General features: G+C 69.1%; 61 protein-coding genes (1 of these 61 cut by a window edge). 27 read left to right on the top strand and 34 right to left on the bottom strand.

The annotated features are described in order from the left end of the window. From ACTJK8_RS03640 to scpA, 7 genes are all read left to right on the top strand, one after another. Positions 1–551, top strand: partial view of an MFS transporter gene (locus ACTJK8_RS03640; RefSeq protein ID WP_012318713.1) — the 3' portion only. It extends 781 nt beyond the left edge of the window; the window shows 551 of its 1,332 coding nt (coding positions 782–1,332); its start codon lies beyond the left edge, outside the window; it ends in the stop codon at positions 549–551. 132 nt (positions 552–683) lie between these two features. Continuing rightward, a complete protein-coding gene (cyoA, locus tag ACTJK8_RS03635) occupies positions 684–1,913 on the top strand; it encodes a ubiquinol oxidase subunit II (RefSeq protein WP_012318714.1) in 1,230 nt (409 codons plus the stop codon). Between the two features lie 75 nt (positions 1,914–1,988). Next, on the top strand, positions 1,989–3,989 hold the full coding sequence (cyoB, locus tag ACTJK8_RS03630) for a cytochrome o ubiquinol oxidase subunit I (protein ID WP_024830390.1): 2,001 nt from the start codon (positions 1,989–1,991) through the stop codon (positions 3,987–3,989). 4 nt (positions 3,990–3,993) lie between these two features. Further along, positions 3,994–4,626 (top strand): cytochrome o ubiquinol oxidase subunit III, encoded by a 633-nt coding sequence (cyoC, locus tag ACTJK8_RS03625; protein WP_012318716.1) that lies wholly within the window; start codon positions 3,994–3,996, stop codon positions 4,624–4,626. Further along, positions 4,623–5,027, top strand: a complete 405-nt coding sequence (gene cyoD / locus ACTJK8_RS03620; RefSeq protein ID WP_043073575.1) for a cytochrome o ubiquinol oxidase subunit IV — start codon at positions 4,623–4,625, stop codon at positions 5,025–5,027. The genes cyoC and cyoD overlap by 4 nt, the downstream gene beginning before the upstream one ends. Before the next feature lie 14 nt (positions 5,028–5,041). Next, positions 5,042–5,827 carry an SURF1 family protein gene (locus ACTJK8_RS03615; RefSeq protein WP_083461133.1) on the top strand — a complete coding sequence of 262 codons (786 nt, stop codon included), beginning with the start codon at positions 5,042–5,044 and terminating at the stop codon, positions 5,825–5,827. A gap of 102 nt (positions 5,828–5,929) precedes the next feature. After that, a complete protein-coding gene (scpA, locus tag ACTJK8_RS03610) occupies positions 5,930–8,095 on the top strand; it encodes a methylmalonyl-CoA mutase (RefSeq protein ID WP_024830388.1) in 2,166 nt (721 codons plus the stop codon). A gap of 204 nt (positions 8,096–8,299) precedes the next feature. Here scpA and ACTJK8_RS03605 read toward each other — a convergent pair whose 3' ends face one another. Further along, positions 8,300–9,412 (bottom strand): alpha/beta hydrolase, encoded by a 1,113-nt coding sequence (locus ACTJK8_RS03605; RefSeq protein WP_440761544.1) that lies wholly within the window; start codon positions 9,410–9,412, stop codon positions 8,300–8,302. A 217-nt stretch (positions 9,413–9,629) separates the two neighbouring features. Here ACTJK8_RS03605 and ACTJK8_RS03600 point away from each other — a divergent pair, with 217 nt between their 5' ends. Beyond that, a complete protein-coding gene (locus ACTJK8_RS03600; RefSeq protein WP_234741794.1) occupies positions 9,630–11,264 on the top strand; it encodes an alpha-D-glucose phosphate-specific phosphoglucomutase in 1,635 nt (544 codons plus the stop codon). Positions 11,265–11,276: 12 nt separating this feature from the next. Here ACTJK8_RS03600 and ACTJK8_RS03595 read toward each other — a convergent pair whose 3' ends face one another. Then, positions 11,277–11,759, bottom strand: a complete 483-nt coding sequence (locus ACTJK8_RS03595; RefSeq protein ID WP_012318722.1) for a GNAT family N-acetyltransferase — start codon at positions 11,757–11,759, stop codon at positions 11,277–11,279. Positions 11,760–11,951: 192 nt separating this feature from the next. On the opposite strand from ACTJK8_RS03595, the gene rpsD reads away from it, so the two are divergent. Then, positions 11,952–12,569: a 30S ribosomal protein S4 gene (gene rpsD, locus ACTJK8_RS03590; RefSeq protein ID WP_010686187.1), complete on the top strand. Its 618-nt coding sequence runs from the start codon at positions 11,952–11,954 to the stop codon at positions 12,567–12,569. Between the two features lie 111 nt (positions 12,570–12,680). On the opposite strand, the gene ACTJK8_RS03585 is transcribed toward rpsD, so the two are convergent. Further along, a complete protein-coding gene (locus ACTJK8_RS03585; protein WP_070999278.1) occupies positions 12,681–12,998 on the bottom strand; it encodes a hypothetical protein in 318 nt (105 codons plus the stop codon). A 102-nt stretch (positions 12,999–13,100) separates the two neighbouring features. Here ACTJK8_RS03585 and ACTJK8_RS03580 point away from each other — a divergent pair, with 102 nt between their 5' ends. The 5 genes from ACTJK8_RS03580 (at position 13,101) to ACTJK8_RS03560 (ending at position 16,734) form a co-directional block, all read left to right on the top strand. Continuing rightward, the gene (locus ACTJK8_RS03580; RefSeq protein WP_012318724.1) at positions 13,101–13,439 is read left to right on the top strand and encodes a DUF2293 domain-containing protein; all 339 of its coding nucleotides are present in this window, start codon (positions 13,101–13,103) and stop codon (positions 13,437–13,439) included. 72 nt (positions 13,440–13,511) lie between these two features. Then, positions 13,512–13,721 (top strand): TOBE domain-containing protein, encoded by a 210-nt coding sequence (locus ACTJK8_RS03575; protein WP_012318725.1) that lies wholly within the window; start codon positions 13,512–13,514, stop codon positions 13,719–13,721. Between the two features lie 99 nt (positions 13,722–13,820). After that, positions 13,821–14,885, top strand: a complete 1,065-nt coding sequence (gene tsaD / locus ACTJK8_RS03570; protein ID WP_012318726.1) for a tRNA (adenosine(37)-N6)-threonylcarbamoyltransferase complex transferase subunit TsaD — start codon at positions 13,821–13,823, stop codon at positions 14,883–14,885. Beyond that, positions 14,882–15,739: a GNAT family N-acetyltransferase gene (locus tag ACTJK8_RS03565; protein ID WP_440761543.1), complete on the top strand. Its 858-nt coding sequence runs from the start codon at positions 14,882–14,884 to the stop codon at positions 15,737–15,739. The genes tsaD and ACTJK8_RS03565 overlap by 4 nt, the downstream gene beginning before the upstream one ends. After that, entirely contained in the window at positions 15,736–16,734 is a 999-nt protein-coding gene (locus ACTJK8_RS03560; RefSeq protein WP_024830383.1) for an NAD(P)H-dependent glycerol-3-phosphate dehydrogenase, read from the top strand. Before ACTJK8_RS03565 ends, ACTJK8_RS03560 begins: the two co-directional genes overlap by 4 nt. Positions 16,735–16,759: 25 nt before the next feature. Here ACTJK8_RS03560 and ACTJK8_RS03555 read toward each other — a convergent pair whose 3' ends face one another. Continuing rightward, complete coding sequence (locus ACTJK8_RS03555) at positions 16,760–19,138, bottom strand: bifunctional diguanylate cyclase/phosphodiesterase (protein ID WP_440761542.1); 2,379 nt, start codon at positions 19,136–19,138, stop codon at positions 16,760–16,762. A 224-nt stretch (positions 19,139–19,362) separates the two neighbouring features. Here ACTJK8_RS03555 and ACTJK8_RS03550 point away from each other — a divergent pair, with 224 nt between their 5' ends. Next, on the top strand, positions 19,363–19,779 hold the full coding sequence (locus ACTJK8_RS03550) for an EVE domain-containing protein (RefSeq protein WP_012318730.1): 417 nt from the start codon (positions 19,363–19,365) through the stop codon (positions 19,777–19,779). A gap of 27 nt (positions 19,780–19,806) precedes the next feature. Here ACTJK8_RS03550 and ACTJK8_RS03545 read toward each other — a convergent pair whose 3' ends face one another. Continuing rightward, positions 19,807–21,342 (bottom strand): sensor histidine kinase, encoded by a 1,536-nt coding sequence (locus tag ACTJK8_RS03545; protein WP_029361125.1) that lies wholly within the window; start codon positions 21,340–21,342, stop codon positions 19,807–19,809. 284 nt (positions 21,343–21,626) lie between these two features. On the opposite strand from ACTJK8_RS03545, the gene ACTJK8_RS03540 reads away from it, so the two are divergent. The 5 genes from ACTJK8_RS03540 to ACTJK8_RS03520 all read left to right on the top strand — a co-directional run bounded on the left by ACTJK8_RS03540 (position 21,627) and on the right by ACTJK8_RS03520 (position 26,264). Then, on the top strand, positions 21,627–22,082 hold the full coding sequence (locus ACTJK8_RS03540; protein WP_012318732.1) for a (2Fe-2S)-binding protein: 456 nt from the start codon (positions 21,627–21,629) through the stop codon (positions 22,080–22,082). Between the two features lie 59 nt (positions 22,083–22,141). Beyond that, on the top strand, positions 22,142–24,337 hold the full coding sequence (locus ACTJK8_RS03535; protein ID WP_012318733.1) for a xanthine dehydrogenase family protein molybdopterin-binding subunit: 2,196 nt from the start codon (positions 22,142–22,144) through the stop codon (positions 24,335–24,337). A gap of 137 nt (positions 24,338–24,474) precedes the next feature. After that, positions 24,475–25,092 carry a uracil-DNA glycosylase family protein gene (locus ACTJK8_RS03530; protein WP_012318734.1) on the top strand — a complete coding sequence of 206 codons (618 nt, stop codon included), beginning with the start codon at positions 24,475–24,477 and terminating at the stop codon, positions 25,090–25,092. A gap of 70 nt (positions 25,093–25,162) precedes the next feature. After that, positions 25,163–25,855, top strand: a complete 693-nt coding sequence (gene pyrF, locus ACTJK8_RS03525) for an orotidine-5'-phosphate decarboxylase (RefSeq protein ID WP_182177640.1) — start codon at positions 25,163–25,165, stop codon at positions 25,853–25,855. A gap of 64 nt (positions 25,856–25,919) precedes the next feature. After that, a complete protein-coding gene (locus ACTJK8_RS03520; RefSeq protein ID WP_012318736.1) occupies positions 25,920–26,264 on the top strand; it encodes a DUF1330 domain-containing protein in 345 nt (114 codons plus the stop codon). Positions 26,265–26,309: 45 nt separating this feature from the next. Here ACTJK8_RS03520 and ACTJK8_RS03515 read toward each other — a convergent pair whose 3' ends face one another. Further along, positions 26,310–26,939, bottom strand: coding sequence for a TetR/AcrR family transcriptional regulator (locus ACTJK8_RS03515; RefSeq protein ID WP_012318737.1), 630 nt, complete (start codon positions 26,937–26,939; stop codon positions 26,310–26,312). Between the two features lie 152 nt (positions 26,940–27,091). On the opposite strand from ACTJK8_RS03515, the gene ACTJK8_RS03510 reads away from it, so the two are divergent. Then, positions 27,092–27,862 carry an SDR family NAD(P)-dependent oxidoreductase gene (locus tag ACTJK8_RS03510; RefSeq protein WP_440761541.1) on the top strand — a complete coding sequence of 257 codons (771 nt, stop codon included), beginning with the start codon at positions 27,092–27,094 and terminating at the stop codon, positions 27,860–27,862. Positions 27,863–27,953: 91 nt separating this feature from the next. Here the strand turns inward: ACTJK8_RS03510 and ACTJK8_RS03505 are convergent, their stop codons facing one another. From ACTJK8_RS03505 to ACTJK8_RS03495, 3 genes are all read right to left on the bottom strand, one after another. Beyond that, a complete protein-coding gene (locus tag ACTJK8_RS03505) occupies positions 27,954–28,151 on the bottom strand; it encodes a hypothetical protein (protein ID WP_012318739.1) in 198 nt (65 codons plus the stop codon). A gap of 203 nt (positions 28,152–28,354) precedes the next feature. Then, positions 28,355–28,999 carry a cysteine hydrolase family protein gene (locus tag ACTJK8_RS03500; protein ID WP_081437756.1) on the bottom strand — a complete coding sequence of 215 codons (645 nt, stop codon included), beginning with the start codon at positions 28,997–28,999 and terminating at the stop codon, positions 28,355–28,357. A gap of 97 nt (positions 29,000–29,096) precedes the next feature. After that, complete coding sequence (locus ACTJK8_RS03495; protein WP_012318741.1) at positions 29,097–29,606, bottom strand: ferritin-like domain-containing protein; 510 nt, start codon at positions 29,604–29,606, stop codon at positions 29,097–29,099. Positions 29,607–29,873: 267 nt separating this feature from the next. Between ACTJK8_RS03495 and ACTJK8_RS03490 the strand changes: the two genes are divergently transcribed. Next, the gene (locus ACTJK8_RS03490; RefSeq protein WP_012318742.1) at positions 29,874–30,050 is read left to right on the top strand and encodes a hypothetical protein; all 177 of its coding nucleotides are present in this window, start codon (positions 29,874–29,876) and stop codon (positions 30,048–30,050) included. 12 nt (positions 30,051–30,062) lie between these two features. On the opposite strand, the gene ACTJK8_RS03485 is transcribed toward ACTJK8_RS03490, so the two are convergent. Beyond that, positions 30,063–30,662: a PAS domain-containing protein gene (locus ACTJK8_RS03485; protein WP_029361120.1), complete on the bottom strand. Its 600-nt coding sequence runs from the start codon at positions 30,660–30,662 to the stop codon at positions 30,063–30,065. A gap of 164 nt (positions 30,663–30,826) precedes the next feature. On the opposite strand from ACTJK8_RS03485, the gene ACTJK8_RS03480 reads away from it, so the two are divergent. Both ACTJK8_RS03480 and ACTJK8_RS03475 read left to right on the top strand, forming a co-directional pair. Further along, on the top strand, positions 30,827–31,081 hold the full coding sequence (locus tag ACTJK8_RS03480) for a hypothetical protein (RefSeq protein WP_440761540.1): 255 nt from the start codon (positions 30,827–30,829) through the stop codon (positions 31,079–31,081). 292 nt (positions 31,082–31,373) lie between these two features. After that, positions 31,374–32,093: a hypothetical protein gene (locus ACTJK8_RS03475; protein ID WP_012318744.1), complete on the top strand. Its 720-nt coding sequence runs from the start codon at positions 31,374–31,376 to the stop codon at positions 32,091–32,093. A gap of 796 nt (positions 32,094–32,889) precedes the next feature. Here the strand turns inward: ACTJK8_RS03475 and ACTJK8_RS03470 are convergent. The 4 genes from ACTJK8_RS03470 to ACTJK8_RS03455 are packed head-to-tail and all read right to left on the bottom strand — an operon-like array spanning position 32,890 to position 33,915. After that, the gene (locus ACTJK8_RS03470) at positions 32,890–33,072 is read right to left on the bottom strand and encodes a hypothetical protein (RefSeq protein WP_056532220.1); all 183 of its coding nucleotides are present in this window, start codon (positions 33,070–33,072) and stop codon (positions 32,890–32,892) included. Beyond that, positions 33,063–33,530 (bottom strand): hypothetical protein, encoded by a 468-nt coding sequence (locus ACTJK8_RS03465; RefSeq protein ID WP_440761539.1) that lies wholly within the window; start codon positions 33,528–33,530, stop codon positions 33,063–33,065. The genes ACTJK8_RS03470 and ACTJK8_RS03465 overlap by 10 nt, the downstream gene beginning before the upstream one ends. Beyond that, positions 33,530–33,751 carry a hypothetical protein gene (locus tag ACTJK8_RS03460; protein ID WP_440761538.1) on the bottom strand — a complete coding sequence of 74 codons (222 nt, stop codon included), beginning with the start codon at positions 33,749–33,751 and terminating at the stop codon, positions 33,530–33,532. The genes ACTJK8_RS03465 and ACTJK8_RS03460 overlap by 1 nt, the downstream gene beginning before the upstream one ends. Further along, positions 33,748–33,915 carry a hypothetical protein gene (locus ACTJK8_RS03455; RefSeq protein ID WP_440761537.1) on the bottom strand — a complete coding sequence of 56 codons (168 nt, stop codon included), beginning with the start codon at positions 33,913–33,915 and terminating at the stop codon, positions 33,748–33,750. Before ACTJK8_RS03455 ends, ACTJK8_RS03460 begins: the two co-directional genes overlap by 4 nt. Before the next feature lie 456 nt (positions 33,916–34,371). On the opposite strand from ACTJK8_RS03455, the gene ACTJK8_RS03450 reads away from it, so the two are divergent. Further along, positions 34,372–34,854, top strand: coding sequence for a hypothetical protein (locus ACTJK8_RS03450; RefSeq protein ID WP_440761536.1), 483 nt, complete (start codon positions 34,372–34,374; stop codon positions 34,852–34,854). A 54-nt stretch (positions 34,855–34,908) separates the two neighbouring features. Here the strand turns inward: ACTJK8_RS03450 and ACTJK8_RS03445 are convergent, their stop codons facing one another. Next, positions 34,909–35,052 carry a hypothetical protein gene (locus tag ACTJK8_RS03445; protein ID WP_440761535.1) on the bottom strand — a complete coding sequence of 48 codons (144 nt, stop codon included), beginning with the start codon at positions 35,050–35,052 and terminating at the stop codon, positions 34,909–34,911. A 477-nt stretch (positions 35,053–35,529) separates the two neighbouring features. Here ACTJK8_RS03445 and ACTJK8_RS03440 point away from each other — a divergent pair, with 477 nt between their 5' ends. Beyond that, entirely contained in the window at positions 35,530–35,871 is a 342-nt protein-coding gene (locus ACTJK8_RS03440; RefSeq protein ID WP_440761534.1) for a hypothetical protein, read from the top strand. Here ACTJK8_RS03440 and ACTJK8_RS03435 read toward each other — a convergent pair. From ACTJK8_RS03435 to ACTJK8_RS03395, 9 genes are all read right to left on the bottom strand, one after another. Then, positions 35,868–38,282, bottom strand: a complete 2,415-nt coding sequence (locus tag ACTJK8_RS03435) for a peptidoglycan DD-metalloendopeptidase family protein (RefSeq protein ID WP_440761533.1) — start codon at positions 38,280–38,282, stop codon at positions 35,868–35,870. The genes ACTJK8_RS03440 and ACTJK8_RS03435 overlap by 4 nt on opposite strands. 7 nt (positions 38,283–38,289) lie before the next feature. Next, positions 38,290–38,544: a hypothetical protein gene (locus ACTJK8_RS03430; RefSeq protein ID WP_440761532.1), complete on the bottom strand. Its 255-nt coding sequence runs from the start codon at positions 38,542–38,544 to the stop codon at positions 38,290–38,292. After that, positions 38,544–39,509 (bottom strand): hypothetical protein, encoded by a 966-nt coding sequence (locus tag ACTJK8_RS03425; RefSeq protein ID WP_440761531.1) that lies wholly within the window; start codon positions 39,507–39,509, stop codon positions 38,544–38,546. The genes ACTJK8_RS03430 and ACTJK8_RS03425 overlap by 1 nt, the downstream gene beginning before the upstream one ends. A 203-nt stretch (positions 39,510–39,712) precedes the next feature. Continuing rightward, entirely contained in the window at positions 39,713–40,384 is a 672-nt protein-coding gene (locus ACTJK8_RS03420) for a hypothetical protein (RefSeq protein ID WP_440761530.1), read from the bottom strand. 5 nt (positions 40,385–40,389) lie between these two features. Next, entirely contained in the window at positions 40,390–40,908 is a 519-nt protein-coding gene (locus ACTJK8_RS03415; protein ID WP_440761529.1) for a hypothetical protein, read from the bottom strand. A gap of 11 nt (positions 40,909–40,919) precedes the next feature. Next, on the bottom strand, positions 40,920–41,198 hold the full coding sequence (locus tag ACTJK8_RS03410) for a hypothetical protein (RefSeq protein WP_440761528.1): 279 nt from the start codon (positions 41,196–41,198) through the stop codon (positions 40,920–40,922). A 23-nt stretch (positions 41,199–41,221) separates the two neighbouring features. Further along, positions 41,222–41,746: a hypothetical protein gene (locus ACTJK8_RS03405; RefSeq protein WP_440761527.1), complete on the bottom strand. Its 525-nt coding sequence runs from the start codon at positions 41,744–41,746 to the stop codon at positions 41,222–41,224. After that, positions 41,746–43,212, bottom strand: coding sequence for a hypothetical protein (locus ACTJK8_RS03400; RefSeq protein WP_440761526.1), 1,467 nt, complete (start codon positions 43,210–43,212; stop codon positions 41,746–41,748). Before ACTJK8_RS03400 ends, ACTJK8_RS03405 begins: the two co-directional genes overlap by 1 nt. After that, a complete protein-coding gene (locus ACTJK8_RS03395) occupies positions 43,209–43,535 on the bottom strand; it encodes a hypothetical protein (RefSeq protein WP_279593594.1) in 327 nt (108 codons plus the stop codon). The genes ACTJK8_RS03400 and ACTJK8_RS03395 overlap by 4 nt, the downstream gene beginning before the upstream one ends. A gap of 548 nt (positions 43,536–44,083) precedes the next feature. Between ACTJK8_RS03395 and ACTJK8_RS03390 the strand changes: the two genes are divergently transcribed. Next, positions 44,084–44,899 (top strand): hypothetical protein, encoded by an 816-nt coding sequence (locus ACTJK8_RS03390; RefSeq protein WP_440761525.1) that lies wholly within the window; start codon positions 44,084–44,086, stop codon positions 44,897–44,899. Between the two features lie 16 nt (positions 44,900–44,915). Here the strand turns inward: ACTJK8_RS03390 and ACTJK8_RS03385 are convergent, their stop codons facing one another. From ACTJK8_RS03385 to ACTJK8_RS03340, 10 genes are all read right to left on the bottom strand, one after another. After that, positions 44,916–46,142, bottom strand: coding sequence for an AAA family ATPase (locus ACTJK8_RS03385; RefSeq protein WP_440761524.1), 1,227 nt, complete (start codon positions 46,140–46,142; stop codon positions 44,916–44,918). Beyond that, positions 46,142–46,375, bottom strand: a complete 234-nt coding sequence (locus ACTJK8_RS03380) for a hypothetical protein (RefSeq protein WP_440761523.1) — start codon at positions 46,373–46,375, stop codon at positions 46,142–46,144. Before ACTJK8_RS03380 ends, ACTJK8_RS03385 begins: the two co-directional genes overlap by 1 nt. Further along, entirely contained in the window at positions 46,372–46,803 is a 432-nt protein-coding gene (locus ACTJK8_RS03375) for a hypothetical protein (protein WP_440761522.1), read from the bottom strand. Before ACTJK8_RS03375 ends, ACTJK8_RS03380 begins: the two co-directional genes overlap by 4 nt. Positions 46,804–46,998: 195 nt before the next feature. Then, positions 46,999–47,310 (bottom strand): hypothetical protein, encoded by a 312-nt coding sequence (locus ACTJK8_RS03370; RefSeq protein ID WP_440761521.1) that lies wholly within the window; start codon positions 47,308–47,310, stop codon positions 46,999–47,001. A gap of 101 nt (positions 47,311–47,411) precedes the next feature. Beyond that, positions 47,412–48,248 carry a hypothetical protein gene (locus tag ACTJK8_RS03365; RefSeq protein ID WP_440761520.1) on the bottom strand — a complete coding sequence of 279 codons (837 nt, stop codon included), beginning with the start codon at positions 48,246–48,248 and terminating at the stop codon, positions 47,412–47,414. Further along, positions 48,245–49,573, bottom strand: a complete 1,329-nt coding sequence (locus ACTJK8_RS03360; RefSeq protein WP_440761519.1) for a tyrosine-type recombinase/integrase — start codon at positions 49,571–49,573, stop codon at positions 48,245–48,247. Before ACTJK8_RS03360 ends, ACTJK8_RS03365 begins: the two co-directional genes overlap by 4 nt. 116 nt (positions 49,574–49,689) lie before the next feature. Further along, the gene (locus tag ACTJK8_RS03355) at positions 49,690–50,538 is read right to left on the bottom strand and encodes an ABC transporter permease subunit (protein WP_440761518.1); all 849 of its coding nucleotides are present in this window, start codon (positions 50,536–50,538) and stop codon (positions 49,690–49,692) included. Continuing rightward, complete coding sequence (locus tag ACTJK8_RS03350; RefSeq protein ID WP_012318746.1) at positions 50,535–51,326, bottom strand: taurine ABC transporter ATP-binding protein; 792 nt, start codon at positions 51,324–51,326, stop codon at positions 50,535–50,537. Before ACTJK8_RS03350 ends, ACTJK8_RS03355 begins: the two co-directional genes overlap by 4 nt. 23 nt (positions 51,327–51,349) lie before the next feature. After that, positions 51,350–52,363, bottom strand: coding sequence for a taurine ABC transporter substrate-binding protein (tauA, locus tag ACTJK8_RS03345; RefSeq protein WP_012318747.1), 1,014 nt, complete (start codon positions 52,361–52,363; stop codon positions 51,350–51,352). A gap of 514 nt (positions 52,364–52,877) precedes the next feature. Then, the coding region (locus ACTJK8_RS03340) for a methyl-accepting chemotaxis protein (protein WP_440761517.1) at positions 52,878–53,465 on the bottom strand (588 nt) is incomplete at its 5' end.

Genomic DNA, 53,465 nt, shown 5'->3' with positions numbered 1-53,465 from the left:
TCGTGCCGCTCGCAGCCTTCGCGCTGTTCCACCTCGTGACGATCTTCCCGATCGCGTGGCTCGCGCTGAACAGCACCACCCGCTCGCCGGGCGAGTTCCTGATCGTGCAGTTCTCCGGCGCCATCGTCTGCGCCGGCGCGGTGGCCGCCTCGGGGCTGATCGCCGACCAGATCGGCCGCCGCAACTGCCTGATCATGAGCTCTTCGCTGATCGCCTTCTTCGCCGTCGGCAGCATCATCGCGCCGCTCCTGTTCGGCGAGAGCGCCATCGGCCAGACCATCTACGTCACGATCGGCTTCATGCTGCTCGGCCTCGCCTACGGCCAGACCGCGGGTGCGGTGAGCGCCCGCCTCGGCAACCACTACCGCTACACCGGCGCCGCGCTCACCTCCGACTTCGCGTGGCTGCTCGGGGCCGGTTTCGCCCCCCTGGTGGCCCTGTTCCTGTCGCAGCGCTACGGCCTGGCGATGATCGGCGTCTACCTCCTCTCCGGCGCCGTCTGCAGCCTCGTGGCCCTGTTCACCGACCGGTCGGAACTGCGCCAGATGTGAGTCGGCGGCGCGGGCCGCCCGGCCCGCCCGTGAGCTGACGGGAACGCCGCCTCGCGCGGCACGGCTGAAGCGCCGCGGCAGCGGCATGGCAGAAGCGCCGCGCGAGCGGCCTGGGATGACGAGACGCGTGCTGTGACCTCCACGATCCATCGACCGGACAGGACCGACGCCGCGACCCGCCGAGGCGGCCGCGGGCGGCGCCTCCTGCCGCTCCTCGCCCTGCCGCTCCTGACCCTGCTCGGCGGCTGCAACTTCGTGGTCCTGCACCCGGCCGGCTACGTGGCCGAGCAGCAGCGCAACCTCGTGCTGGCGGCGACCGGGCTGATGCTCCTGATCATCGTCCCGGTGATCGCCTTCACGCTGATCTTCGCGTGGCGCTACCGCGCGACCAACGAGGACGCGGTCTACGATCCCGAATGGCACCACTCGACCCAGCTCGAGGTGCTGATCTGGACGGCGCCGCTGATGATCATTATCGCGCTCGGCGCCCTGACCTGGATCGGGACCCACACCCTCGATCCGTTCCGGCCGCTCAGCAAGATCGACCCGAAGCGCGACGTCCCGGCCGGTACCGTGCCGCTGGAGGTCGAGGCGGTGGCCATGGATTGGAAGTGGCTGTTCCTCTACCCGCAATACGGGATCGCCACGGTCAACGAGCTCGCCGCGCCGGTGGACCGGCCGATCCGCTTCAAGATCACCGCCACCGACGTGATGAACACGTTCTACGTGCCCACGCTCGCCGGCATGGTCTACGCGATGCCCGGCATGCAGACCCAGCTCCACGCGGTGATCAACCGCGAGGGCGCCTACGAGGGCCGCTCGGCGCACTACAGCGGCGCCGGCTTCTCCAACATGTTCTTCAAGTTCCACGGCCTCACCAACGAGGGCTTCGACAAGTGGATCGCCAAGGCCAAGGCCGAGGGCGGCGAGCTCACCCAGGAGGCCTACCTGAAGCTCGAGGAGCCGAGCGAGGCCGAGCCGGCGCGGTTCTACAAGGCGTACATGAAGGGCCTCTACGACCGGATCATCGGCATGTGCCCGCGGCCCGACCAGATGTGCGTCGGCGAGATGGTGAAGATCGACGCGCAGGGCGGGGCCCACGGCGCGGAGGCCGCCGAGAACTACAAGCGCCTGCAGTACGACAACCGCCTCGCGGAGCGCGGCGTCGAGGGGCCCGGCGCGACGGCGCCGGCCTCGGAGACCCTGCCCCACGGCCAGACGCAGCCGCAGGGCATGAAGCCGCGGCCCGACATGGGCAACCCGGACGTCCGGGGCCAGAAGTCGCCCGACAGCCAGGGCAAGGGCTCCGGCGAGGGCCAGAGCGAGGGCGGCCAGATCGCCCCCAAGCAGCTGAACCAGTGAGGCCGCGCGTGCTGACAGCGGACTCCACACACACAACCGGCGGTCGCCGTCGAACCCACTGAACGGGCCGATCCCATGTTCGCAAACCTGGACCTACAGCAGCTGCTCGTCGGGCGATTTACGATCGAGCAGATCCCCTATCACGAGCCGATCCTGCAGGCGACGTTCGCCGGCGTGGCCGTCGTCGGCCTCACCGTGCTGGGCGTCATCACCTACTACCGCTTCTGGGGGCCGATGTGGCGTGACTGGATCACGTCGATCGACCACAAGAAGATCGGCATCATGTACTGCATCTTCGCGGGCATCATGCTGCTGCGCGGCTTCGCCGACGCGATCCTGATGCGCTCCCAGCAGGCGGTCGCCTTCGGCGATCAGCAGGGCTTCCTGCCGCCGCACCACTACGATCAGATCTTCACCGCCCACGGCATGATCATGATCTTCTTCGTGGCGATGCCGTTCGTCACGGGGCTCATGAACTTCGCCGTGCCGCTGCAGATCGGCGCCCGCGACGTCGCCTTCCCGTTCCTGAACAACTTCAGTTTCTGGATGACGGTCGCCGGCGGCCTGCTGGTGATGGTCTCGCTGTTCGTCGGCGAGTTCTCCCGCGCCACCTGGCTCGCCTACCCGCCCCTCTCCGGGGCGGCGATGAGCCCCGGCGTCGGCGTCGACTACTACATCTGGGCGCTGCAGATCGCCGGTATCGGGACGCTGCTCTCGGGCATCAACCTGGTCGCCACCATCGTGAAGATGCGGGCGCCCGGCATGACCATGATGAAGCTGCCGATCTTCGTCTGGTCGGCGCTGTGCACCAACATCCTGATCGTGGCCGCCTTCCCGATCCTCACGGCCGTTCTCGCGATGCTGTCGCTCGACCGCTACGTCGGCACGCACTTCTTCACGAACGACCTCGGCGGCAACGCCATGCTGTACTTCAACCTGATCTGGATCTGGGGTCACCCGGAGGTCTACATCCTGATCCTGCCCGCCTTCGGGGTGTTCTCGGAGATCACCTCGACCTTCTGCGGCAAGCGCCTGTTCGGCTACACCTCGATGGTCTACGCGCTGGTGGTCATCACCATCCTCGCCTACCTCGTGTGGCTGCACCACTTCTTCACGATGGGCTCGGGCGCGGACGTGAACTCGTTCTTCGGGATCACGACCATGATCATCTCGATCCCGACGGGTGCGAAGATCTTCAACTGGATGTTCACCATGTACCGCGGCCGGATCCGGTTCGAGGTGCCGATGATGTGGGTGGTGGCGTTCATCGTCACCTTCGTGATCGGCGGCATGACCGGCGTCCTGCTGGCGGTGCCCCCGGCCGACTTCGTGCTGCACAACTCGCTGTTCCTGATCGCGCACTTCCACAACGTGATCATCGGCGGCGTGCTGTTCGGCATGTTCGCCGGCGTGACCTTCTGGTTCCCCAAGGCCTTCGGCTTCAAGCTCGACGAGTTCTGGGGGAAGATGGCCCTCGTGTTCTGGGTCACCGGGTTCTACGTCGCCTTCATGCCGCTCTACGTGCTCGGCCTGATGGGCGTGACCCGGCGCATGCAGCACTTCGACGATCCGTCGCTGCAGATCTGGTTCGTGATCGCCGCCATCGGCGCGGCGCTCATCGCCTGCGGCATCGCCTCGCAGATCGTCATGTTCGTGGTCTCGATCCGCAACCGCGACAAGCTGCGCGACCTGAGCGGCGACCCGTGGGGCGGCCGGACGCTGGAATGGTCCACCTCCTCGCCGCCGCCGGACTACAACTTCGCCTTCACGCCGGTGGTCCACGATTCCGACGCGTGGTGGGACATGAAGAACCGCGGCTTCGACCGTCCGCTCAAGGGCTACAAGCCGATCCACATGCCCAAGAACACCGCGGCCGGCGCGATCCTGGCGGCCCTGAACCTCATCTTCGGCCTGGCCATGGTCTGGTACGTCTGGTGGCTGGCGATCCTCAGCTTCGTGGCGATCTTCGTCGTGGCGATCGCCCACACCTTCAATTACAATCGCGACTACTACATTCCCGCCGACGTCGTCAGTCGGACGGAAGGTCAGCGGACGCGCGAACTGGAGATGGCGTGATCCGATGATGCACGCGGAGACTGCACCCCCCGGCGCCGCGGCGCCGGTCTTCTACCAGATCGACGAGGAGGGCCATCATTCCGAGGGCTCGACCATGCTCGGGTTCTGGCTCTACCTGATGAGCGACTGCCTCATCTTCGCGACCCTGTTCGCGACCTACGGGGTGCTCGGGCGCAGCTACGCGGCCGGCCCCACGCCGAAGGAGCTGTTCGACCTGCCGGGCATCGCGGTGAACACCGCCATGCTGCTGTTCTCGTCCATCACCTACGGCTTCGCCATGCTGGAGATGGACCGGGACCGGGTGAAGCAGACGCAGATCTGGCTGGCGGTGACCGGCCTGTTCGGCGCGGCCTTCGTGGCGCTGGAGATCCGGGAGTTCGTCCACCTGTTCCACGAGGGCGCGCCGCCCTGGCGCAGCGCGTTCCTGTCCTCCTTCTACACGCTGGTGTCGACCCACGGCCTGCACGTCTCGATGGGCATCCTGTGGCTCGTCGTGCTGATGGTGCAGGTGGGCAAGCGCGGCCTGATCGTCGAGAACAAGCGCCGGCTGATGTGCCTGTCGATGTTCTGGCACTTCCTCGACCTGATCTGGATCGGCGTCTTCACCGTCGTCTACCTGATGGGAGTGCTCGAATGAGCGCCGACGCACACCACCTCACCGGTCACGGTCAGGACACGCACGACGCCCACGCCCACAGCGAGGGCGGCCACGGTACCTTCCAGAGCTACATGACGGGCTTCGTCCTGTCGGTGATCCTGACGGTGATCCCGTTCTGGCTGGTGATGGGCAACGTCCTCGACAACAGCCTCGTCACCACCCTGGTCATCCTGGCGCTCGGCGGCGTCCAGATGGTCGTGCACGTCATCTACTTCCTGCACATGAGCACGAAGTCGGAGGGCGGCTGGACCTTCATGGCGCTGATCTTCACCATCACGCTGGTGGTGATCATGCTCGCCGGCTCGGTGTGGGTGATGTACCACCTCAACCACAACATGATGCCGATGGATGCCCACGACGTCATGAACAACGCCCGCTGAGCGCGCGTCCGGAGATGAGGCCCGCGGGGCCGGGAGGGGGGGCTGATCCGGGACCGGCCCCCTCCCCGGCCCCGCTCTCGTTGCTGCGGCGCGCCGTGTTCGGCGTCGGCGCGGGAATCGTCTTCCTGGTCCTGCTCGGCCTCGGCACGTGGCAGGTGGAGCGGCGGGCCTGGAAGCTCGACCTGATCGCCCGGGTCGATGCTCGGGTCCACGCCCCGCCCGTGCCGGCCCCCGGCCCCGCCGACTGGCCGCGCGTCGGCCCCGACGACGCCTACCGGCACGTCCGGCTCTCCGGCACCTTCCTGAACGATCGCGAGACCCTGGTTCAGGCCGTCACGGAACTCGGCGGCGGCTTCTGGGTGCTGACGCCCCTGCGGCGTCCGGACGGCACCCTCGTGCTGGTCAATCGCGGCTTCGTGCCCGGCGCCCGGCGCGATCCGGCGACCCGGGCGGCCGGGCAGCTCGCGGGCGCGGCGACGGTGACCGGCCTCCTGCGGCTGACCGAACCGAAGGGCGCGTTCCTGCGCGCCAACGATCCCAAGGATGACCGCTGGTACTCCCGGGACGTCGCCGCCATCGCGGCCGCGCGTGGCCTGGGCGACGTCGCGCCCTACTTCGTGGACGCCGACGCGACGCCCAATCCCGGCGGCCTCCCGGTGGGCGGGCTGACGGTGATCGCCTTCCCCAACAACCATCTCGTCTACGCGATCACGTGGTACGGGATGGCGCTGATGCTGGCCGGCGCCGTGGTCTACCTCCTGCGGCGCGGCCCGGGCGACCGGGACTCCGAGCTGCGCTGAGCTGCGCTCAGGCGCCTCCGCGGAAGCTTGACCGATAGGGGAGTAGCCCGCTCCGAGCGGGTCCCTATAATGGCGTGACAAACGCCACAACGAGTCAACGCCATGACCTCCCGCATCCCGAACTTCGCCGAAATCCCGCTCGCCGGCGAATCACTCGCGATCGCGGCCCCGGCGCTCGGCGAGCCCTGGATGACGCCGGAGGGCATCCCGGTGAAGGGCCGCTACGGGCCGGAGGACCGGGAGGGCATCGAGTTCCTCGACACCTATCCGGGTCTCGCGCCGTTCCTGCGCGGCCCCTACCCGACCATGTACGTCACCCAGCCCTGGACGATCCGGCAATATGCCGGCTTCTCCACGGCCGAGGATTCGAACGCCTTCTACCGCCGCAACCTCGCGGCCGGACAGAAGGGCCTGTCGGTGGCCTTCGACCTCGCCACGCACCGCGGCTACGATTCCGACCATCCCCGCGTCTCGGGCGATGTCGGCATGGCGGGCGTGGCGATCGACTCGATCTACGACATGCGCACGCTGTTCTCGGGGATTCCCCTCGACGAGATGACCGTGTCGATGACGATGAACGGCGCCGTGCTGCCGATCCTCGCCCTCTACATCGTCGCCGCCGAGGAGCAGGGCGTGCCGCCGCAGAAGCTCGCGGGCACCATTCAAAATGACATTCTAAAAGAATTCATGGTCCGCAACACCTACATCTATCCCCCCAAGGGATCGATGCGGATCATCTCCGATATCTTCGCATATACGTCCAAGAATATGCCGAAGTTCAACTCGATCTCGATCTCCGGCTACCACATGCAGGAGGCCGGGGCGACGAACGACCTGGAGCTCGCCTACACGCTGGCCGACGGCGTCGAGTACATCAAGGCCGGGCTGGCGGCCGGGCTGACCATCGACCAGTTCGCCCCGCGCCTGTCGTTCTTCTGGGCGATCTCGACCAACTTCTTCATGGAGGTCGCCAAGATGCGGGCCGCGCGCCTGATCTGGGCGAAGCTCGTGAAGGGCTTCGATCCGAAGTCGGAGAAGTCGCTCGCCCTGCGCACCCACTCGCAGACGTCGGGCTGGTCGCTCACCGCCCAGGACGTGTTCAACAACGTCACCCGCACCAACATCGAGGCGATGGCGGCGACGCAGGGCGGCACGCAGTCGCTCCACACCAACGCGCTCGACGAGGCGCTGGCGCTGCCGACCGACTTCTCGGCCCGGATCGCCCGCAACACCCAGCTGTTCCTCCAGCAGGAGAGCGGCACCACCCGGATCGTCGATCCCTGGGGCGGCTCCTACTACGTGGAGAAGCTCACCGCCGACATGGTCGCCCGGGCCTGGGAGCACATCCGCGAGGTCGACGGGCTCGGCGGCATGGCCAAGGCGATCGAGGCCGGCATCCCGAAGCTGCGCATCGAGGAGGCCGCCGCGCGGGCGCAGGCGCGGATCGATTCCGGCCGCCAGACTATCGTGGGCGTGAACAAGTTCCGGGCCGACGACGAGATGGCGATCGAGCTGCTGCGGGTCGACAACGGCAACGTCCGCCGGCTCCAGATCGACAAGCTCAAGCGCCTGCGCGCCGAGCGCGACGAGGCGACGGTCGCGGACCGGCTCGACGCGCTCACGAAGGCCGCCGACGGCGCCGGCAACCTGCTGGAACTCGCCGTCGACGCGGCCCGCGCCAAGGCGACGGTGGGCGAGATTTCCGAGGCCCTGGAGAAGGCCTGGGGCCGGCACCGCGCCGAGATCCGCTCGATCTCCGGCGTCTACAAGCGCGAGGTGGGGGGCATGTCGCCTGTGGTCGAGGAAGTCCGGGCGCTGGTCGAGGCGTTCGAGGAGAATGACGGCCGCCGGCCGCGCATCCTGGTCGCCAAGATGGGCCAGGACGGGCACGACCGCGGCCAGAAGGTGATCGCCTCGGCCTTCGCGGATCTCGGCTTCGACGTGGATATCGGGCCGCTCTTCGCCACGCCGGCGGAGGCCGCCCGCCAAGCGGTGGAGAACGACGTCCACATCGTCGGCGTCTCGTCGCTGGCGGCCGGCCACCTGACCCTGGTGCCGGAGCTGAAGGCGGCGCTCACCGAGCAGGGCCGCGACGACGTGATGATCGCCATCGGCGGCGTCATCCCGCCGGGCGACTACGAGGCGCTGACGGCGGCCGGCGCGGCGGCGATCTTCCCGCCCGGCACGGTGATCGCCGAGGCGGCCGCCAAGCTGATCCGCGCGCTGAACGAGCGGCTGGGGTATCAGGCCCGGCAGGCGGCGGAGTAGGGCGAGCCTCCCGCGGCGGCCGGACCGGCCGCCCCGATCCTTCCCACCCCCGCCCTCATCCGGAGATGCCGGAGCGCAGCGGAGGCCTCGAAGGAGGCCTCCGGCCAGTCGCGCGATCCCTGACCCCTCCTCGGAGGCTCCCTGGCGCGGGCACCGCAGAATGAGGCGGTGGCATGGGATCGGCCGGCCCCGGGGATGGGGCGCTCAGTTCAGCGCCTGCGGGTCCGCCTCCGTGAGGAACGCCCCGACGGCGTGGAGGAACTGCATGCGGTTCTTCTCCATCATCACCGTGTGGGTGCCCTCCCCCAGCTCGACGAAGCGCTTGTAGGGGGCGTGGGTGAGCTTGGTGAAGTACTCCTGCGCCTGATAGCTCGGCAGGTCGGCGTCCCACTCGGCGTGGATGATCAGCACCGGCACGCGGATCTCGCCCGGGTCGTAGAGCGGCTTGCCGGCCGCCCAGTAGGCGTCCTTGTCGGCGACCGTGCCGTTCGGTGCGCGCAGGACCGGCGGCGACCGCTTCGCGCCGGCCGCGTCGGTCGCGAAGGTCGCGTCGGCCCACTGGTCGAACCAGCCCGCCGGGATCAGGTCGGCCTTCTTGTCCTCGGGCACCCCGGTCAGCCAGCGGGCCCGGGCGCTGTCCCGGCTGACGGTGCGGTAGGCACCCACCTTGCCGCCGCCGCCGATCAGGCCCGGCGTGCGCGCGAGCCATTGCGGCGCGTAGAGGACGAGACGGTTGACGCTGTCGTTGTGGGTGCTGGTGTAGAGCCCCATGGTGGAGGTCCCCCAGGACCAGCCCATCAGGTCGATCTTCTCGACGCTGCGCCGCTTCTTGATGAAGTCGACGACGTGTCCCACGACCTTGGCGGCGTCGGGCGTGCGCATCAGCGGCGGGTTGTCGTCCGGCGGCGCGTCCATGGCGGCCGGGCGCCCGGACAGGCCGTAGCCGGGCAGGTCCACGCAGTAGACGTCGAAGCCGAGGCCCGCGAGGTAGTCCATGGCCGACATCCCGCCGAGGGGCAGATCGAACGCCGTGGAGGACGGGTAGGTCGAGCCGTGCACGTAGAGCAGGATCCGGTCGCCCGGGAACGTGTCGGTGCCGGCCGGGCGCTTGTTGCGCACGTAGATGTCGACGCCGGGCTCGCTCCAGGGCAGGCGGAACTCTTCCGTGGCCAGCCGGGTCGCGGGAGCCGCGACGGCAGGGGCCGCCGAGGCCGCGACCGCCGCTCCGGCGGCGAGCGCCCCGACCAACTCGCGCCGGGCCAGGCCCCGGCCCGGTCGTGCCGCGTTCGGATCTGTCCGCATCGGTCTGTCCGCCATGGTTTCCTCCGGTCCGCCTTGTCCGGCGGCTCGGGCGATTGAACCGGCGGGTACCGGCGGGCGCAACGCTCCGGAGCGGCAGGCGGCGGACAGGCGGCGGGTTCCGTCGCCCGATCCGGCGAATCCGCGTGAAAAAAGCTCGCCCCTGTCGCCGGGGCTGGTGACGCCGCGCCTCCGGGCGGGCATTGAGGCGCAGGATCCCGGGAGACGCCCGCTTATGACGACTCCGACCACCGTCGCCACCACGCCCTTCCCCGACCAGAAGCCGGGCACCTCCGGCCTGCGCAAGAAGGTGCCGGTGTTCCGGCAGCCGAACTACGTCGAGAACTTCGTCCAGGCGATCTTCGACACCCTGCCCGACAAGGCGGACGCCACCCTTGTGCTGGGCGGCGACGGCCGGTTCCTCAACCGCGAGGTGGTGCAGAAGACGCTGCGGCTGGCCGCCGGCAACGGGTTCGGCCGGGTCCTGGTCGGGCGCGGCGGCCTGCTCTCGACGCCCGCCGCCTCCTGCGTGATCCGGAAGGCCAAGGCGCTCGGCGGCATCGTCCTCTCGGCGAGCCACAATCCCGGCGGGCCGGAGGGCGATTTCGGCATCAAGTTCAACGCCGCCAACGGCGGCCCGGCGCCCGAGTCGGTCACAGACGCGATCTTCGCGCGCGCCAGGGCGATCACGGACTATCGCCTCGTCGAGGCTCCGGACCTCGACCTCGACACGCTCGGCGACACCCGCCTCGGTGCCATGACGGTCACGGTGATCGACCCGGTGGCCGACTACGCCGAACTGATGCGCACGCTGATCGACTTCGACGCGGTGTCGCGCCTGTTCGCCTCCGGCTTCCGCATGCGCTTCGACGCCATGAGCGCGGTGACCGGCCCCTACGCGACGGCGATCCTGGAGGGGATGCTCGGCGCCCCCGCAGGCACGGTGGTCAACGCCGTCCCGAAGGAGGATTTCGGCGGCCACCACCCGGACCCGAACCCGGTCCACTGCCACGACCTGTTCGACCTGATGCAGGGCCCGGACGCGCCGGATTTCGGCGCCGCCTCGGACGGCGACGGCGACCGCAACATGATCGTGGCGCCGGGCCTGTTCGTGACGCCGAGCGACAGCCTCGCGCTGCTCGCCGCCCACGCCCACCGGGCGCCGGGCTACGCGGGCGGGCTCGCGGGCGTCGCCCGGTCGATGCCCACGAGCCGCGCCGCCGACCGGGTCGCGGCCGCCCTCGGCATCGAGGCCTACGAGACCCCCACCGGCTGGAAGTTCTTCGGGAATCTCCTCGACGCGGGCCTCATCACCCTGTGCGGCGAGGAGAGCGCCGGCACCGGCTCGAACCACGTGCGCGAGAAGGACGGGCTCTGGGCGGTGCTGCTCTGGCTCAACATCCTGGCGGCCACCGGCGAGCGCGCCGACGCGCTGGTGCGGGCGCATTGGCGCACCTACGGGCGGGACTACTACGCCCGCCACGACTACGAGGAGGTGGATTCGGACGCCGCCAACGGCCTGATGGACGCGCTCCGCGAAAAACTCGCCGGGCTGCCGGGCACGCGGATCGGCGCGCTCACGGTGTCGACGGCCGACGAGTTCGCCTATCGCGATCCGGTGGACGGCTCGCTCACCGAGCGTCAGGGTATCCGGATCGGCTTCGCCGAGGACGCGCGGGCGGTGTTCCGGCTCTCGGGCACCGGCACCGCCGGGGCGACGCTGCGGGTCTACCTGGAGCGCTACGAGAACGCGCCGGACCGGCTCGACTTGGCCGTGGCCGAAATGCTGGCCCCGGTCGCGGCCGCGGCCCGCGCGATCGCCGAGATCGCGCCGCGCACCGGCCGGGCCGAGCCGAGCGTGGTGACCTGAGGGAGCGGGGCGTCACGCCGCGAGGTCCTTCACCATGTGCACGGTGACGTCGTCGTCGCGGGTCCGGCCCGGTCCGTCGTAGAGCTCCTCCCGCTCCACCCGGTAGCCGAGCGCGCCGTAGAGGCGCAGGTTCGCCGTGTACTTCTTGTTGGTGTAGAGGCGCAGCCGCGCGAGCCCGGCCTCGGCCGCGACCGCGTCGGCCCGCCCCATCAGCCGGCTGCCGAAGCCCCGGCCCTGGAAGGCCGGGTGCACCGCGACGTTGACGACCAGCAGGTGATCGGCCTCGGCCCGCGTCTCGATCAGGCCGGCGAGATCCGGGCCGGCCAGCAGCAGGTCGAAGCGGTGGTCGCGCAAAGCCTGCGCGTAGTCCGCCTGCATGGGGATCGGCAGGCGGCCGATCACCGGGATCCACTTGGTGTAGGCCGCCTCCACCAGCGCCCGGACCGCCTCCGCGTCCGCCTGCGCACCGCGCCGGAGCGCGACTGACTCGTTCATCTGACCTCTCACGGTTGACCGCGGCGTCTCCGTCCCCTAAAGACCCGCCCGTCGATGGGGCCCCGCACGGGGCCCCGTCGCGTTTTCACGCGCACCCGTGGGCGGGATCCTCCCGCCCTGTCGTCCCGGACCTGACGTCCGGGAAAAGGAGGGCGCGTTCCTCATTCTCGGTCTCGAGAGGACGCGAAAGATATGTCGAAGCGGATTCAGGCGAAGCACAAGCTCGACCGCCGCATGGGCCAGAACATCTGGGGCCGCCCGAAGAGCCCCGTCAACCGCCGCGAGTACGGCCCCGGCCAGCACGGCCAGCGCCGCAAGGGCAAGATGAGCGACTTCGGCACGCAGCTGCGCGCCAAGCAGAAGCTCAAGGGCTACTACGGCAACATCACCGAGAAGCAGTTCCGCCGCTACTACGCCGAGGCGATCCGCCTGCGCGGCGACTCGGGCGAGAACCTCGTCGGCCTGCTCGAGCGCCGCCTCGACGCCGTGGTCTACCGGGCGAAGTTCGTCGCCACCCCGTTCGCCGCGCGCCAGTTCGTCAACCACGGGCACGTCAAGGTGAACGGCGTCCGCGTCAACATCCCGAGCTACCAGGTGAAGGCCGGCGACCTGATCGAGGTCAAGGAATCGTCCCGCCAGCTCGAGATCGTCATCGTGGCGACCCAGCTCTCCGAGCGCGACGTGCCGGACTACATCGAGGCCGACCACGCCAAGATGACCGCCCGCGTCACCCGCATCCCCAGCCTGTCCGAGGTGCCCTACCCGGTGCAGATGGAGCCGAACCTCGTCATCGAGTTCTACTCCCGCTGATCCTGTCGCCCCGGCGACCGGTGGAGGGGCTGCCCGTTCGGGCGGCCCCTTCGCGTTTCGAGGGCTCCGGCCCGACCGCCGGCCACCGCCGGCCGGGGCGGGGGTCGGGTCTCAGCAGCCGTGGCAGATCGACCCCATCGTGTGGCGCATCTTGCTGTCCCAGGCCTTCGAGCGGGCCTCGGCGGCCTTCTGAGCCTTGATCATCTCGGCCTGGCTGACGGGCTGCGGCAGCCCGGTGGCCGCGGCGTTGCCCGGCGCCTTGGTCTGGCTCATGGGGGTCACCCGGCGGCCGCCCACGATGGGACCGGTCGGGGCGGCGGCCGGTCCGGCGGCCGGTCCGGGAGCCGCGCCCGGAGCCGGGCTCTGGGCCAGCGCCGGTGTCGCCCCGAGCAGGAGGCCGAGAAGCAGCGCGGGACGAAGAATTGCCATGGACCTGATCTCCCCGGCGGAGGATCCTGTGCCGGCCCCGCCTCATCTGGCGGCGATCCTATCCGATCACACCTTTAAAATCATGCCGACGGCAGATCCCCGGTGAGCGCCGGTCCGCCCCTGAACCGCCGGGAGGCCGTCGCCGCGGCCCTGGCCCGCCTCGCCCCGCGCCTGCCGGATTTCGAGGCGGAGGCCGCCCTCGACCGGGCGCTGGCGAGCCCCGGCCTGCGCCGCGCCGCCCCCGAGACGGCGGCCCGCCTCGCCCTCGTGAGCTACGCGCGCCACGTCTTCACCGATTACGACGAACTCCTGGCCGACGGCTACGACCGGGACAGCGCCCGGCACTTCGTCCTCGACGACCTGAACGCCGCGCTCGCCGCCTGGGGCGCCGCGCCGGTCCCCGAGGACGAGCCCGGCGAGCCCGAGGCCGATCCGCGCTGAGGTGGTCGCGCCGGGCTCCGCCATGCTGTAGGAGACCGGCCCGGGACCGCTCATGGAGATTGGCAGCAGACCATGAAGATCAGCGCGCGCAACGTTCTCAAGGGCACGGTCGTCTCGGTGGACAAGGGGGCGACCACCTCCCACGTGAGGATCGAGATCAGCCCCGGCCAAGTGGTCACCGCCTCGATCACCAACGAGGCCGTCGAGTCCCTCAAGCTCGTCGCCGGCGGTCCCGCCTACGCGGTGATCAAGGCCTCCGACGTCATGGTCGCCGTCGACTGACGACGCCCATCTACCACGCTCCGGGCTCCGGTGGGGGCCGGCCGCCTTCGCGCCGCCGCCGCCGCCGGATAGGATGAGTCCGGACAAGGAGTTCCGCGCGTGCAGAAGACCGTGCTCGGCATCGAGACCACCTGCGATGAGACCGCCGCCGCCGTGGTGTCGATCGACGAGGACGGTGTCGCTCAGATCCGCGCCAACGAGGTGCTCAGCCAGATCGCCGAGCACGCGGCCTACGGCGGCGTCGTGCCGGAGATCGCCGCCCGCGCCCATGTCGAGGTGCTCGACCGGCTGATCGCCCGCGCCCTCGACCGGGCCGGGACCGGCTTCCGGGACCTCGACGGCATCGCGGTGGCGGCCGGGCCGGGGCTGATCGGCGGCGTGCTGGTCGGCCTCGTCACCGCCAAGACCCTGGCGCTCGTGACCCGCAAGCCCCTGCTCGCCGTCAACCACCTCGAGGCCCACGCCCTCACGGCGCGGCTCACCGACGGCATCGCCTTCCCCTACCTGCTGCTCCTGGTCTCGGGCGGCCACACCCAGCTCGTGGCCGTGCGCGGCGTCGGCGACTACGTGCGCCTCGGCTCCACCGTCGACGACGCCATCGGCGAGGCCTTCGACAAGGTCGCCAAGCTCCTGGGCCTCGGCTATCCCGGCGGCCCCGAGGTCGAGCGCGCGGCCGAGGCCGGCGATCCCGAGCGCTTCGCCCTGCCCCGGCCGATGCTCGGCCGCCGCGAGGCCGACTTCTCCCTCTCGGGCCTCAAGACCGCCGTGCGGATCGAGGCCGAGCGGATCGCCCCGCTGGCCGAGCGCGACGTCGCCGATCTCTGCGCGAGCTTCCAGGCCGCCGTGGTCGACGTGGTGGTGGACCGCGCCCGGGTCGCCCTGCGCGCCTTCTCGGACGTGGCCGGACGGCCCACCGCCCTGGTGGCGGCCGGCGGCGTGGCGGCCAACGGTGCCGTCCGGCGGGCGCTGGCGTCCCTGGCCGGCGAGGCGGGCCTGAGCTTCGTGGCCCCGCCCCTGCCGCTCTGCGGCGACAACGGCGCGATGATCGCCTGGGCCGGGCTGGAGCGCCTGCGCCTCGGGCTGGTGGACGACCTCACCGCCCCGGCCCGGCCGCGCTGGCCGCTGGCGGCCGCCCCGGCCCGCGCGGCGGTCCCGGCCGGATGAGCGCGGCGGACCGGCGCGCCCACTGGCGGGACCTGGTGGAGCGCCGCCTGCCCGGGGCCGCCCGGCCGGGCTGGCCGGTGCGGCTCGACCATTGCTTCGCCCGCATCCTCCTGGACCACGCCTGCGGCGGCGCGTGGCGCGACCATGTCCGCCCGCCCGCCCACGCCACCATGCCCCTCGCGCAGCTGGAGCTGGCGATCGCGCTCGGCGAGGCGGTGCTCGCGGGTCGCGCGGATCTCGCCCTCCTCAACCGCCGCTCGCTCGCGTGGCGCGGCAAGATCGCCCTCGCGCCGGTGCCAGCGGCTCTCCGCGACGGCGACCTGACCCTGCGCCGCTGGCGCTCGGAGGACGCGGCGCCGTTCGCGGCGCTCAACGCCGACCCGGCGGTGATGGCCCACTTTCCGCGGACCCGGACCGCGACGGAGAGCGAGGCCGAGGCCGGCCTCCTCGACCGCCGCTTCGTGGCGGACGGGTTCGGCCCCTGGGCCCTGGAGCGCGCGGGCCGGTTCGTCGGCTTCGCCGGCGCGATGCGGATCCTGCGCCCCCTGCCCTTCCCGGGCGGTGACCGGCCCGGTTCGACGGTCGAGCTGGCCTGGCGCCTCGCGCGGGATTCCTGGGGCCTGGGGCTCGCCACGCGCGCCGCGCGGCTCGCCCGCGCCGACCTCGCCGGGCGCTGCGGGATCCGGGACGTCGTGGCCTTCACGGCGGCCGGCAACGGCCGCTCCCGCGCCGTGATGGAGCGCCTCGGCATGCGCATGGCCGGGACATTCCCGCATCCGGCGGTGCCGGAGGGGCCGCTGCGCGACCACGTGCTCTACCGGCTGGACTGCGCGGACAGGGAGGAAGCGGCATGAGCGCCGAGACCCCGATCAACGTCGTCGGCGGCGGTGCCTGGGGCACGGCGCTGGCCAACGCCGCCGCCGGGGCCGGCCATCCCGTCACCCTCTGGCTGCGCGACGCCGGGGCCGCCGCCGCCCTCCAGGCCCAGCGGGAGAATCCGCGCTACCTGCCGGGCGTGCCCCTCCACCCGGCGATCCGGGCGACGGGCGAGGCCGCGGACCTCGCGGGTGCCCGGGCGACGCTCCTGGTCGTGCCCGCCCAGACCGTGCGCGGCGTGCTGGAATCCCTGCGCGGACCCCTGGCGACGGCCGGGCCGGTCATCCTCTGCGCCAAGGGGATCGAGCGCGGCAGCGACAGCTTCATGAGCGCGGTGGCCGAGCAGGTCCTGCCGTCGGGAACGCCCGTGGCGGTCCTGTCCGGCCCGAGCTTCGCCATCGACGTCGCCCGCGGCCTGCCCACGGCCGTGACCCTGGCGGCGGCCGATGCCGGCCGCGCCGCCGCCCTGAGCGCCCTGCTGTCGGGACCGAGCTTCCGCCTCTACCACACCGACGACGTGCGCGGCGTCGAGATCGGCGGTGCCGGCAAGAACGTGCTCGCCATCGCCTGCGGGATCGTGGCCGGGCGCGGGCTCGGCGAGAGCGCCCGGGCGGCGCTGATCGCCCGGGCCTTCGCCGAGCTGATGCGCTTCGCGCGCCCCTTCGGCGGCCGGCCCGAGACCCTGATGGGGCTCTCCGGCCTCGGCGACCTCGTGCTCACCGCCTCCTCGCCGCAATCGCGCAACTTCGCCTTCGGCCAGCGCCTCGGCGCCGGGGCGAGCCCGGCCGAGGCCGCGGGCGGCAAGCTCGCCGAGGGGGCGTTCACGGCCGCGGCGCTCGCCGGGCTGGCCGCCGCCAAGGGCATCGAGATGCCGGTCGCGGCGGCCGTCGCCGCCATCGTGGCCGGCACGGCCAGCGTCGACGACGTGATCGCCGGCCTGCTGGCCCGGCCGCTGCGCGGGGAGACCGACTGAGCGCCTGCCCCGGTCCGCAGCCCCCTCACGCCGCCGAGGCCGCCGGCCCCGGCGGGACGCCGCGGGCGTCGCCGTGGGTGTGGGTCGAGAAGCGCGCGATCGGTGCCGGCCGGCCCAGCAGGTAGCCCTGGGCGAGGTGGCACTGCTCGTCGGCCAGGAAGGACAGCTCCTCGGCGGTCTCCACGCCCTCCGCCACCACGGCGAGCCCGAGGCCGCGTCCCAGCCCCAGGACGGAGCGCACGATCGCGGCTCCCTGCGGGTTGCTGTGGACCGCCTTGATGAACGAGCCGTCGATCTTGATCCGGTCGAACGGGAAGGAGCGCAGGTTCGACAGCGACGAGTAGCCGGTGCCGAAATCGTCCATGGCGATGTGCACGCCGAGCGCCTTGAGCTGGCGCAGGGTGAGGAGCGCCCGGGCCGGGTCCCGGATCAGCGCGGTCTCGGTGATCTCGATCTCCAGGCGCTCGGCCTTCAGGCCGGATTCGTACAGGGTGCCGTGGACGAACTGGACGAAGAGCGGATTGTGGAGCTGCACCGCCGAGACGTTGACGGCGATCGCCAGCGGGTTCGGCCAGCCGGCCGCCGCCCGGCAGGCTTCCCGCAGCACCCAGGCGCCGATCTCCAGGATCGCCCCGGTCTCCTCGGCGATCGGCACGAACACGGCCGGGGAGATGCTGCCCCGTTCGGGATGGCGCCAGCGCAGCAGCGCCTCGAAGCCCGTGATCGCGCCGGACTCGATCTGGGTCTGCGGCTGGTAGACGAGTTCCAGCTCGCCCTTCGCCACAGCGTGGCGGAGGTCGTGCTCGAGCTGGCGCCGGTCGCGGATCTGCGCGCCCATGCTGGCGTCGTAGCGCCGGCAGGTGCCGCGCCCCTCGTTCTTGGCCCGGTAGAGGGCGGCGTCGGCGTGGCTCAGCAGCGCGCGCTGGTCCGCGGCGTCGTCGGGATAGACCGCGATGCCGATGCTGGTGGCGATCACCGGGCCGGAGGCGGCCGGCACCGCCGCCAGGGTGGCGAGGATCCGCTCGGCCAGCCGCTCGGCGGATCCGTCCGCCTGCGGCGTCAGGATCGCGAACTCGTCGCCGCCGAGGCGCGCCATCAGCTGCCGGGGATCGAGCAGGCTGCCGACCCGGAGCGCGAGGTCGCGCAGCATCGCGTCGCCGGCCGCGTGGCCGAACAGGTCGTTGACCTCCTTGAAACGGTCGAGGTCGAGGCACAGCACCGCGAGCCGGCCGCCCAGGGCGTCGGCGGTGCGCATCTCGCGCTCGAGCCGCGCGTGGAAGCTCGTGCGGTTGGCGAGGCCGGTGAGCGCGTCGTGGTGGGCGAGATAGTGGATCTCGCTCTCGGCCCGGCGCCGGGCGCGCAGGTCGCGCACCGCCACGGCGTGGTGCGGCAGCCGCCCGTACTCGGCGACCGGGCGCATGATCACCTCGACCGGGATGGGGGCGCCCCCTGCCGGGACGAGCTCGGTTTCCAGGGGCTGGTCGGCCGTCCCGGTCCCGGACACGAGGTCCGGCAGGTAGGCTGTCAGGCTCCGGCCCGTCAGGAGGGCCGCCTCCAGGCCCGCGAGCCGGGCGAAGGCCTCGTTGGCGCTGACGATCTCGCCGCCGCGGCAGACGACGAGGCCCTCCACGGCCGCGTTGGCGAGGCTGCGCAGGCGCTCGCGCTCGAGATCGGCGCGGCGGCGCTCCCGCAGGTCGACCATCAGGGCGGCGCCGGCGAGCAGCAGGATGAAGCAGCTCGCCACCGCCACGGCCGCGGCGAGCCACCCGGTCCGGATCGCGCCGGTGGGGATCGCCACGGTGGGGTCGGGATGGAGGGTCACCGCGCCCATGCCGGTGAAGTGGTGGGCGCAGATCGCCAGGATCAGCAGCGCGACGCCGCCGTACCGACCCCGGACCGTGGTGGCCGACAGGCCGACCACCAGGGCGGCGGCGCCCAGACCCGCGCCGAGGGCGACCGAGACGACGACCAGCGCGGGATTCCAGACGAGGTGTCCCGCCACCTGATAGGCGGCCATGCCGGTGTAGTGCATCGTCGCGATGCCGCCGCCGACCACGGCGCCGCCGAGACCCGCCTGGATCGCCCGGCCGGACGCGGCCAGGGCGAAGCCGAGCCCCGTGATCGCGACGGCGTCCACGTAGGAGAGGAGCGTCAGCCCGACGCCGTAGCCCGAGGGCAGCCCCGGCTCGAAGGCGAGCATCGCCAGGAAATGCGTCGCCCAGATCCCCGATCCGCCGGCGGCGGCGGCCACCGCGAGCCAGACGTAGCGGCTGAATCCGCCGGCCCGGCCGGCATGGATGAGCAGCTCGATCGCGGTGGCGCTCGCCAGCGTGCAGACCAGGGCCGCGAGGGCCACCAGCCACAGGTTGTGTTCCCCGACGAAACAACCGACGACTGCGAGCATCTATGCAACCGAGAATTGGTAGTTGATGATTTGTACGGCTATTGGCATGCAGAATTTAATATTTACCCAAGAAATACGATAGAAGATCTGCGGCGTTTGACGCGGGTTCTGCTTGGCCGGCGGTGCCGCGCGCGGCCGGGGCCGGGCCGGCCTGTCCCGGAGGGCCGAAGCTGGGCTATGGCGGGGCGCGCCGCCCGACCGGGCGGTCCACTGGGACTTCAGCGATGGCGTACTGGCTGTTCAAATCCGAGCCCGCGACTTGGTCGTGGGATCAGCAGGTCGCGGCCGGGGAGGCCGGCACGTACTGGAACGGCGTGCGCAACCACCTCGCCAAGAAGCAGCTGATGGCCATGCAGGTCGGCGAGCGGGGCTTCTTCTACCACTCGAACGAGGGCAAGGCGGTGGTCGGCATCGTGGCGGTGATCCGCGCCTACTATCCCGACCACACGGACGAGACCGGCCGCTTCGGCATGGTCGACGTCAAGGCCGTGCGGGCGATGCCGAGCCCGGTGACGCTCGAGGCGATCAAGGCCGACCCGGCGCTCGCCGACATGGTGCTGGTCAACAATTCCCGCCTGTCGGTGCAGCCGGTAACCGAGGCCGAGTGGGCGCGGGTCTGCGCGCTCGGCGGTCTCGGCTGAGCCGCGGCGCGCCGCCCGACGGCCGGCTCAGGCCGCGCGGTTGAGGGGGCCGCGCACGGGGCCCACGAAGTCCGGCTCGACCTCGACCGGCGGCAGCGTGTCCATGACCCGGGCGGCCGGCAGGGTCACCACCACCTCGGTGCCCTCGCGGGGCTTGGAGGACAGCTGGAACTGCCCGCCGTGCAGCTCCACCAGCCCCTTCACGATCGGCAGCCCCAGGCCGGAGCCCTGCTCGGCGGTCTTGATCGCGAGCGAGCCGCGCCCGAACGAGGACAGGACCGTGCCGAGCTCGTCCTCGGGGATGCCCGGGCCGCTGTCCTTCACCGACACGTACTGCCCGCCGGAGGCGGTCCAGCCGACCTTCAGCCAGATCTCGCCGCCCGGGGGCGTGAACTTCACGGCGTTCGACAGGAGGTTCAGGACGATCTGGCGCAGCGCCCGCTCGTCGGCCCAGAGCCGCGGCAGCGAGCCGTCGACGAGGTCGTGGAAGGTCTGGTTCTTCGCCTTGGCCCGCAGGCCCATCATGTGGCGGCACTCCTCGACCACGTGGGCGAGCTGCACCGGCTCCTCGTTGAGCTCGTAGCGCCCCGCCTCGATCCGCGACAGGTCGAGGATCTCGTTGATCAGGTTCAGGAGGTGCATCCCGCTGTCGTGGATGTCGTGCGAGTACTCGCGGTAGGACGGCGCCGTGTGGGTGCCGAACACCTCGTTCTTCATCACCTCCGAGAAGCCCAGGATGGCGTTGAGCGGCGTGCGCAGCTCGTGGCTCATCGTGGCCAGGAACCGCGACTTGGCGAGGTTGGCCTCCTCGGCCCGGCGGCGGGCCTCGTCCGAGTTGGCCTTGGCCTGCTCCAGCTCGCCGAACACCGCGTCCTTCTCGGCGCGGGAGCGCAGGGCGCCCACCGTCGAGGTGTAGAGACGGCGGGACAGGCCGAGGAAGAAGACCTGCGCGCCGCCGGCCATCACCACCAGCATCAGCAGGTCCATCCCGCGGGAGAAGGCCGCGAGCGAGGCGGTGGCGAGGGCCAGCGGCACCAGGGCGGCGACGGCGGCGAGCGGCACCGTCGCGGCCAGCATGGTTGTGACCGCGGAGGCGATGACGAGGCCGAACAGCGCGAAGGTCCAGCCGCCGGTGGTGCCGAGCCCGATCATCGCGGCCCACGACAGGCTCTGCAGCACCTCGCCGACCAGGAAGCGGCGCCGCCAGCGGGCGAGCGGGATCGTCGCCGGGTCGGCGCGGAGGAAGCGCCGGCTCAACGTCGTGTTGAGCGTGATCATGAGGAAGACGCCGAGCGCCCAGGCCGCCGCCACCGGCGGCGCGATCCAGAAGGTCGCCGCCGCGGCCAGCGCCGCCGCGAACCCCGCCAGCGGGATGCCCGCCCCGGCCCGGTACTGGGCGTAGTGGCGCAGCAGCTCGTAGTCGAAGGCCCGCTCAAGTCCGGTCTGCGAGGTCAGCTTCTCGCGGGCCGAGCGGATCTCGCGGGCAACCCCGAGGCGGCGCGCCGCCTCCTCCGTCGAGGGGCCGCGACCGCGCTGGACCATCTCGACGGTGAGATCGGACATGCGCTTCTTGAAACTCGGCTCGAATGCGCGGACGGGCGGCGGTGGCTGGGAAGCACTCCGTGAGGATGGGGTGGATGTGTTAAGAAGCGGCTGCCGACATCCCTGCAATCTTAAGCATCGCGGGCTGTATCGAGGCTGTCGTGCCGCCGGATCGGCGTGCGGTGCCGCACATCGTGTCCGGGCCCGCACTCGCTATCCTGGTGTGCAGGCCCGCTTGCCCGAGCGCGGCCGCACGCCGCGGTCCGGGGCGCCCGGACACGCGCGTCGAGAGAGGGTCGCCGACCATGCCGAATCTCACCGTCAACGGCGTCACGCACGCGATCGACGCCGATCCCGACATGCCCCTGCTCTGGGTGCTGCGCGACCGGCTCGACGCCACCGGCACCAAGTACGGCTGCGGCATCGCGCAGTGCGGCGCCTGCACGGTCCACCTTGACGGCCAGCCGGTCCGCGCCTGCCAGACGCGCCTGGGCGATGTCGGCACCGCGCAGGTCACCACCATCGAGGGCGTGTCGGGCCGGGTGGCCGAGGCCGTCCAGGCGGCCTGGCGCAAGCTCGACGTGGTCCAGTGCGGCTACTGCCAGTCCGGCCAGATCATGTCGGCGATCGGCCTGCTCTCGGGCAACGCCAAGCCGACCGACGCCGACATCGACGGCGCCATGGACGGCAACATCTGCCGCTGCGGCACGTATCAGCGCATCCGCGCGGCGATTCACGAAGCCGCGCGCAGCCTCGCCTGATCCGTCCCGGCGCCCACCTTCCCGCCCTCCCCCGCGGTCCCGACCGGAGCCTCGCCGCCATGCTGAACGCCCGTCGACCGAGCCCCCTGCCCGCCCGCCCCAGCCGCCGCGGCCTGCTGGCCGGCGCCGGCGCCCTCGTGGTTGCGTTCCGGCTCGACCCGAAACCCGCCCGCGCCGCGCCCGGCCCGAACCTCGCCGACGTGAAGGCGCAGCCCAACGCCTTCGTGCGGATCGGCGCCGACGACACCGTCACGGTGGTGATCAAGCACCTCGACATGGGCCAGGGGAACACGACCGGGCTCGCCACGATCCTGGCCGACGAGCTCGGCGCCGACTGGGCGAAGGTCCGCACGGAGTTCGCGCCCGCCGACGCGGCGCTCTACAACAACACCCTGATGGGCCCGATCCAGGGCACCGGCGGCTCGACCGCGGTGGCCAATTCGTGGTTCCAGCTGCGCAAGGCCGGCGCGGCCGCCCGCGAGATGCTGACGGCCGAGGCCGCCTTCCGCTGGAAGGTGCCGGTCGCCGAGATCACGGTCGCCGACCATCTCGTGCGCCACGCCCCGTCCGGCCGGCAGGCCCGGTTCGGGGAGCTCGCGGCCTCGGCGGCCTCCCTGCCGGTGCCGTCCGAGCCGCGGCTCAAGGACCCGAGCGAGTGGACGCTGATCGGCCAGAAGGTGCCGCGCCTCGATTCCGTCGCCAAGACGAACGGCACGGCGGTCTACTCCCTCGACATCCGCCGCCCGAACCAGGTCACGGCCGTCGTGGCCCGGGCGCCGCGCTTCGGCGCCACCGTGAAGAGCTTCGACGCCGCGGCCGCCCGGAAGGTCGCGGGCGTCCTCGACGTGGTGCAGGTGCCGACCGGCGTGGCGGTGATCGCCCGCGACACGTGGTCGGCCATGAAGGGCCGCGAGGCGCTGACCGTCGCCTGGGACGACAGCACCGCCGAGACCCGCTCGTCCGACGCGATCCTCGCCGAGTACCGCGAGCGGGCCAAGAGTCCCGGCCTCACCGCGTCCGAGCGCGGCGACCCGCAGGCGGCCCTGAAGGGCGCCGCCAAGGTCGTCGAGGCCGAGTTCACCTTCCCCTACCTCGCGCACGCGGCGATGGAGCCGCTCAACGCCACGATCGAGCGGGCGGCCGACGGCGGCTACGACGTCTACGCGGGCTTCCAGTTCCAGACCGTCGAGCAGGCCACCATGGCGGCGATCCTCGGGGTGACGCCCGACCGGGTCCGGCTGCACAGCAACTGGGCCGGCGGCTCCTTCGGCCGCCGGGCGACGCCCACCGCCGACTACCTCGCGGAGGCCGCGACCGTCCTCAAGGCGTCGGGCGAGAAGGCCCCCGTGCACCTCGTCTGGACCCGCGAGGACGACATGGCCGGCGGCTATTACCGCCCGACCGTGCTGCACAGGGTCCGGGCCGGCATCGACGGCAAGGGCGCGGTGGTCGGCTGGGACCACGTCATGGTCGGCAAGTCGATCATGATCGGCTCGCCCTTCGAGGCGATGATCGTGAAGAACGGCGTCGACTCGACCACCGTGGAGGGCGCCTCCGACACCGCCTACGCGCTGCCGGCCTACCGCTTCGGCGTCCATAACGGCCGCGAGGGCGTGCCGGTCCTGTGGTGGCGCTCGGTCGGCCACACCCACACGGCCCACGTGATGGAGGTGATGATCGACGAGCTGGCCCACGCCGCCAACGTCGATCCGGTGGCCTACCGGCTGTCCCTCCTGACCCAGGCGCCGCGGCTCTCCGGCGTGCTCAAGCTCGCCGCCGAGAAGGCCGGCTGGAGCGCCAAGCCGCAGGAGCAGGGGCGCGGCCTCGGGGTGGCGGTCCACGAATCCTTCGGCTCCTACGTCGCCATGGTGGCCGACGTCACGGCGCGCGACGCCGCGATCCGCGTGAACCGGATCGTGGCGGCCGTGGATGTCGGCGTGCCGGTCAACCCGGACGTGATCCGCGCGCAGGTCGAGGGTGCGGTCGGCTTCGCCCTGTCGGCGGTGCTGCGGAACCGCATCACCCTCAAGGAGGGCCACGTGCAGGAGCACAATTTCGACGCCTACGAGCCGACCCGGATGAGCGAGATGCCGAAGGTGGAGGTGCACATTGTGCCGAGCCAGGTGGCGCCCACCGGGATCGGCGAGCCGGGCGTACCCGTGCTCGGGCCGTCGATCGCCAACGCGGTCTTCGCCGCGACCGGCCGGCGCGTGCGCTCGCTGCCCCTCGACCTCTCGGGCGTGAAGGGCGCGTGAGGAAACGCACGTTCCGATCGCGCGCATCGGCGTAGGACGGAGGGGCCTTCCCCCCAAGGCAAGAGACCCGACTGACGACGGCGCGGCGCGACACCGCGCCGTTTCTTTTTCGGGCGCCGCGACGCCATCTCCGGGGCATGCCCGCCTTCGACGACACCGCCGCGCGCCTGCGCGCCTGCCGCCTCTGCCGCGACAGCCCGCTCTACGGGCCGCCCCTGCCCCAGGAGCCCCGCCCGATCGTCCAGGGTTCGGCCACGGCGCGCCTCTGCATCGCCAGCCAGGCGCCCGGCACCCGGGCCCACCGCACGGGACAGCCCTTCACCGACCCGTCCGGGGTGCGGCTGCGCGCCTGGCTCGGCCTCGACGAGGCGCGGTTCTACGATCCCGCCCGGGTGGCCATCGTGCCGATGGGGTCGTGCTTCCCCGGCCTCGACGCCAAGGGCGGCGACCGGCCGCCCCGCCGGGAATGCGCCGAGCGCTGGCGGGCGGAGCTCTTCTCCGGCCTGCCGGAGCTGGAGCTGATCCTGGTGATCGGCCAGTACGCGCAGGGCTGGCATCTCGGGCGGATGGAGGGCGGCCTCACCGGGACGGTGCGGCGCTGGCGGGAGATCCTGGCCGAGCCGCGCCGCCCCCGGGTCCTGCCCCTGCCCCACCCGTCCTGGCGCAACAACGGCTGGCTGAAGCGCGAGCCCTGGTTCGAGGCGGAGCTGCTGCCGGTGCTGCGCGCCGAGGTGGCGCGGGTGATGGCGGGGTGAGGGGCCGTGCCGGCATTGACGTCGCCGGCGTTCCGCGGGATCGCTGCCGCGACCCCCGAAGGACGCGCCGATGACCGAGATTGCCGACCCCCGCGACCGCCTGATCGTGGCCCTCGACCTGCCGAGCGTGCAGGCGGCCGAGGCGCTGATCGACCAGATCGGCGACGCCGCGACCTTCTACAAGATCGGCTACCAGCTCGGCTACGCGGGCGGCCTCGCCCTGGCCGAGCGGCTGGCGGCCCGCGGCCTCAAGGTCTTCCTCGACCTGAAGCTCCACGACATCGGCAACACCGTCGAGGAGGGCGTGCGCTCGGCCTCGGGCTCGGGCGCCACCTTCCTCACCGTCCACGCCTACCCGCAGACGATGCGGGCGGCGGTCCGCGGCCGGGGCGCGGGGCTCAGGATCCTCGCCGTGACGGTGCTCACCTCCTACGACGATGCCGACGCCGCGGAGGCCGGCTACGGCCTGCCGGTGGCGGAGCTCGTCGCCAAGCGCGCCGCCCAGGCCGCCGAGATCGGCATCGACGGCCTCGTCTGCTCGGCCGCCGAGGCGGGCTCGGTCCGTCGCATCGTCGGGCCGGACAGGCTGATCGTCACCCCGGGCATCCGCCCGGCGGGCGCCGAGGCCGGCGACCAGAAGCGGGTCATGACGCCGGGCGATGCCCGCAGGGCCGGGATCGACCACGTGGTGGTCGGCCGCCCGATCACCGGTGCCGCCGACCCCCGCGCGGTCGCGCAGGCGATCGTGGCGGACCTCGCCTGACCCGGACAGGGATTGCCTTCGCGCGGGCCGGATCCACTTCGCTCCGCAGGGCAGGAGACGCAGCATGACGAAGGGCTACTGGATCGCGCGGGTCGATGTCCGCGACGCGGAGGCCTACAAGGATTACGTGGCGGCCAACGGCGCGGCCTTCGCCAAGTTCGGCGGCCGCTTCCTCGTGCGCGGCGGCGCCCACGCGGCGGTGATGGGCCCGGCCCGGTCCCGCAACGTGGTGATCGAGTTCCCGAGCTACGCCGACGCCCTCGCCTGCTGGAACTCCGACCTCTACCAGGCCGCCAGGGCCAAGCAGCGCGGCGGCGTCGAGGCCGAGATCCTGGTGATCGAGGGCTATGACGGCCCGCAGCCCAGCGCCTCCGAGCCGGCGCCGGAGGCGGGACCGGCCTCCGAGTAGCCCGCGGGGCAAGGGGCGGAACCCGAGAGGGGCGGCCCCGGCGCGCTACGACAGGGGCCTGCGCGGCGCGAGGCTCCGCAACAGGAACGCGGTCATCGCCGCCATGGGCGGCACCGGCTGAAGGGTGGAGCAGCCCACCAGCAGCGGGTGGGTGTAGCGGGCGATGGCGACGTGGATGCAGGCGGCCGCCTCGGCGGGATCGGCCGCCTCGAACTCGCCCCGCGCCACCCCGTCGCGGATGATCCGCTCGAACCCGGCGGTGATCCGGGCCACGTGGTGGCGGCAGACGTCCCAGCTCTCCGCCATCGCCGCCTCGATCATCTCGTGCAGGCGGGGAAACGTCTCGCAGCGCCGGGTGCAGTCGCGATGCAGGGCCTCGATCGCCGCCGCGAGGCGCGCGGCGGCGTCGAGGCCGGGCCGGTCGGCGATGCCGAGGATCACCGCCTCGCTCTCGCCGATCAGCCGCTCCAGCACCGCCTCGTTGATCGCCTTCTTCGACTCGAAGAAGCGGTAGACGTTGGCCGGGCTCATCTTCAGCGTCCGGGCGATGTCGGCCACGGTCGTCTTCTGGTAGCCGATCTCCCGGAAATACGCGTCCGCCGTCGCGAGGATGCGGCTCCGCGTGTCGGGCGCGCACTCCTCCGCGAGCGAGGGGATCGTAACTTCCAGGGACATGCGTCCTCACTAGGCCATGCGGAGGCGGAGCGTCAAAGACGCGAACCCGGATCGGGTTCCCCTGCGGCGGCTGCGCGCGCCCGGAACCGGCCCCGGCGACACCCATTGCCCAGGCACCCGGCCGCGACGGCGGCGCCAGCGAGAGATCCGCGATGAGCTTCACCGACACCCGTGCCCTGGTCACCGGGGCCGATTCCGGCATCGGGCAGGCGACCGCGGAGCTGCTCGCCCGCGCGGGCGCCGACGTCGCCATCACCTATCACAGCGACGCCGACGGCATCGGGGAGACCGCCGCGCGGGTCGAGGCCGCGGGCCGCCGGGCGCTGGTGCTCCAGCTCGATGTCGGCGACCCGGCGGCGGTCACGGCGGCCTTCGACCGCATCGGCAGCGAGTTCGGCACCCTCGACATCCTCGTGGCCAATGCCGGGCAGGCCATGAGCGGCATGCCGGTCGCCGAGATGGACGACGCGGTGCTGGAGCGGATCCTGCGGGTGAACCTCATGGGGCCGCTGTTCTGCGCCCGCCCCTTCATCCGGATGCGCCGGGCGCAGGGCGGGAACGGCAAGATCGTGTTCGTCTCCTCCGTGGCCCAGCACCTGCCGACGCCGGAGAGCGCCCCCTACGGCATGTCGAAGGCCGGGCTCGGCTCCCTCTGCCGGTCGCTGTCGCGGGAACTCGCGGAGGACCGGATCAACGTCAACAACGTCGCCCCGGGCCTGATCGAGACGCCGATGACCGCCGACCGGTTCGAGAAGCGGGAGGTTCTCGACCAGTCTCTGGAGCGGATCCCGTGGCACCGGGCCGGCGAGCCGGAGGAGATCGCCCGGGCGATCCTCTACCTCGCCTCGGACGACGCCGCCTACGTCACCGGCCACACCCTGGTGGTCGACGGTGGCCTGACGATGCAGTGGGGGGGCGCCTGAACGGGGCCGGAACGACGCGACGCGGCGCCGGGGTCACGCCCGGCGCCGCGTCGAAGGATCTGCGCTGTGTGGCGGGCCGGCGGCCGCTCTCTCAGGACCCGAACTGCGAGCCCAGGCGCTCAAGGTACTCGGCCAGATCGACGCCCCCGACACGCTTGCCGTAGTCGAAGCGCATGCCCTGACGGATGTCGACGCTGGCATCCCGAGTGGTCAGGGTGAAGGGACGGACGCAGACCCAGGCTCCGTCGCGGCGGTGCTCGAAGTAGCCGAGGATCTCGTGCTTGGCCATAACCTTTCCTCCGGAACCGTGTTCAGGATCATAACGGTCGCGCCGGCCGCTGGTTCATGCGTTGCGACTGTTTTTCGCGTGCGCGAGCGCACGGATCGAGTGTTCGTGAACCGGGAAGGCCGGCGGCACCCGGCGGAGAACTCGCCTGAGCTTGGCCATTACAGGGCGAATGTTCGGGCCCGGCGGGCAGGCGGGCGGCCGGCTCAGTGCCAGCGGTCGAGGATCTCGGCGGTCGTCATCGTCTCGACCTGGTGGCCGTAGCGCATCCGGTACATCAGCAGGAGGGCGTCGTGCGCCTCGTCGCAGGAACTGCAAAGGGCATCGGTGGCCAGCACGATCCGGTAGCCGAGATCGACCCCGCCGAGCACGGCGGCCAGCACGCAGACGTCGGTCTCGGCGCCCGTGACGATCAGGGTGTCGACGCCCCGCGCCTTCAGGCGCGCGTCGAGGCCGGTCTCCAGCCAGGGCGAGTAGACGGTCTTGTCGACGATCTCGGCGGGCGGAGCCAGCCGGGCCAAATCCGGGACGAGGTCGATCAGACCCGGGTCGAGGCGCTCCCGGGTCATGCCGGCCCAGCGCCGCGAGTAGGTCGCCCAGGTGCCGCGGCCCTCGCCCGGCCGGGCTGCCGGGATGAAGCGGGTGAAGACGGTCCGCTCCGGGTGCGCCGCCGCGAGGCGGCAGACCTGGGGCAGGACGCGGTTCATCCACGGCGTCTGCCAGTCGGTCGACTCGGCGAACATGCGCTGCATGTCGACGCAGAGATGGACGCAGCCACGTCCCAGGGCTCCGCCGGGGGATCCCGGCTCCGGCCGGGGGCTGTCCGTCGATGGGCGGCTTCCGGTGTCCATGGGCGCGCGATCAGGCCGGTTCGACGTGGCTCGGGAAGGGGTGAAGGTGCACGAGGGCGCCGTCCCCGCCCCGTCTCGGGGCGGGGACGGCGGGACCTCAGCGGTCGGCCTTGGCGCCGGACGTCGTCAGGGAGAGGTAGCGCTCGGTGGTCGGGCGGATCAGCTTGCGGACCGCCTCCGCCATGGCCTGCTCCTCCTTCAGCGACTGCTCGAACGCCGTCCGGTGGCCCTGCTGGCCGGCCGCGTCGCCGATGGTGAGCAGCGACTCGTAGGCGGCGATCTCGAAATTCTCGAAGGCGTGGTTGGCGTAGGTGTTCTTCAGGATCTCGTCCTGGGCCGGCGTGTGGCCCAGCGCCATCATGTTGCCGACGAAGCCGAGGAAGCCCTCCTTGAGGGTCGAGGGGCTGTCGCCCAGGCTCTGGAGCGCCTCCTCCAGCCGGTGGCGCTGCCCGTGCGTCTCCTCGATGTGGCGGCGCAGGGCCTGCTCCATCTCGGGGTAGCGTTCCAGGCGCTCGACCTGCCGCTCCATGATCTGCAGCGCCTGCATCTCCACAGCATGGGTGTTCTTCAGGGCCGTGACGTAGATCTCGCGGGCGTCCATGGTCATGGTGTTCACCTCTCAGTGGTTGCGAGCCCGGGGCTCTTTCAACCGGCAAACACGGGTGCCGCACGGCCAAGTTCCGGTCGGAAGGTCGCAGGCGCGGGGCCACCCGGCCGCGCGGGCCTGGCCCCGCCCCGTCACCGCGCGGGGCGTGCGCCGGTCCCGAGCGGGACGGCACGGCGCCGGGACCCGGACGGGGCCGCGCGGGGTTCTGGTCCTGTGAGGCGCGCCCGGCATCCGGCCGGGGCGCGGTCTCGGACCTGGAGGATGGCGATGGACCAGGAGCGCGAACGCCCGAAGGAGCCGCCGCTCTCGGACGGCCCGAGCGCCCGCCCCCGCGACGAGACCATCGCCCAGACGGGGCCCGGCCTGCCGAACGATACCGGCCGGCCGGTGGAGGTCGACGAAGCCGAGGCGGCGCGCATCGAGCGGAAGATCCGCGAGCTCTAGCGGACGCCCCGCTCAGTGCAGGGCGCCGCTGCGCTCGGCGCGCTGGCGCTCCGCGAGCCGCTTGCCGGTCTCGAGGAGCAGCGTCTCGGCCAGCGCCACCAGGGCGGTGTCGCCGAGCGCCGAGACGGTGTTGTGCAGCGACAGGCAGAGGTCGGCGGTGCGGTTGAGCGCATCGTCGATCGTGACCCCGTCGCGCTCCGCGAAGGCCGCGCCGGCCGACTTGCTGTCCGAGATCTCGACGATCACGCCCCGTCCGGTGGTCGGCCGCCCGTCCTGGTCCAAGTAGAAGTGCCCGCGGGTGAACAGCCACCGCAGCCGCCCCTCCGGCGAGCGGACGCGGTACTCGGCCGTGTAGGAGCCGCCGGTCCGGACACAGTCCAGGATGACCTGCGAGATATGGGGCTGATCGTCCGGATGGACGGCCTTCAGGAGTTCGGCGAGGCTGACCCCGGCCCGCGACCGGGCCGGGCTGATGTTGAACAGCAGGGCGCTCACCGGATCGGCCCGCGCCTCGTCCCGGCGGATGTCCCACATCCAGAAGCCGACGCCGCCGGAGGCCTCGAGCGCCGCGACGAGCGCCGCCTCGGATACGACGTCGTCCGCGTGGTCCATCCGAGACATCCCCGATCTCACCGCAGCCAGAGGCGATGCTGCACGACGCGTGTGATCCTGCCTAATTCGTTTTAGCGTAATATAAATGTTCGTAAAGATCTTGTATTCAAATATATGTGTTGTCTCTCCATGTCCGGTTGGCCGGCCCTAGGCTTCCGCCAGAGTTGAGCGGAGGGCTGGAAGAGAATTTTCTTCTGCTTCGCGCGGTGACGGGCCTCCCTTCCACTGGCCGGCACCTGATCTACGCCGGCAGGAGCGGAACCGGCGCCGCCCCCGACCCGGAGCGGATCGGGCGCGCCCTGGACATCCGCGCGAAGGCCGAGGGCGGTTCGTCAGCACATCAAATGAGGGCGACCGGCGCGCGGGCCGACGCGATCAAGGACGGGTTGGTTCTGCCGACCTCCACGTCCGCTGCCTGATGGGCCCCACATCTTGTCGGGACGCGGACGTGGATGCAGAGACCCACGCGAGACGGCAGGCTCCGTCGATCCACAGAGCCTCCGCGCGGAACCATCCATCGCCGCGCCGCGAGAACGAATCCAGCTGCTCCGGCGGACTGTGCAGTAATGGCGCAAATTGCGCCATCCCGTGCAGCTATTTATGCCGGTTAACGATTGCCGAATTGGGTTGTATAGGCTTAGATAGTGTTCTTGGTAGCGGATTTACCGGCTCTCAGGCGTCGTGCGGCGCGCGTCGGCAAGGTACGGTCCCATGAGCTACATGTTCAAGGCCCCCTCCGGACCGGTCGCGGGGGCGATTGCACAGCAGATCACGTCACGGGGCTACGCGGTTCTCGAGGACTACGTGAGCCCGGAGGACCTGCGTGTCGCGCAGGCTTTCGTCGCGCGGGCGGTCGCCGCGAAGGGCGGCGAGTACGCGGGTTTCGCCGGGACGAAGGATCTCGGCGGCACGTTCCTGGCCGCCCTGCCGGACGACCCGGCCTTCAACGCCCTGTGCCGCGGCATCTACGAGAGCGCCGTGGGACGGCCCGCGCCGGATGTCGGCTTCTACCAGATCCTGCGCTGCCTAACGGGAGGGGGCGCCAGGACGCACTCGATGCGCTTCCACTTCGACTCCTACGTGCTCACGGCCCTCATCCCCATCACGATGCCGGACCACGGGTCCCCGGGGCGCCTGATCATCCACCCGAACACCCGCCCGCTGCGTCGGAGCTACCTCGTCAACCTCGTGGACAAGGTGCTGGTCGACAATCCGCTCGCGCAGACGCTCCTGACCCGCGCCTACGACCGCGGCAGCAACCGCGTGATCCGCCTGTCGCTGAAGCCGGGAAGCCTCTACTTCTTCTGGGGCTACCGCTCGCTGCACACGAACGAGCCCTGCGCGTCCGACGCGATCCGGGCCACCGCCCTGCTGCACTACGTCGATCCGCACGCGGACAGCCGGCTCAAGCAGGTGCTGCGGCGGCGCTAGTTTCTGCCCTTCCAGGGCACAGATCGAACGAGGGCACCGTAAAAATTGCTGTTGTTTTGCAATGGCTTGCCAGACTCTAGGCTCTCTCTCGTCCAACCGTTGTCCAATAAGCCTTCTTGGACCGTGGTGGAGTTTGCCGCCCGCACCGGCTGCGCGAGCGACGTTCGTGGGGATCTGTCGCTCGGGTTGAGGACTACCCGGGCAGGTTGCAGTATCGTCTACTGGTCGACCCTGGATCGACCTCCGCGCCCGCCCGCCCTTCTCAACACCCGATCGTCGTGGGCGGGCGTGGATGCCGGGGACAGTCGATGCAAAACCCATCCATGTTAAAGCCGCCGCTTGGCAGCCTCGTACCGGTACGCGGTCGGCTTCGGTCGGCCTCCACGCTCGCCCGCAGATGTGCCCCTCAAGCTGTCGAGGGCGGGCGTGGATGCGCTTGTATGCGACCGTATTCACGAAACCGTGGGCGCGCCCACGAACGCGTCAAATGATGCGGAACGCCTGAAGTTGGCTGACATATCGTCTGGTAGTCGACGCAGCTCGACCTCCACGTCCGCCACCCTGGTGTGCTCCTCAATCCGCCAGATGGCGGGCGTGGATTTCGGCAAAACGGAAACCGTTTCCGTTCTGCCAAAAGCGACACGGTGTCGTGTTTGCTGCTCAGCTTGGTGATTGAGGATGTTGAGGGGTTGTGCCCCGTTCAGCCCCGATCCGTTCGCGCCCAATTGAACATAAGATAGCTGAGCGTTCCGGTCTGTTCGGAGTGCAAGGTGGAGGACACATCCCCCACCCTGGGTCACCGCCCGGCCGCCAGCGACGGCAGGTCCGCCCGAGCTGCCAGGGCTTCGGCGAGGCGCACTCGATCCCGTGAACGAGCGAGAGCAGCATCCGCGTCAGCCATTAGCAGCTCGTGCCTGAACAGGTCGAAGCGGGCGAGCCGGAGCATCCGGACCGCGAGGAAGGCGTAGATCAGGCGCATAGCGGATGCCTCCGCAGATACTCGCGCACATCGGCCATCGCCTCGTCGGTCCACTCCTCGAAAGTCAGGGCGTAGCGGAGACGCGCCATGATCGCCGGCAGCGTCGTGAACGCCTGCGCATCCGACTCCTCGGTTGGGTCGTAAAGCTCCTCGATACGAACAAAGAGAGCGTCCGCCGGCTCTCGGGCGACACAGTATGCCCGCCACTCGGGCAGCTTCTCTGCCTCTGGCCACTGCGGAATGACGAAGTCTCGTCTCGCTTGAGACCAAGCCTCGTAGGCCGCTTTGTAGTGCGACGCGAGACGATCGTACTCGTCCAACATCGCGACCAACTGCGGGGCGATGGCAAGGAACCGGGCCTCATGGTCCGGCAGGACGGCTTGAGCGGCGACCGAGGGTACAGACGCCAGTGGGGCCGCGAGGATGGCGCCGAGGGCGGCGCGGCGGGTGGAGGCCATCACTGGATACCCTCCTGCGCGGCCGTGACAGCCTCCCGGTAGTAGACGCTCAGCCGCTTGCCAGCCTCCATCAGCGGCGTAGCGATGGTGTTGAGCATCGCGTTGTCGATTTGGTGCTCGCACCCCGCCACGACGGACAGGAGTTGCCCGTAGCGGAACACGTCCGCGATATCGCCCTCCAGCTTCAAGAGAGGGTGCAAGGCCGGATTGCGCTCCTTCATGCCCGGCCTCCGAAGCTGTCGACCGCGGAGGCGTCGCCGTCCATCGCGTCGAGGAGGTCGATCAGGCCGCCGATCAGGTCCTCGACCTCGGCGCGGGACAGCGCGCGGATGCCGTGAGGGAGGGGCTGCGCAAAATTGCGCGGGCCATGCTCGGCGGTCCGCATCGCGCGGATGGCCTGCGTGACCGGTCCTACCTGTGCTGAAGGCAAGCGCGGGCGTTCACCGCCGCCGAGGGGCGGTGTAGGGTGGTGGATAGCCATGTGACGGTCTCTCCGGACAGCGTTGCGTGGTCAGGGCCGTCTTGGTGTTGGTAGCACCTTGGCGGCCCGTGCTGTTTCTGATATTGTCTACCTATGGCGTTGTCAATATCAAAAACCCGGAGTAAGGGCGGTCGGCCTCGTGTAGACGCCACTCCGATCATGGTGCGCGTCGCACCGCCGCTGCTTAGTCCTCTAGACGCGTGGATCGCGGCTCAGCCCGATCCGAAGCCATCCCGGCCAGAGGCGATCCGTCATGTGCTCTCGGAGTGGCTTACTACAGAAGGTTTTATACAGCGAAGTTGAATGCTCCAACTTGTCGATTGAGCTTATTATAAAAAGTCATTTGAAACGGGTCGGCATATGTCTCAGGCAGATGAACAAAGCCAAGGACTCGAAAAAGGAAGGCCCCTTTCAAATCCATTATCATTTAGGACTATAGCAGAATTAATCGGCGCTGCCGCACTAGTTATAACCAATGTGACTACGATTGGAGATTTTATAGATAACACTTGGCATAAATTTTTTCCAGATCAATGGCCGCCCAAGGATATGCCGTTGAAGGAGCAAATATCTGGGTCGTGGAATGCTGGCGGCGGAAGAATTATTACCTTCGATGACTCATGGCATTTTTCAGACTCGGTACTTGGTCAAGGTTATGTGGTCGAGGCGAATGGTAGAAAAGGTGTTTGGTTTTGGGTGTATAGCGGAACCGCAAAATGCGAAACAACTTTATCTTCACCTCAAAGAGATGTAATATCGATTAATTCTACCAAAGGATTACAAACAGGTTGCATAGTTGGGATGTTGTCTCGATATCATCCCGATGTTTGCAGTAGAAACTGAGACGACTCAGCCGTTCTTGAAGAAGGGGCGCCCTTGGTAAGCGCCCCTTCGCGATCACCGACCCAAGCGGCGAGCTGCCTCCGCGTAGCTGGTGGGGTGCAGGCGGCCGAACTTCACGTCGGCGATCCGGCCCTGGTTGACGTCGTAGGCAGCGGCGATCCGGCTGTACATCTCGCCAGCCATGAGCCGCATCTGCACCTCAACCGCCTCCTCGAACGTGAGGCGGTGGCAGGGCGAACGGTCAGGTTTCAACATAGTGGGTCCCTCGAAAGGAGGGTCCCGGAAAACTTGACAACCGGCCGCCCACGCGCAGAATGCACGTGCTGATAAGCACCAGCCGCAAGTCCTCCAGGACCCATTGCGGTTGTGACGAAGGCCGGGGGTCGCAGCCCGGCTTTCGTCGTTTTTGAGGTTAGGTTAACCTCAACGGCAATGTTTGCTGACTCAATAAGCAAGAGTCAAGGTCGTGTGGCCCGTAGGATCCACAGCGCGGGCCGCTGACGGCCATTCTGCAGAAATTCCTGCCTGATCCGCTTGCCATGGAAACGGCCGTCAGCGGGCTCCTAAAGCACAAGTCTGCCTTCGTTCGATGTTCGGTCGCGGTCCGTACGATGGGTCTGCGCGCAACCTCAGCTTGGGGCTCGACGCTCTCATCTGGATAGCTATCTTGATGGGATGCGCTACGCCCTCGCCGCCGTGATCCTCGCTACTGTTGCAACCGGCGTCCGCGCGCAGCCGGCAGACAACGCCTTTGCCTCCTATCGAGCCTATCCCTGCCGCGCCTTCATCGCCGACCCGCAAGGCAAGCGGCAGATTGAGGTCGGCGAGGCCGTGGAGGCCTACGTGTCTGCCTACGACGGGTTTGAGCCGTACGTCAGCTATTGCACCACTACCGGACAGGTTCGGGCAGAATGCCAGCTTGATCCGAGGTTCACGGTCGGAGATGCCGTCGATCGCCTGTTCGCGAAAAAGCGGAACGGCATCCCTCTGCCGATGAAGCGGGCCTGCGGAGCCTAGGCGACTGCGGACTGGGCGTTCCGCAGCGCCAACCCGTGCATGTTGCCGAAGGCCGCTTCCATGATGCGAGCGGCTTCACGCGGCCGATCCGCCCCGGTGATCGTCGTCGTGTTGTTGATCGTCTGATGCACCGCGCGGTTGGTTGTAGTGCTGTTCTGGATGGCCGGCGAGCCAAGGGGAGCGGGCTTCGTCAGCGCATTCACGTCAAAGCCGCCGGGATCCATCCGAGGCGCGATCCGGCTCCGCGAGAAGTCGGCCTTGGCCGCCGCCTGCGCGCGCTGCGACGCCGGGATCGGAGCGAGCAAGCTTTTCGGATCCATCAGATTGCCGTCCTTGTCCCGCGCCTCGAAGTGGAGATGCGGTCCGGTCGAGCGCGGATCTCGCGCACGCAACTGCGCGATGACTTGTCCGGCCGCTACGCGGGCGCCATCTGCAACGTTCGCCACGACATGCCGGTAGGTCGTGGACGACCCGTCGCCCTGCTTGATGGTCACGTCACCGGACGGGCTGATGCTCACGAGCCCTGCGGTCATCGACTGCACGCTGGTCCCGGCCGGCGCAGCGAGGTCGATGCCGGCATGCATCCGCCTCCCGCCAAGGATCGGGTGCGTCCGCATCCCATAGTCGGACGACACGCGCCCCACCCCGGCGAGCGGATGAGCGCCGCCCGCGACCTGGCTGCTTCCTGCCGGCTGCGGCGACGGCACATAGCCAGAGTCGCCCCAGCGCGGGTCGGCGTCGCGATCGCCGTGATAGCCCATCCAGTTGCGAAGCCACCCGCGGCCGTTCTTCTTCAGCCCCTCGGCCACCCATCGGACCTGATCCGGGATGGTACGCGGATCCCGGACGTCGAGGCCGGTCTCCTTCTCGAACTGCACGCCGAGGCCGCGACGGCGGTTGAGCTGGAACGGGCCCCACGAGCTTTCCAGCGCGTCGTCCTTCTTGTCGTAGGCCGCCGCCGGATCGTTGCCATTCTGGCGCTTGCCACTCTCTCCAGCCCGGATCCCGTGCATGATGCGCGGATCGATCCCGGCGCGGGCCGCTTCCGCGTCGATGAGAGCCGTCAGGTTGCCGGCAGAACTGCCGCTCGGCGTGCCGCCGGTCGGGGCCGGTGCGTCGCGACCGCCGAGTGATCGGGGCGCATGGCGCTGCCACCACGAACGGTCATCGCGGACCGTGCCAGGCGTCGCGTAGCCGATTGCCCCGCCCTCCTGCTCGGCTCGCATCCGATTGAGGATGTCAGCCGTGCGCGAGCCGTCTCCGAGAACCGTGCGCGTGCCGCTCAACCGCTCCACGAAGCCGATGAGGCGCACGAGGCCGGAGACGATCCGCTCGACGTTGTGCGCGACGCGCTCGACCCGCTCGGCGAAGACGTCCCACCGCTTGATGAAGGCCTCTCCGTCGCTACCGGTGATCGCCGTGATAAAGGCGCCGATCTTCTCCGCGAGCCAGATGGCGGCTTTGGAGATGCCGTCCATGATGTGCTCGACCTTCTCGGGGTTCGAGCGGATCCACTCCTGAAAGCGGTCGACGATGTTCCTTAGGGCTGGTGCGAGGCTCACCATGAGCTTGTCGCCCAGCGCCGAAGCTGTCGCCGTGAGCCGGTTCAGCGACCGCTGGAACGCCATGGAGGCGTCGGCGGCCTCTTTGCTGTTGACCCCAAGCGCCTTGGTCGTGGCATCGTACTCGGCCCGGTACTCCTTCACCTTGGCCGCGTACTGCGTCAGGAGCTGGTAGTCCTCCTCCGAGATGCCCAGCATTCCGGCTTCCCGGCTGCCGACCTGGTACTGGTGCTTCGACAGCGCATCGACGGTGTCGAGGAGCTGATCGGCCATGTCCTTGGTCGTGTCGATGCCGAGGCTCTTCACATAGCCCTTGAGGCCGTCGTTCGTCCTCAAGGCCTGTGCAAACTTCTCGACCGCGCTGACCGCCTGCTGAGAGGAGCCGCCGACCTGCTTGAAAGCGTAGCCGAGCGAGTTGAGGCTCTGCACCGAGGCGCCGGTCCGCGCAGACACGAACCCGAGGCTGTCGAACGCCTGTGTGACGCGGTTCACGGCGTAGCTGATGGCCGTGGCCGCCGCGGTTGCGGCTAGCGCCATCCGGCTCCACGCTGCCGAGAACTCCTTGGCGTGCTGCTCGCGCTTCCGAAGCTGCTCGGCCTCGGCCTTCTCACGCTGCTGTGCGGCGGCTAGGGCGTCCTTGGCTTCCCTGAGGTTCGTCTCCCGGGTGAGCTTGGCGATCTCCTGCTCGGACTTCGCTCCCGCCCACCGGGCATCCTCGATCCGCTTCTCGGCGGACTTCACGGCGGCTTCGTAGTCGGCGATCGACTTCTTGGCGGTGTTGAGCGAGCCGGCATCGACCTGAAAGCCGAGCGCGACGGAGAATGACTTTAGCCAATCGTCCATGGTCATTCCCCCCTTAGTGCTGTGTGTCGGAGTCGGTCGGCGGCTTCAACTTCGCCGTGACGGACAGGACCATGGCCATCGTCTCCAGGACGGCGGCCTCCTCGTACCCGCCGGCCCCGATGAACCGGACCAGCACCGACATGGCGACCGTCCCGATGGTGTCGTCGTCGGCCGTGAACCCCTTCAGGGCCAACCCCTCGCGGGCGCCCTCAAGGGCTGCCTGCCACTGCGGCGAGGCGAGGAAGGTCTGTTCCGGATCAGTCGTCATCAGTTCGGCGTCCCTATTCCGCGGGCGGCCATGGCCGGGGAAATGGAGCCGGCCGACATGGCGACCCCGATGAAGTTAGTGAAGAACGGCTCGCCGCGCGTGTCGCCGAGGTGTCCGACGTAGAATATCTTGTAGCGGCCGTCCGTAGACAAGCCGAACTGCTGCAGTTGAGCATTGTTCGGGGCGCCGGTGATGCTTGGATCGAACTCGGCCTGTTGAATGGATTTCTGATCGATGCGGACGACACGACCCGGCACGATCTGACCATTCAGCAGCGCGGCGCCCTCAATGCCCTGGATGGTCTGCACCGGCAGGCCGACCAAGCCGGTGCGGCTGTTCAGGACGATCTCACCGCCCGGTAGCGCCTTGTCGTTGGCGAGGATCTGCAGCTTGCCGTTCTGGATCGACCATGAGGTGCGCGTGGCGGCGCTCGTCTGCCGAAGCCAGTCCTTGGCGCCGCCGAACAGTGCTGCTCCGCGGGGGAACTTGACCTTGGAGAGCGCATCCTTGTCGATGTAGCCGAGGGTGATGCCGAGCGCCTTCATGGGCTCAAAGCAGGCCATCGCCCTGTCGTAGTGCGTGTGCCCGGCCGACAAGGTCTTATTGACGACGGCGTAGTTGCGCGGCTCGCTGCCATCCGTGGCGAGGATCGCGAGGACCTTGTCCGTCACGTCGGCGCGCAGGTTCCGAGCCTGCAGGATCTGCCCCTTGAACAGCACATAGATGGAGCTGCCGACATAGCCGGCGCTCAGCGTCACGGTCTTTCCGACGTAGAAGGCCGGCTGCGTGCTGCTGTCTGCCAGATTGAAGATGCCGATGCGCGCCACGTTCGGCGTGCTCGCATCCTTCTGCGTCGTCTCGAACGTGATCCGCAGCCCTTGGCCGCCGTTCTCGTCGCCCCGGTAGGTGAAGGTCTTTCCGCCCTCAATCTCGACCGAGACGGTGCGGAGGTACTGCTGCGTCATCTCAGTCTCCCGGGCAGGCGCCCCCGGCACGTCGTGCGCGCCGGAGGCTTTGTCGGGTGCGGGACCATCGGCTGTTCGCCCCGTCTGCCGCCGGTTACTTGGAGAGCGCCACTCAGCGGCTGGGCGCCGTGCGGGTGAAGCTCACCCCGCACTCGCTGCGCGGCCGGCACCCGCCCTGTCGACGTGCCGGTGATCGCACTGCGTCAGGCTGCCGAGCGCGGTGGCGGCTCGGCGAACACGTCGTCCGGCATGGGAAGCCGGGCATCGGGATCGGAAGCGAGGCGGTCGCGCGCGGCCTGCCAGGGGCACGGCAGGGCCGTCGAACTGCTCGGCGAGTAGCCGGCGCCGGGGTCCCACAACCCGAAGGTGGCGTTGGCGGCGCGTCGGAGCATCGTCACGCGCGGCTGAAGCCGTAGCAGCTCCTCGATGATAGCCGCCCGCGTCGGGTCGGCTTCAAGAACCGCCTTGATCGCGTCGTCAACGGCCATCTGGGATAGCGCGCACGGCGTCTCCAGAAGCTGAAGATCAGTCTCAAGCTCGGCCGCCGCCTTCTTGGAAGCCGCGATTTCATCGTTGACGGCGGCCAGCTCGGCGCGAGCCTCCGCGGCTCTGCCAGTGCCGGCGAAGCTCTCGCCGCGGAGCAGCGCATCCCGGCGATCGTTCTGGCTTGCGAGGCCTCCGAGGTTGCGGAGTTCCTCCTCAAGATCCTCCTGGCGGCCATAGAGGGGCCAGCGGGCCTTGTCGGCGGCCTCGATCTCGGCACGCTTGGCTGCGACGAGGGCCAGCCGGCGATCACGTTCGGTGATGGCGTCTGCAAGCCGCTGCCGCTCGGGCGTGCGTGCGGGCGGGATCAGGGTCAGGGCTGCCTTCGGCATGGTGCTCAGCTCCCCTTGAACATGTTCGGGAATTCGCGCTCGACTTCGGCGCGCGTGGCGGTCGTGAGCGGCCGCGAGGGCTTCGGCGGGATCGGCGCCGCGTAGCCGAAGGATCCGCCGAGCTTCAGCCGGTCGTGGTTCGGGAGCACGGCCTTCACCTCGGCCTCGCGCTGCGCGTCGACCGCCATGCCCATACCCGCCGGGCGGGCGTCGTAGCCGAGGAGCGGGCCACGGACGGCACGACGCACAATGCGGCGCGTCGCGGCCGGCAGAGCGTCGGCAGCCATGCGCTTGGTAGGGTTCAGGTCCTCGGCCTTGTCGATCACGTCGTCCAGCATGTCGGTGACGGTCGCGAAGTCGCCTTCCGAAAGCTTGCTCGACAGGAAGGTGAGAATGCCGTTGATCTTGCTTTCGTCGATCGGTGCGTTGTCGTGCGCGATCTTCACCGTGCCGGGTGCGCCGACCGTGTAGGCCTTGCTGCACTTCGTCATCGAGGCGCAAAACTTCATGGGACTATCGGGCATCAGCCTCTCCTTCAGTTGCCTGGCGGGTTCCAGGGGACGAAGTTGGACAGCGGCACGTCGGAGGGCTTCTCCGTGGGTGCGTGCAGCTCGATCACGCCGCCGTCCGCCGGATTGCCGGTGACAGCCGAGGCCGGCGCCCAGGACGCAGACATCAGGTTCACCGGCTGGACGATGGCGAAGTACCGCTGATCATTGGCAATGCCGGTGTAGGCCGCAGCAGGCCAGCGGCGGCACGGGCGGCCGTCAATAGTGAGAGCTTCTGCGCTGTATAAAGCCACACGATAGGCCATCGCCGTTCCTTTACTGTCAAAGTCTAGCTATTGTCGGGCAAGGCCGCGTTGCCGCGCCGGATCGTGTACGCGAACGAGCGGCGATAGGCGCCCGTGTCGATAAGGGGCTTGGTGCCCGTCCGGCCGCGACGGAGGCGGGCTTTGATGGTCCGCTCGGCGAGGGGCGCGAGCGCCCCGTCCGTGATCTGCTGCTGGACAGCCGCCACCGCCATGAGCCCGACCGCGTGAAGGGCCTTCTCCGGCGCGTCGAGGTCGCCCATAAACGCGGCCTTGGCAGCCTTGAGCAGCCGTTCGGCTGCCTGATCGCGGATGCTCTCCACGCCCGGCACGAGGTGCGGACGCTCCGGGAGGTTCTTCTCCGGCTGGCCGTGCTCGAAGAGGTAGCCGAGCACGGCGTTGCTGATCGGGGCCTCGCCCTTCTCGCCGGGATGCATGCTGTCGCCGGGGATGCCGACCAGGACGCGGCTGTTCAACTCGCGCATGACCGCACGGGAGAACGGGTCCATCCGCGTCGTCGGCTTGCGATGGATGATGGTCCTCATCGGCATCAGCGCAGGCTCCCGTAGCGGAGGCGGGCGCGGGAGCGCATGGCGCTGCCGGGGCGCGCGAAGGACGCAGCCTGCTCGGGCGTGACGATGAGGGGCTTGGGCTTGCTGCCGATGCCGACCACCGCTCCCGCCACCGCGTTCGCGAGGTCGTCGTGTGCCCCCGGGGCGTGGTCGATGCTGTCCCGCCCGCCGCGGGCCGTGCGGCGCTCAAGGGTGATGAGCTGCGTCGTCAACAGCGGCACGTCGAGGAGGTCGATCTCGCCGCTGTTCAGCTTCGGCAGCAGGTCGAGGTAGAGCGCGCTCTTCGGCTTCTCAGCCGGCTCGTAGGTGATCCCGTGGCGCTGGAACGCCTCGCGAGGCCACTCGCCCGCGTACCGGTCGCCGACCACCTTCCTGAGGTGGTAGCGCTTCAGGAGGTCCGAGAACTCCGAGACCACCGCCTCGGGGCTGAACGGGGCCTTCCGCTCCCGCACCGCGTCGAGAACGATGCGGTCGCCCTCCCGGTGGACGATCGCCATCGTCATGGAGTCCGAGGCGCCGCCGGACGGATCCGCGAAGGCGAAGTAGGACTCCTTCGACAGAGGCGCTCGCTCGACCACGCTGCGGGAGATCGCAGCCTCCACCACCTCGCGGGTGATGAAGCTCTCAACGTCGCTGCGGAACTCGGCCAGGTACTCGGCCGACGCGCTCGGGAGATCCCGCTCCAGGGCCTCGTCGATCACCCGCTGTGGCACGCTCGGGTTCATCGTCCGCGTCGCGGCGCGCCAGACCAGGGCGGGGGCATCGTCCCGGCCGTGGTAGCGCTGGAAGGCATCGTAGAGAGCGCCACGCCGCGCGTAGGGCGAGGAGGCGCACAGCATCATCCCGTTCGGGATCGTCGCCATCGCGGGGCGCAGGGCGTCCAGGATCTCGTAGTCGGGGCTGGCCGAGGTGTCGGACGGCCAGAACGCTAGCTCGTCACACAGAGCCGCAGCGAGGGTGCGCCCGCGGACGGCACGGTAGGAGGAGGTGCCGACCTCGATGGTGACGCGGTTGGTGAGGTCGAACTCGTCGGCCGTCTCCCGCTCGATCATGCGGGCCAGCATCGGCACTTCGGTCAGCAGGCCGCGGATGTACCGGAAGATCGTCCGAGCCTGCCGCCGGTCCGTGGCGATGATCAGAATAGTTGCCCGCTCGCCCGGGGCGAGGTGCTGACGGTACTCGCGGAAGGTGGCGAGGTAGACGGCGATCAAGGCCAGCACGAAGCTCTTACCGGCGCGGCGCCCGCAGATGAGCCATGCCTCGGTGCTGGCGGCCTCAGGAGCCTCAGAGCGGCCCGTACAGGCCCGGAAGGTGGTCGCCTCGGCCTCGGACAGCGGCAGGCCGAACAGGGAGCCTACGAAGCCCCTCCAGGCCGCCCAGGTGTCGGCATCCTTGAACCAGGGCCCGAACAGCTTCGGGTCGGACATGGCCTCAAGCAGGTTCATGCCGCCGGCCTTGCATCGATGTAGTCGCGGAGGTCGGGGGTCACGTCGCGGGGGCGGCGCCTCAGGCCGATAGCCTCAAGCAGGCGGCGCAGGTTTCCGCTCGTCCGGCTGTAGAGGTCCAGGGCGTCCGCGTCGGCCTCGCCGTCCGTGGCGAACCGCTCCTCCATCCGCTCCAGCTCGACGGTCAGCGTCGCGGCCCGGCGGATGATGGACTTCTCCGCGGCGGACACAGCGCCCTCCCCGCCAAGGTCGGACAGGTGCAGCGCCATGAGGTCCCGCATGCGCCGCGCCCAGCCCGAACGCCCGTCCACGTTCTGCAGCAAGGTGCTGCCGTTCGTGACGCGGCTCCGGTGCGACGGCTTCTGAACTGCAATGCTCGGGCTATCTGCCACCGATCCGCGCGCCTTATTGGACATCGGTTGGGTAAGATAGTGTAAGTCTCCCGCTAAGTCATTGGTGCGTAACGGTTCACTGGGCTCCACTGAACTGTTTGTTTGCCCAAGGACGGAAAATGCTCGGTTGGCGCAACTAAAATACGGGGGGTGACTGGGATCGACGTCCCTCAAATCCAAGCCACCCGCGCTCATCCCGCGCCATCTGTCATCCGGATGGATCGCCCTCATGTGCGGAGCTTGGAGGCGGCAGACGTTGCGCCTAAGGGGATCCGTCTCTGGCCATTTGGCCCGACAAGGTTCCACACCTTCGAAAGCCGCTGGCCCACCCCCACCACACCTCCACTCCCCTAAAGGGGGTGTGGAAGGTGTGGAGGTGTGGAATGGGGCCTTTAGCTCCTCACCTCCACACCTCTCCACACCACACCTTGCAGAGTGAGGGGCTAACCGGCAATTTCGCTATAAGGCGGGAAGCTAAGTTGGCGGACGACAAACCGATGGGGCGGTTCAGCGCTGCGAAGGCAGTATTTGTGGGGATCGCTGGCACTTTGGCTGGCTTGATCAGTTTTACTGAGCAAGGGCAAAAGCTTTTCCAGTTTGTAATTGGCCAGCTGCCTGACAATTTTACAACAGATCTTCCATTTGGAGAAGTCCGTAGAGATAGCGACAGATTGGATACTATTCTTGCCAATCGATACCTGACAAATAGTGCAATTGAAGATCTGTGCGGGAAGCCAATTGCTGAAAGAACAACTGACAAGATTGGAAATAAAAGGATCGAGTCTGTCTACAAAAGCAACATCGGTCTGGTGTATGTCAATAGAAATAATGATATCATCGAAAATTTGGTTCTGGTTCCAAGATATAATATCCGAACGGTTGTTCGTGAACTGGGAGGTATCGGTCTAAATCCACCTTACAGCTTGGCCTCAATCAAAAAAGCATTTCCCAACTCTCCTTACTTTGTGATCGAGAGTGCTGAGTCAAAAATTATGATGATATTGGTAATGGATCTGCCAATGTATGGGAGCAACAAGGCGGCTATAAAATTTATATTTGGCGGCGGATTGGATTGTGGCGAATTGGGTTGGCTTGGGATGGATGGGGGCATGAAGATAAGTGATCTTGAGTGCAAAAATTTGGAGTTGAAAGGAAAGTTGTCCAGTATAGTTATAATTCGATCAAATCAAGTCTTCGCTAGTGATTATAGAGGAGTATTTGATAAATATAGCGAAGTATTTACTCAATCAGGAAAAATTTCGGATGAATTTACGAGATATTTAAATATCAAATAGGTTATAAATTTCCATCTCAGTTGGCATTCTGCCCAACTTCGAGATACGGTCGATCGTTTCCTTTGCTGTCTTTTGCCGTGACTACTTCGAACATGCCAGTCTCAATCCACTTTTTGAGCATCATTTTCACACGGTTTTTGCCGGCCGTGTCTAGGTCAATACCGAGTGCGTCAGCTATCGGTATGCCGGCCCATTCCTTCGATTGAGCATTTTCCCGCCACCGGCCATCTTTGAGTGCATGCTGAGCCTTGCGGAGATGATCAATCGTGATGCCTTCCAACATGTCCGGCCACTGCCAAGGCTCAACGACTGCGACGTGATCGCTGCCGCCAACCGGGCCGTTGCCTAGGTCGACCGGCACGAGGTGGAACCACTCGCTGCGCTCGGGTGGCGGAGCGAGGTTCGCCTTGCCGTTATCGGCACGGAAATAGCCACGGTTCGTCGGCAGCCCGGCGCGGTCCGCCTGCTCCTTAGTCATAGGATTGAGCACGCGGGCGCTCCGGGCGGCTGCCAGCAGGGCGCCGGCTCCGCGCCCATCCTCGACCGTGTACTCGCCCGTCGATCCGCTTTGCCCCTTGCGGACGTGGTGGATCAGCTCGACGGCTGCCCTGCCCTCCTCCGCGACGCGGTTCCAGGCCTTGGCGACGATGTCGATGGCGGCGTTGTCGTTCTCGGTGACCCGGTGCGAACTGACGAACGGGTCGATCACCACCACATCAATCCGGTTGTCGAGAATGGCGCGGGTCAGGCCCTCCACCACTGGCTCGGCGACCTTGGTGCCTTCGCGGGTGGTGGTGGCGATGACGATGCTGGTGGTCCGGCCGGAGTTAAGGAACAGGCGCCCCTCAATCTCAGCCGGCTTGATCCCGTAGTGCAAACAGATCGCCACGACGCGGCGCTCAATCTCCTCCATCGGATCTTCGAGGTTCAGGTACCAGCATCGGAGCGGCTTCGGGACCGACACGCCCAGCAAGGCCCTGCCGGTCACCATGGCGATGACCTCGACCAGCGCGAGGCTGGACTTGCCGACGCCGCCGGGCGCCGCCGTGGTGCTCAGGAACCTGCGGATCAGATGCCGACCGTACACCCACTCGCGCGGTGGGATCGTGGCCGGATCCCGCCACCGAAAGGGTTGGGCGCGGATCACCGGCTTGGCTTCCGGCATGGCGTCGGGATCCGGGCCGGGCCAGCCACAGAACGGGTCTGCGTCGACCGCTGCCCGGTTGAACGAGCGCTCCGACATCAGGCACCTCCGCGCGAGCCGGAGGGCCGGAGCGTCGCCGCCGCGTCTGCGGCGCTAGCGATTGCCATAGCGGCCTGCCGGAGGGCGTAGTTCATCCCTCGGCTGTCGCCGATCATCGCCATGTCGACGGCCGTCCGGGCGTAGGTCGCGGCGATGCTGGCCGCTTCCGCGATGGTCTCGAAAGTAAGGGCCTGCATCGCCGCCTGATCGGGGTTGCGGATCGGCGCGTTCATTCCGCACCTCCCTGATTGCGGAAGGCCTGCATGGCCCAGGCGAACCTGTCCTGCGTGTCCGGCAGATGCGCCGTCAGGGCGTTAATCGCGCCGACGCCGGCATGGGCGTATTCGCGGTCAACAAGGTCAGGCGTGGTGGTCACGCCCTTCCCTACCTGCTGGGCCATTCCAATCAGGCCTTGCGCGACGTAGTGCGGCGCGATCAGCACCGGTTCGCCGTCGAACTCGACCGTGTGGCAGGCTTCCTTCCAGTGCTTCAGAAGCGCCGCCTTCAGGGCGCGGCGCAGCTCACGTGGCAGCGCGAGTGCCGCCAGCAATTCCTCGTGGGCGTGCCACGGCATGTCGGGTCCATCGGACGGCCCGCGGAAAAAGCGAACTGATACGCCGTTGATGGTGGCGATGTGGATGGGTGCGGCAGTCGCGATCATGCGCGGGCCCTCCAACTATCAATCTGAGGGAAGGCCAGTTCGGCGACGACTGCCGCTGTTGCGGGTGAAAGCCCGAAGCGATGGCTCAAGGCGCGGGCTTGAAGAGCCGGGGCAGTTGACGTAAATCTCTCTTCGCTGACTTGCCGGAAAGCATTCGAGAGACCCGTGTCGCCCCGCGATGCGGGTTTTCTCATGTTAAGCGGCCTCCTTCTTGGCGACGGCTTCAGCCGCTCGGCGCAGTGAGGCCGGCAGCGGGTTGTCCTGGATGCTCTGGCGCCAAGCCGCCTCATCCTGCGGGAAGATGATCACGCGCCGTCCGACGCGCGTTGACTTGGGCGCGCGGCCGATGGCCTTCAGGTAGAAGTAAGAACTCTCGCCGATCTTGTTCCGAGCGCAGAACTCCTGAACGCTGATCGCGCTGGTGTCCTCGGACCGGACGATTTGAATGGTGCGGGGAACTGCTGCCGCAGTCGCGGCCGCCTGAACCTGAACACTCTTGCGAGGCATCGGGCCAACTCCGTGAGCCCACGAAATCCGTGGTGGAGTGAAGCTAGCTCTGCCTATCTTCCGCTACGAGACGCCATAAGCGCTCGCCTTGTTGCCCCCCCTCAATCGGCGGGTTGGGCCGGCAAGTCTCGGGATGTCTTGCGCCGCTTGCGCCGTTTTCCTAGTGCTTTGACCTTTTCCTTGCTATCGTCATCCGTGTTCAAGGTCACCGCTACAATTCTTGCCACGGCTGATTTAGGGAATTCAGCCGTAAATGGACCGAAAAGGCTTTCGACGATGCTTGAGACCAGATCGTAGTGGCCACGCTTTTCGTCAGAAATTCTTCCCAATCCGCGAGGGACAACGCGTGGATTGCTCTCCATTCTGCGCATTACGGCGCCGTCTTGAAAATACGTTTCTACAATTTTCAGCGCGTCGATTAGTTCGAAGTTGAGTCTGATATAAGGGTCATTATCTATTGAAAATCGGCATAATTCTGCGGCCTCTGAATATGGTTTTGCTTGTGTTTCTGCCCAAACTTTGGAGGGATATGATCGTCCGGGATTGATCATCTCGGCTGTAACGCTGAAAAACAGCGCCGCACTTAGATAATCAAAGACAGTCAGGTCACGATATCCTTGATCGTATGTGTTCGGGATACAACATTCATCTATAGATAAAATTTTATCTCTGACATCTTCCGGAAGTTCGAACGAGAATAAATGTTTTAGAGGCTCATTATCTTTTCTTATTTCTGCCGAGGCTTTGTTGTAGCGATGATACCAACTTGGAATGACGGTGTCGGCGTTTTTAGTTGAAGCCTTAAGCTGCTTCCAGACATCTTTCATTCTCTTGTCTGAGATCAGGCGTTGGGAGTATATATTGTCCAGACCAAAGACTTCATAGAGCGAGGCGACTCCATGGGGCGCCCAAGCAGGTATTTTGACTTTGGTACTCATCCGACGCTCCGCAGTTGCGTCGGGACTGGCGTGACCAGAGAGACGGCCGCGAGCGCTGCCAGCTCGTCCAAGGCCGTGACGATGTAGGCGGAGTAGTGCGCCTCGATCATCGCGGTGGAGGTGTCGTGGAGCGCGGCCACGAGCCGGACCGGCAGGTTGGCCCGCAGGCCGCGGACAATGCTGCTATGGCGCAGCGCGTAGGGAACGAGGTCGCTAGAGAGCCCTGCCCTCTTCAGAACTTCCGCCCAAGGCCGCAGCATCTCGGAGGCCTCGCCCCAACGAACGCGACCGACTTTCCGATGATACCGCACCGTCACCTTCTGCCAGCGCGGGCGCATCAGCAGCGGTTCCTGCCCGCGGCGGCCGACCAAAGCCGGACGCAGAGCGGCAATCACGTCCGGGGCGACGCGCACGCCGATGTGCGACGTGTGGCGTGTGCCCGTCCCCTTCCGGCTCACCGGCACCATTAGGCGGTTCTGTTCGACCTGGACGTCCACGACCGTCATCCGGGTGACCTGCGAGAACCGCAGCCCCGTGGCCGCCAGCACCAGAACCAAGCGGTGGAGATCGCCATCCCAATCGCCGTCAGCGTCCGCCTCAGCCGCCGCGGCCACGAGGCGTCGGACGTCGGCATCCGGCAGGATCTGGGCTTCACGCGCTACGGGCGCAGACGCTGCCTGAGCCGCGAGCCCGTTGCGGATCGTCGTGCTGATCGTCGCCGGCAACTGAGCCGCATGGCGACGCACTGAGGCGTTCAGCGCCGCGCGGAAATCATTGGTGACCCGGCGGACGCTGCCGTCCGTCATTGTCGTGGCTGCGGCCGCCCGCCAGGTCTGAAGGTCGTCAACCGTGAGCGCCTGAAGAGCCTTCTCAGCGAGGTCTCCCCGCAGCACGTGCTTGGTGAGCCGGGAGCGGGTGTGCCGCCGGAGAGCCAAGCCACTCCTGGTCTTCGCCTCCCGTACCTCGCAGGCCTCGATGTAGGCTGTGATAGCGTTCCGCACCGTGATGGTCGGTCCGAGCGCGGCGATCCGCTCGGCCTCCTCAACCTCCTTCACCCTGCCGCGGGCGCGGTCCTGCGCCTGCTGGAAGGTCAGGATCGTCGTGCCGTTCGCGGCCTGCCGATCATCCGCCCGGCCGAGCGCTTCGACGGCATATCGCTCGTCTCCGAGGTAGCGCCGCGCCACCCAGGTGCCCCCGGTCTTGCCCTTGCGGTAGCCGAGATGAAGGCCGCGATCGATCGACCGAAAGTAAGGTTTCGTCTGCTGCTTGAGTTTCGCGCGCGCCGTCGGGGAGTCGAGAACGGCGTCGCGGACGCGCTTGGCCATGGATCACATCCTGTCCAATTTCCGTCCAATATGTAGCCGTGGACTCAGGTGAACAAGAGAGGATTTCAGAGGGCAAGTCGTTGAACCTCAGCAACATGCAGTGGACCTTCGTGGATCTATTGTTTTCCCTTCCAGGGTACCAGCACGCGCTCCAGGGCCCGCATCCCGAGTTCGAACAGGCCGGCGAACAGGCCGATCACCAGGATGCCCATCAGCACCACGTCCGTGCGCAGGAAGTTGGAGGCGTTGAGGACGAGCTGCCCGAGCCCGGCCTGGGCCGCCACCATCTCGGCGGCCACCAGGGTGGTCCAGCCCACGCCCATGCCGATCCGCAGGCCGATCAGGATCTCCGGCAGCGCCGCCGGGAAGACCACGTGGCGCAGGACCTGCCAGCGGCTCGCCCCGAGGGCGCGCGCGGCGTTGATCTGGTCGAGCGAGGCGGAGCGCACCCCCGCCCGCGCGGCGAGCGCCACCGGGGCGAAGCAGGCGAGGAAGATCAGCAGCACCTTCGACAGCTCGCCGATCCCGAACCAGATGATCATCAGCGGCAGGTAGGCGAGCGGCGGCAGCGGCCGGTAGAACTCGATCGGCGGGTCGAGGATGCCCCGGGCGATCCGGCTCGTGCCCATGGCGAGCCCGGCCGGGATGCCGAACAGGGCGGCGAGCGCGAAGGCGCCGAGGACGCGCAGGAGGCTGTCGCCGATGTGGAGCCCGAGCGGGGCGCCGTCGATCTCCCCGCGCCAGGCCTGCCCGAAGGCCGCCAGGACCGCCTCCGGCGGCGGCAGGAACAGCGGCTTCACCCAGCCGGCGCGGGTGGCGACCAGCCAGAGGCCGAGGGCCGACAGCACGGTGACGGTGCTGGCCGCCGGCACCAGGATCCCGCCGCGGCGGGATCCGAAGCGCGCCCGCGGGGCCGGCGCCGAGGCCGGGACCGCGTCCGGCGCGGCGCGGGACAGAGCGCTCATCGGACGGCCTCGGCCGCCGCGTCGGCGCCGCCGCGGATGCGCGCGAGCACGCGCTCGCGCACGGCGATGAAGGCGGGGTCCGACTTCACGGCCCGCGTGTCGCGGCCGGCGACCGCGGCCCGGGAGAAGGGCAGGTCCAGCGTCTCGACGATGCGGCCGGGCCGCGGGCTCATGATCACCAGCCGGGTGGCGAGGAACACCGCCTCCTCGACGTCGTGGGTGATGAAGAAGGCCATCTTGCCGGTCCGGTGCCAGATCTCGAGGATCAGCTCCTGGATCTGCTCGCGGGTGAAGGCGTCCAGCGCGCCGAGCGGCTCGTCCATCAGCAGGGCACGCGGGTCTCCGGCGAGCGCCCGGGCGAGGCCGACCCGCTGCTGCATGCCGCCCGAGAGCTCGTGGACCTTCCGGTCGGCGCAGTCGGGCAGGCCCACGAGGTCGAGCATCGCCAGGGCGATCCGCCGCCGCTCGGCCCGGGGCACGCCCCGCATCTTCGGCCCGAAGGCCACGTTCTCGGCCACGTCCAGCCAGGGCATCAGGGCGTGGCGCTGGAACACCACGCCCCGCTCGGCCCCCGGCCCCCGGACCGGCACCCCGTCGAGGAGGATGCGGCCCTCGCTGGGCGCCAGGAACCCCGCGATCGCCGAGAGCAGGGTGGTCTTGCCGCAGCCCGAGGCGCCGAGCGCCACCACGAACTCCCCGGGCGCGATGGTCAGGTCGATCCCCGACAGCGCGGCGACCGCGTCGGCGCCCTGCCCGTAGCGGACGCTCAGGTTGCGGATCTCGATCATGGGCCCTCCGGTCCGGCGACAGGCTATTTCCGGGCCGCCTCGACGAACTCCGTCGTGACGAACCGGGCGTAGTCGGGCGCCAGCGCCTGCACGCGCCCCTGCGCCTTCAGGAAGGCGGCGGTCTCGGTCAGGGCCTTGGCGGCGCCGCCCCCGAGCCAGGCCGGCGAGGCCTGCGCCTCCAGGGTCGGGAACCGGTAGGCCGCGAGGCTCGCCGGCACCTCCGCGGGGGCCGAGCCGGTGACCCGGGCCACCGCCGCCACCTCCGGCGCGTCGGCGCCCCAGGGCTTGGCGGCGTAGGCCGCGTCCTGGGCGGCGATCAGCCGGACGAGCGTCGCCAGGAAGTCGCGGTTCCGCGCCGCCCAGGCCCGGTCGACCACGAGTCCGTCGAAGGTCGCCTTGCCCCGGCGGGCGAGGTCGCCGGCCGAGACCACCACCGTGCCGGACTTCTTCACCCGGGCGAGCACCGGATCCCAGATGAAGGTCGCGTCGATGTCGCCGCGCTCCCAGGCGGCGGCGATCTCGGGCGGGCGCATGTTCAGGATCCGGACATCGGCCTGCGTCAGCCCGGCCTCCGCCAGGGCGGCGATCAGCTGGTAGTGGGCGGTCGACACGAACGGGACCGCGATCGTCTTGCCGCGCAGGTCGGCCACGCCCGTCACGCCGCTGCCGGCGCGGGCCACGAGCTGCTCGGCGTCGGCGATCTCGTCGAGGATCCAGAACAGCTGGATGTCGAGCCCCTGCGAGGCGGCCGCCGCGATCGGGCTCGACCCCGCCTCGCCGATCTGGACACTGCCCGAGGCCATGGCGCGGATCACGTCGCCGCCGCCGCCGAACTTGCGCCAGTGGATCGTGTAACCGGTCGCCTTCTCGATCGCCCCGGAGGCCATCAGGGCGCGGAACGGCACCACCATGTCCTGGTGGGCGAAGGTGACCTCCCGGTCGGCCGCGCGGGCGGTGCCGGGGAGCGGCGCGCCGAGAACCAGGGTGGCCAGGGCGGCCAGCGCGACGGCGCGGCGGTGCGGACCGGCTGATGTCATGAGATGTCCCCTCTCCGGCCGGCCCGGCGCGGAGGCGACTCGGGCGGCCGGGGTCCAGGGTCGGCCAAGCTCGGCGTCGAAGGCAAGGGCCCGGGCGGCCGTTCCGGGCGCGCCACCCGCGCGCCCGCGGCCCGCGCTCCGGCCGGGCCGCGCCCGGGATCCGCGCCGCGCCGCGGGCCGTCGCGGCGGCAAGCGGGCCGGAGACGGTCGCGCCCGGCGGCGCGAAGATCGCGCGCTTCGGGATGTTCATCTCCCCGGAGCGCGCGAGATCGGGTCCTGATCTCCGGAACGATCCGATCGGAGATGCCGCTCCTCGTCGTCCCGGAGCGTCTCGGAGCGGAGGCGCGGCGCGGTCGCGGCGCCACGCCGGGTCGATGCAGCGCTTGGCCCGGCACGGTCCGGCGGGCCGGACCGACGGCCGGGATCGTTGCTGCTGGCCGCCGCGCCCGCGGGAGACGAAAATTTCGGCGTGCAAAACCCCGGGCGCGGTCCCGCGCGGGGCCGCGCCCGCGGCTCAGGCGGCGCGCACCGTCGCGAGGAAGCGCCCGACCTCGGCGGCGAGGTGCTCGGACTGACGCGACAGCGCGGAGGCCGCGCCGAGCACCTGCCCCGCCGCCGCTCCCGTCTCCCCGGCGGCACCCGCCACGCGCGCGATCGTACCGGTCACCGCCCCGGTCCCCTGCGCGGCCTCCCCGACGTTGCGCACGATCTCCTGGGTGGCCGCGCCCTGCTGCTCCACGGCGGCCGCGATCGAGGTCGCCACGGCGTCGATCTCGCGGATGCGCGCCGTGATCGCGCCGACCGCGCCGACCGCCTGCCCGGTCACGCCCTGAACCCGCGCGATCTGCCCCGAGATCTCCGCCGTCGCCCTGGCGGTCTGCTCGGCCAGGGCCTTCACCTCGGAGGCCACGACCGCGAAGCCGCGCCCGGCCGTGCCGGCACGGGCCGCCTCGATGGCGGCGTTGAGCGCGAGCAGGTTCGTCTGGCCGGCGATCGCGGCGATCAGCCCGGCGACGTCGCCGATCCGCGTCACGGCCGCGCTGAGCTCCTGCACCAGCGCGCCGGTCCGGTCGGCCTCGCCGACCGCCGCCTGGGCGAGGCC

The organism is Methylobacterium sp. 22177 (assembly GCF_052045615.1).
In the GTDB taxonomy this organism is placed as follows: domain Bacteria; phylum Pseudomonadota; class Alphaproteobacteria; order Rhizobiales; family Beijerinckiaceae; genus Methylobacterium; species Methylobacterium radiotolerans.
The sequence above is the reverse complement of the archived record's forward strand: the minus strand, read 5'-3'. Positions and strand labels throughout refer to the sequence as shown.

Bases quoted from the DNA above. Each gene is read 5' to 3' on its own strand.
- cyoB (WP_024830390.1), top strand. From the start codon at position 1,989: ATGTTCGCAAACCTGGACCTACAGCAGCTGCTCGTCGGGCGATTTACG.
- cyoC (WP_012318716.1), top strand. From the start codon at position 3,994: ATGATGCACGCGGAGACTGCACCCCCCGGCGCCGCGGCGCCGGTCTTC.
- cyoD (WP_043073575.1), top strand. From the start codon at position 4,623: ATGAGCGCCGACGCACACCACCTCACCGGTCACGGTCAGGACACGCAC.
- ACTJK8_RS03615 (WP_083461133.1), top strand. From the start codon at position 5,042: ATGAGGCCCGCGGGGCCGGGAGGGGGGGCTGATCCGGGACCGGCCCCC.
- scpA (WP_024830388.1), top strand. From the start codon at position 5,930: ATGACCTCCCGCATCCCGAACTTCGCCGAAATCCCGCTCGCCGGCGAA.
- ACTJK8_RS03605 (WP_440761544.1), bottom strand. From the start codon at position 9,412: ATGGCGGACAGACCGATGCGGACAGATCCGAACGCGGCACGACCGGGC.
- ACTJK8_RS03600 (WP_234741794.1), top strand. From the start codon at position 9,630: ATGACGACTCCGACCACCGTCGCCACCACGCCCTTCCCCGACCAGAAG.
- ACTJK8_RS03595 (WP_012318722.1), bottom strand. From the start codon at position 11,759: ATGAACGAGTCAGTCGCGCTCCGGCGCGGTGCGCAGGCGGACGCGGAG.
- rpsD (WP_010686187.1), top strand. From the start codon at position 11,952: ATGTCGAAGCGGATTCAGGCGAAGCACAAGCTCGACCGCCGCATGGGC.
- ACTJK8_RS03585 (WP_070999278.1), bottom strand. From the start codon at position 12,998: ATGGCAATTCTTCGTCCCGCGCTGCTTCTCGGCCTCCTGCTCGGGGCG.
- ACTJK8_RS03575 (WP_012318725.1), top strand. From the start codon at position 13,512: ATGAAGATCAGCGCGCGCAACGTTCTCAAGGGCACGGTCGTCTCGGTG.
- ACTJK8_RS03565 (WP_440761543.1), top strand. From the start codon at position 14,882: ATGAGCGCGGCGGACCGGCGCGCCCACTGGCGGGACCTGGTGGAGCGC.
- ACTJK8_RS03560 (WP_024830383.1), top strand. From the start codon at position 15,736: ATGAGCGCCGAGACCCCGATCAACGTCGTCGGCGGCGGTGCCTGGGGC.
- ACTJK8_RS03555 (WP_440761542.1), bottom strand. From the start codon at position 19,138: ATGCTCGCAGTCGTCGGTTGTTTCGTCGGGGAACACAACCTGTGGCTG.
- ACTJK8_RS03550 (WP_012318730.1), top strand. From the start codon at position 19,363: ATGGCGTACTGGCTGTTCAAATCCGAGCCCGCGACTTGGTCGTGGGAT.
- ACTJK8_RS03545 (WP_029361125.1), bottom strand. From the start codon at position 21,342: ATGTCCGATCTCACCGTCGAGATGGTCCAGCGCGGTCGCGGCCCCTCG.
- ACTJK8_RS03540 (WP_012318732.1), top strand. From the start codon at position 21,627: ATGCCGAATCTCACCGTCAACGGCGTCACGCACGCGATCGACGCCGAT.
- ACTJK8_RS03535 (WP_012318733.1), top strand. From the start codon at position 22,142: ATGCTGAACGCCCGTCGACCGAGCCCCCTGCCCGCCCGCCCCAGCCGC.
- ACTJK8_RS03530 (WP_012318734.1), top strand. From the start codon at position 24,475: ATGCCCGCCTTCGACGACACCGCCGCGCGCCTGCGCGCCTGCCGCCTC.
- pyrF (WP_182177640.1), top strand. From the start codon at position 25,163: ATGACCGAGATTGCCGACCCCCGCGACCGCCTGATCGTGGCCCTCGAC.
- ACTJK8_RS03520 (WP_012318736.1), top strand. From the start codon at position 25,920: ATGACGAAGGGCTACTGGATCGCGCGGGTCGATGTCCGCGACGCGGAG.
- ACTJK8_RS03515 (WP_012318737.1), bottom strand. From the start codon at position 26,939: ATGTCCCTGGAAGTTACGATCCCCTCGCTCGCGGAGGAGTGCGCGCCC.
- ACTJK8_RS03510 (WP_440761541.1), top strand. From the start codon at position 27,092: ATGAGCTTCACCGACACCCGTGCCCTGGTCACCGGGGCCGATTCCGGC.
- ACTJK8_RS03505 (WP_012318739.1), bottom strand. From the start codon at position 28,151: ATGGCCAAGCACGAGATCCTCGGCTACTTCGAGCACCGCCGCGACGGA.
- ACTJK8_RS03500 (WP_081437756.1), bottom strand. From the start codon at position 28,999: ATGGACACCGGAAGCCGCCCATCGACGGACAGCCCCCGGCCGGAGCCG.
- ACTJK8_RS03495 (WP_012318741.1), bottom strand. From the start codon at position 29,606: ATGACCATGGACGCCCGCGAGATCTACGTCACGGCCCTGAAGAACACC.
- ACTJK8_RS03490 (WP_012318742.1), top strand. From the start codon at position 29,874: ATGGACCAGGAGCGCGAACGCCCGAAGGAGCCGCCGCTCTCGGACGGC.
- ACTJK8_RS03485 (WP_029361120.1), bottom strand. From the start codon at position 30,662: ATGGACCACGCGGACGACGTCGTATCCGAGGCGGCGCTCGTCGCGGCG.
- ACTJK8_RS03475 (WP_012318744.1), top strand. From the start codon at position 31,374: ATGAGCTACATGTTCAAGGCCCCCTCCGGACCGGTCGCGGGGGCGATT.
- ACTJK8_RS03470 (WP_056532220.1), bottom strand. From the start codon at position 33,072: ATGCGCCTGATCTACGCCTTCCTCGCGGTCCGGATGCTCCGGCTCGCC.
- ACTJK8_RS03465 (WP_440761539.1), bottom strand. From the start codon at position 33,530: ATGGCCTCCACCCGCCGCGCCGCCCTCGGCGCCATCCTCGCGGCCCCA.
- ACTJK8_RS03460 (WP_440761538.1), bottom strand. From the start codon at position 33,751: ATGAAGGAGCGCAATCCGGCCTTGCACCCTCTCTTGAAGCTGGAGGGC.
- ACTJK8_RS03455 (WP_440761537.1), bottom strand. From the start codon at position 33,915: ATGCGGACCGCCGAGCATGGCCCGCGCAATTTTGCGCAGCCCCTCCCT.
- ACTJK8_RS03450 (WP_440761536.1), top strand. From the start codon at position 34,372: ATGTCTCAGGCAGATGAACAAAGCCAAGGACTCGAAAAAGGAAGGCCC.
- ACTJK8_RS03440 (WP_440761534.1), top strand. From the start codon at position 35,530: ATGCGCTACGCCCTCGCCGCCGTGATCCTCGCTACTGTTGCAACCGGC.
- ACTJK8_RS03435 (WP_440761533.1), bottom strand. From the start codon at position 38,282: ATGACCATGGACGATTGGCTAAAGTCATTCTCCGTCGCGCTCGGCTTT.
- ACTJK8_RS03430 (WP_440761532.1), bottom strand. From the start codon at position 38,544: ATGACGACTGATCCGGAACAGACCTTCCTCGCCTCGCCGCAGTGGCAG.
- ACTJK8_RS03425 (WP_440761531.1), bottom strand. From the start codon at position 39,509: ATGACGCAGCAGTACCTCCGCACCGTCTCGGTCGAGATTGAGGGCGGA.
- ACTJK8_RS03420 (WP_440761530.1), bottom strand. From the start codon at position 40,384: ATGCCGAAGGCAGCCCTGACCCTGATCCCGCCCGCACGCACGCCCGAG.
- ACTJK8_RS03415 (WP_440761529.1), bottom strand. From the start codon at position 40,908: ATGCCCGATAGTCCCATGAAGTTTTGCGCCTCGATGACGAAGTGCAGC.
- ACTJK8_RS03410 (WP_440761528.1), bottom strand. From the start codon at position 41,198: ATGGCCTATCGTGTGGCTTTATACAGCGCAGAAGCTCTCACTATTGAC.
- ACTJK8_RS03405 (WP_440761527.1), bottom strand. From the start codon at position 41,746: ATGCCGATGAGGACCATCATCCATCGCAAGCCGACGACGCGGATGGAC.
- ACTJK8_RS03400 (WP_440761526.1), bottom strand. From the start codon at position 43,212: ATGAACCTGCTTGAGGCCATGTCCGACCCGAAGCTGTTCGGGCCCTGG.
- ACTJK8_RS03385 (WP_440761524.1), bottom strand. From the start codon at position 46,142: ATGTCGGAGCGCTCGTTCAACCGGGCAGCGGTCGACGCAGACCCGTTC.
- ACTJK8_RS03380 (WP_440761523.1), bottom strand. From the start codon at position 46,375: ATGAACGCGCCGATCCGCAACCCCGATCAGGCGGCGATGCAGGCCCTT.
- ACTJK8_RS03375 (WP_440761522.1), bottom strand. From the start codon at position 46,803: ATGATCGCGACTGCCGCACCCATCCACATCGCCACCATCAACGGCGTA.
- ACTJK8_RS03370 (WP_440761521.1), bottom strand. From the start codon at position 47,310: ATGCCTCGCAAGAGTGTTCAGGTTCAGGCGGCCGCGACTGCGGCAGCA.
- ACTJK8_RS03365 (WP_440761520.1), bottom strand. From the start codon at position 48,248: ATGAGTACCAAAGTCAAAATACCTGCTTGGGCGCCCCATGGAGTCGCC.
- ACTJK8_RS03360 (WP_440761519.1), bottom strand. From the start codon at position 49,573: ATGGCCAAGCGCGTCCGCGACGCCGTTCTCGACTCCCCGACGGCGCGC.
- ACTJK8_RS03355 (WP_440761518.1), bottom strand. From the start codon at position 50,538: ATGAGCGCTCTGTCCCGCGCCGCGCCGGACGCGGTCCCGGCCTCGGCG.
- ACTJK8_RS03350 (WP_012318746.1), bottom strand. From the start codon at position 51,326: ATGATCGAGATCCGCAACCTGAGCGTCCGCTACGGGCAGGGCGCCGAC.
- tauA (WP_012318747.1), bottom strand. From the start codon at position 52,363: ATGACATCAGCCGGTCCGCACCGCCGCGCCGTCGCGCTGGCCGCCCTG.